This window comes from Acidovorax sp. SUPP1855 (genome assembly GCF_030158955.1).
Classification (GTDB): Bacteria; Pseudomonadota; Gammaproteobacteria; order Burkholderiales; family Burkholderiaceae_C; genus Paracidovorax.
On record NZ_BQXI01000003.1, the window covers coordinates 1 to 57,671 of the forward strand.

At 66.3% G+C, this 57,671-nt stretch carries 40 protein-coding genes, 1 tRNA gene and 1 pseudogene (1 of these 42 running past the window's edge); 21 read left to right on the top strand and 21 right to left on the bottom strand.

Annotated features, from left to right (window positions below; genetic code table 11):
• Positions 1-78: 78 nt before the first annotated feature.
• The 3 genes from AVMA1855_RS03195 (at position 79) to AVMA1855_RS03205 (ending at position 1,600) form a co-directional block, all read left to right on the top strand.
• Entirely contained in the window at positions 79-594 is a 516-nt protein-coding gene (locus AVMA1855_RS03195) for a hypothetical protein (RefSeq protein ID WP_284424579.1), read from the top strand.
• Positions 591-989, top strand: coding sequence for a hypothetical protein (locus tag AVMA1855_RS03200; protein WP_284424580.1), 399 nt, complete (start codon positions 591-593; stop codon positions 987-989). The genes AVMA1855_RS03195 and AVMA1855_RS03200 overlap by 4 nt, the downstream gene beginning before the upstream one ends.
• 245 nt (positions 990-1,234) lie before the next feature.
• A complete protein-coding gene (locus AVMA1855_RS03205) occupies positions 1,235-1,600 on the top strand; it encodes a hypothetical protein (protein WP_284424581.1) in 366 nt (121 codons plus the stop codon).
• Between the two features lie 140 nt (positions 1,601-1,740).
• Here AVMA1855_RS03205 and AVMA1855_RS03210 read toward each other — a convergent pair whose 3' ends face one another.
• The 12 genes from AVMA1855_RS03210 to AVMA1855_RS03265 all read right to left on the bottom strand — a co-directional run bounded on the left by AVMA1855_RS03210 (position 1,741) and on the right by AVMA1855_RS03265 (position 17,574).
• Positions 1,741-5,331 (bottom strand): hypothetical protein, encoded by a 3,591-nt coding sequence (locus AVMA1855_RS03210; RefSeq protein WP_284424582.1) that lies wholly within the window; start codon positions 5,329-5,331, stop codon positions 1,741-1,743.
• Between the two features lie 570 nt (positions 5,332-5,901).
• The gene (locus AVMA1855_RS03215; protein WP_284424583.1) at positions 5,902-7,596 is read right to left on the bottom strand and encodes an amidohydrolase family protein; all 1,695 of its coding nucleotides are present in this window, start codon (positions 7,594-7,596) and stop codon (positions 5,902-5,904) included.
• A gap of 270 nt (positions 7,597-7,866) precedes the next feature.
• Positions 7,867-8,319, bottom strand: coding sequence for a cupin domain-containing protein (locus AVMA1855_RS03220; protein ID WP_284424584.1), 453 nt, complete (start codon positions 8,317-8,319; stop codon positions 7,867-7,869).
• A 181-nt stretch (positions 8,320-8,500) separates the two neighbouring features.
• Positions 8,501-9,079: a YceI family protein gene (locus tag AVMA1855_RS03225; RefSeq protein WP_284424585.1), complete on the bottom strand. Its 579-nt coding sequence runs from the start codon at positions 9,077-9,079 to the stop codon at positions 8,501-8,503.
• A gap of 77 nt (positions 9,080-9,156) precedes the next feature.
• Complete coding sequence (locus AVMA1855_RS03230; RefSeq protein WP_284424586.1) at positions 9,157-9,732, bottom strand: YceI family protein; 576 nt, start codon at positions 9,730-9,732, stop codon at positions 9,157-9,159.
• A gap of 98 nt (positions 9,733-9,830) precedes the next feature.
• Entirely contained in the window at positions 9,831-10,394 is a 564-nt protein-coding gene (locus AVMA1855_RS03235; protein WP_284424587.1) for a cytochrome b, read from the bottom strand.
• 472 nt (positions 10,395-10,866) lie between these two features.
• Positions 10,867-12,609, bottom strand: coding sequence for an acetyl/propionyl/methylcrotonyl-CoA carboxylase subunit alpha (locus AVMA1855_RS03240; protein ID WP_284424588.1), 1,743 nt, complete (start codon positions 12,607-12,609; stop codon positions 10,867-10,869).
• Positions 12,610-12,660: 51 nt separating this feature from the next.
• The gene (gene pxpB, locus AVMA1855_RS03245) at positions 12,661-14,280 is read right to left on the bottom strand and encodes a 5-oxoprolinase subunit PxpB (RefSeq protein WP_284424759.1); all 1,620 of its coding nucleotides are present in this window, start codon (positions 14,278-14,280) and stop codon (positions 12,661-12,663) included.
• Positions 14,280-15,047: a LamB/YcsF family protein gene (locus AVMA1855_RS03250; RefSeq protein WP_284407592.1), complete on the bottom strand. Its 768-nt coding sequence runs from the start codon at positions 15,045-15,047 to the stop codon at positions 14,280-14,282. The genes pxpB and AVMA1855_RS03250 overlap by 1 nt, the downstream gene beginning before the upstream one ends.
• Before the next feature lie 85 nt (positions 15,048-15,132).
• Positions 15,133-15,828: a pyroglutamyl-peptidase I gene (gene pcp / locus AVMA1855_RS03255; RefSeq protein ID WP_284424589.1), complete on the bottom strand. Its 696-nt coding sequence runs from the start codon at positions 15,826-15,828 to the stop codon at positions 15,133-15,135.
• A gap of 19 nt (positions 15,829-15,847) precedes the next feature.
• Positions 15,848-16,804, bottom strand: a complete 957-nt coding sequence (locus tag AVMA1855_RS03260; RefSeq protein ID WP_284402358.1) for a DUF979 domain-containing protein — start codon at positions 16,802-16,804, stop codon at positions 15,848-15,850.
• A 2-nt stretch (positions 16,805-16,806) separates the two neighbouring features.
• Positions 16,807-17,574, bottom strand: a complete 768-nt coding sequence (locus AVMA1855_RS03265; protein ID WP_284402359.1) for a DUF969 domain-containing protein — start codon at positions 17,572-17,574, stop codon at positions 16,807-16,809.
• Positions 17,575-18,045: 471 nt separating this feature from the next.
• Between AVMA1855_RS03265 and AVMA1855_RS03270 the strand changes: the two genes are divergently transcribed.
• The 4 genes from AVMA1855_RS03270 (at position 18,046) to AVMA1855_RS03285 (ending at position 22,406) form a co-directional block, all read left to right on the top strand.
• The gene (locus tag AVMA1855_RS03270) at positions 18,046-18,723 is read left to right on the top strand and encodes a GntR family transcriptional regulator (protein WP_272564733.1); all 678 of its coding nucleotides are present in this window, start codon (positions 18,046-18,048) and stop codon (positions 18,721-18,723) included.
• Positions 18,724-18,785: 62 nt separating this feature from the next.
• Entirely contained in the window at positions 18,786-19,475 is a 690-nt protein-coding gene (locus tag AVMA1855_RS03275) for a DUF3334 family protein (protein ID WP_284402360.1), read from the top strand.
• Positions 19,476-19,696: 221 nt separating this feature from the next.
• Positions 19,697-21,610, top strand: coding sequence for a potassium transporter Kup (locus AVMA1855_RS03280; protein ID WP_502870254.1), 1,914 nt, complete (start codon positions 19,697-19,699; stop codon positions 21,608-21,610).
• Positions 21,600-22,406, top strand: a complete 807-nt coding sequence (locus AVMA1855_RS03285; protein WP_284424590.1) for a hypothetical protein — start codon at positions 21,600-21,602, stop codon at positions 22,404-22,406. Before AVMA1855_RS03280 ends, AVMA1855_RS03285 begins: the two co-directional genes overlap by 11 nt.
• Before the next feature lie 11 nt (positions 22,407-22,417).
• On the opposite strand, the gene AVMA1855_RS03290 is transcribed toward AVMA1855_RS03285, so the two are convergent.
• From AVMA1855_RS03290 to AVMA1855_RS03300, 3 genes are all read right to left on the bottom strand, one after another.
• Positions 22,418-23,977 (bottom strand): hypothetical protein, encoded by a 1,560-nt coding sequence (locus AVMA1855_RS03290; RefSeq protein ID WP_284424591.1) that lies wholly within the window; start codon positions 23,975-23,977, stop codon positions 22,418-22,420.
• 249 nt (positions 23,978-24,226) lie between these two features.
• Positions 24,227-25,288, bottom strand: coding sequence for a response regulator (locus tag AVMA1855_RS03295; protein ID WP_502870257.1), 1,062 nt, complete (start codon positions 25,286-25,288; stop codon positions 24,227-24,229).
• An 11-nt stretch (positions 25,289-25,299) separates the two neighbouring features.
• Positions 25,300-28,962 (bottom strand): ATP-binding protein, encoded by a 3,663-nt coding sequence (locus AVMA1855_RS03300; RefSeq protein ID WP_284424593.1) that lies wholly within the window; start codon positions 28,960-28,962, stop codon positions 25,300-25,302.
• A 134-nt stretch (positions 28,963-29,096) separates the two neighbouring features.
• On the opposite strand from AVMA1855_RS03300, the gene AVMA1855_RS03305 reads away from it, so the two are divergent.
• From AVMA1855_RS03305 to AVMA1855_RS03340, 8 genes are all read left to right on the top strand, one after another.
• On the top strand, positions 29,097-29,399 hold the full coding sequence (locus AVMA1855_RS03305; RefSeq protein ID WP_092745910.1) for an urease subunit gamma: 303 nt from the start codon (positions 29,097-29,099) through the stop codon (positions 29,397-29,399).
• A gap of 53 nt (positions 29,400-29,452) precedes the next feature.
• Positions 29,453-30,058 (top strand): HupE/UreJ family protein, encoded by a 606-nt coding sequence (locus tag AVMA1855_RS03310; RefSeq protein WP_284424594.1) that lies wholly within the window; start codon positions 29,453-29,455, stop codon positions 30,056-30,058.
• A 48-nt stretch (positions 30,059-30,106) separates the two neighbouring features.
• Positions 30,107-30,439 carry an urease subunit beta gene (locus AVMA1855_RS03315; protein ID WP_272564743.1) on the top strand — a complete coding sequence of 111 codons (333 nt, stop codon included), beginning with the start codon at positions 30,107-30,109 and terminating at the stop codon, positions 30,437-30,439.
• 50 nt (positions 30,440-30,489) lie between these two features.
• Positions 30,490-32,232 (top strand): urease subunit alpha, encoded by a 1,743-nt coding sequence (gene ureC, locus AVMA1855_RS03320; protein WP_284424595.1) that lies wholly within the window; start codon positions 30,490-30,492, stop codon positions 32,230-32,232.
• Between the two features lie 8 nt (positions 32,233-32,240).
• On the top strand, positions 32,241-32,906 hold the full coding sequence (gene ureE, locus AVMA1855_RS03325; protein ID WP_284424596.1) for an urease accessory protein UreE: 666 nt from the start codon (positions 32,241-32,243) through the stop codon (positions 32,904-32,906).
• Positions 32,907-32,917: 11 nt separating this feature from the next.
• Entirely contained in the window at positions 32,918-33,664 is a 747-nt protein-coding gene (locus tag AVMA1855_RS03330; RefSeq protein WP_284424597.1) for an urease accessory protein UreF, read from the top strand.
• A complete protein-coding gene (ureG, locus tag AVMA1855_RS03335; RefSeq protein ID WP_284424598.1) occupies positions 33,661-34,332 on the top strand; it encodes an urease accessory protein UreG in 672 nt (223 codons plus the stop codon). The genes AVMA1855_RS03330 and ureG overlap by 4 nt, the downstream gene beginning before the upstream one ends.
• Before the next feature lie 48 nt (positions 34,333-34,380).
• Positions 34,381-34,468, top strand: a tRNA-Ser gene (locus tag AVMA1855_RS03340).
• Between the two features lie 218 nt (positions 34,469-34,686).
• Here AVMA1855_RS03340 and AVMA1855_RS03345 read toward each other — a convergent pair.
• The 4 genes from AVMA1855_RS03345 to AVMA1855_RS03360 all read right to left on the bottom strand — a co-directional run bounded on the left by AVMA1855_RS03345 (position 34,687) and on the right by AVMA1855_RS03360 (position 38,577).
• Positions 34,687-35,595, bottom strand: a complete 909-nt coding sequence (locus AVMA1855_RS03345; protein WP_284424599.1) for a glutaminase — start codon at positions 35,593-35,595, stop codon at positions 34,687-34,689.
• A 116-nt stretch (positions 35,596-35,711) separates the two neighbouring features.
• Positions 35,712-35,894, bottom strand: a complete 183-nt coding sequence (locus AVMA1855_RS03350) for a chemotaxis protein (RefSeq protein ID WP_349817085.1) — start codon at positions 35,892-35,894, stop codon at positions 35,712-35,714.
• A gap of 70 nt (positions 35,895-35,964) precedes the next feature.
• Positions 35,965-36,831 (bottom strand): formyl transferase, encoded by an 867-nt coding sequence (locus AVMA1855_RS03355; RefSeq protein ID WP_284424600.1) that lies wholly within the window; start codon positions 36,829-36,831, stop codon positions 35,965-35,967.
• Between the two features lie 21 nt (positions 36,832-36,852).
• Entirely contained in the window at positions 36,853-38,577 is a 1,725-nt protein-coding gene (locus tag AVMA1855_RS03360) for a cyclic peptide export ABC transporter (protein ID WP_284424601.1), read from the bottom strand.
• A gap of 418 nt (positions 38,578-38,995) precedes the next feature.
• Here AVMA1855_RS03360 and AVMA1855_RS03365 point away from each other — a divergent pair, with 418 nt between their 5' ends.
• The 6 genes from AVMA1855_RS03365 (at position 38,996) to AVMA1855_RS03390 (ending at position 46,900) form a co-directional block, all read left to right on the top strand.
• Positions 38,996-39,937 carry an alpha/beta hydrolase gene (locus tag AVMA1855_RS03365; RefSeq protein WP_284424761.1) on the top strand — a complete coding sequence of 314 codons (942 nt, stop codon included), beginning with the start codon at positions 38,996-38,998 and terminating at the stop codon, positions 39,935-39,937.
• 161 nt (positions 39,938-40,098) lie between these two features.
• Positions 40,099-41,148 (top strand): GNAT family N-acetyltransferase, encoded by a 1,050-nt coding sequence (locus AVMA1855_RS03370; protein ID WP_284424602.1) that lies wholly within the window; start codon positions 40,099-40,101, stop codon positions 41,146-41,148.
• An 11-nt stretch (positions 41,149-41,159) separates the two neighbouring features.
• Positions 41,160-42,458 carry a lysine N(6)-hydroxylase/L-ornithine N(5)-oxygenase family protein gene (locus AVMA1855_RS03375; protein WP_284424603.1) on the top strand — a complete coding sequence of 433 codons (1,299 nt, stop codon included), beginning with the start codon at positions 41,160-41,162 and terminating at the stop codon, positions 42,456-42,458.
• A 208-nt stretch (positions 42,459-42,666) separates the two neighbouring features.
• Positions 42,667-43,266 (top strand): RNA polymerase sigma factor, encoded by a 600-nt coding sequence (locus AVMA1855_RS03380; RefSeq protein WP_284424604.1) that lies wholly within the window; start codon positions 42,667-42,669, stop codon positions 43,264-43,266.
• Between the two features lie 11 nt (positions 43,267-43,277).
• Entirely contained in the window at positions 43,278-44,312 is a 1,035-nt protein-coding gene (locus AVMA1855_RS03385) for a FecR family protein (RefSeq protein WP_284408309.1), read from the top strand.
• Positions 44,313-44,479: 167 nt separating this feature from the next.
• Positions 44,480-46,900, top strand: coding sequence for a TonB-dependent siderophore receptor (locus AVMA1855_RS03390; RefSeq protein ID WP_284424605.1), 2,421 nt, complete (start codon positions 44,480-44,482; stop codon positions 46,898-46,900).
• A 115-nt stretch (positions 46,901-47,015) separates the two neighbouring features.
• On the opposite strand, the gene AVMA1855_RS26700 is transcribed toward AVMA1855_RS03390, so the two are convergent.
• Both AVMA1855_RS26700 and AVMA1855_RS03395 read right to left on the bottom strand, forming a co-directional pair.
• Positions 47,016-48,338, bottom strand: a complete 1,323-nt coding sequence (locus AVMA1855_RS26700; protein WP_502870258.1) for a condensation domain-containing protein — start codon at positions 48,336-48,338, stop codon at positions 47,016-47,018.
• Positions 48,330-57,671: pseudogene (locus tag AVMA1855_RS03395) on the bottom strand (amino acid adenylation domain-containing protein); its annotated part runs 3,588 nt beyond the window's last position; the annotation flags it as partial. The pseudogene AVMA1855_RS03395 and the gene AVMA1855_RS26700, both read right to left, overlap by 9 nt.

Here is a 57,671-nt window from a genome sequence, read left to right on the forward strand (position 1 = left end):
TTCAAGCCCGCCACTGGCAAGGCACAAGTGCGCCTGCAAACGGTGAAAGCCTGAGCCACCGGGCCTGCAAGGCCCCTCATGCACCCAGGCGCAGACCGCTGCTGGGCCTCATCACGCTCAAACGGCTGCTGGCGCCCACTCATTCCTGTTCGGATTCGTCAAACATGGGGTTGTGAGAGGCTCCCTATTGGGCTTGCTGGCGGAATAAATATATTCACCTATGCGACAAATACATTAAATTGGATTGACCCATTTGGCCTATCGACAACATGTCCAAATCCACCTAAAAAAGAAATCGAAATTGAAGCGGGATCTTTTGAAGAGGCGAGAAATATTGCACTTATGAAGATGGGAACAATTGACCCAAGTAGTCGCGCCCCTCAAACCGGGCGACTTGGAGCTGGAAAAGGAAGAAAAACAGGCTTTACGGGATTAGGGGATGGAGAGTTTAAGCGTTTTAGGCTCGATTACGACCCAGACAAAGGCCCACATATTAACGTTGAGGTTGGAAAAGGGGCTTGCGCCAAAAAATGGGCAATTAAATTTCCAGGAAACGAAGAAACTTTCAAAAAACTCCTAAAAAGAAACACATGAAGCATTTACCGATTTTCGCAAAGCAAGTCAATGCCGAAAAATATTCTTTGAGATCAATTGATTTTGATATTGAAATAGAAGCAAAAAAACGCAATATCCCCATACAATCATGGGGCAGACTTGACCTCTCCAAAACAAACCATAAAAATTACAAATTCACCAACGACCCCGAGGCATGTGCCATATTAAATGGGATAATTTCAGAGGAAAAAATTCACGGCAATATAATAATAATTTGGTCAAATGCAGATTTCGTAGAAATAGCATCAGACATAAAATTTCTCCAAGATTTCACGATGGAAATATTAACCGAGGATTGGGATGTTTGGATATTTGGAGAAAACTGGATAGTGGAAAAATACCATGAAGGGGAATTAATTTTCTCAAGGAATTAAAAAATTCCCATATGGAAATAGCCGCCCTCCAGTGGCTTTTGTAGCACGCCCGTAGTTTCAGGCAAACATCCCTGATACCAGACACAGTAATCTCGCGGTAACCCCCATGACGCGGCCGCCAGGACTTCCGCTACGGCCCCGTAGGCCGCATCCCTGCCGCCCTGCCCGGCCAGGGCAGTCACCAACCGAGCGAGCTGTTCGCCTTCGACCCGGCCGGCAACCTGCTGGATGCCAGCCCGGCGCAGATGCAGCGCCAGCAGGAAGACCGATCAGCACAGGGAACATCGCAAGGCCTGGGTGTCGTGGGCGACAACCGCCTGCGGTTCTACCAGGACCTGCACTTCGAATACGACGTGCATGGCAATGTGACGAAGCGCACCCGGGGCAACCAGCGTGCAGGCCATCAGGAGGTCACCGAACTTCGATGGAATGCAGACCATCAACTGGCCGAGGCCACCACGACGCGTCACGGGGTGACCCAGGCAACCCGCTACGCCTACGATGCCTTGGGCCGGCGGGTGGCCAAGGCCGATGCCTTCGGCACCACGCGTTATCTGTGGGATGGCGATCTGATGGTCAACAGCCAGCGCGGTAGCAAAAGCAGCCTGTAAAACGGCGCCTGCAGTGGGGCACCGCGACCAGCAAAGGGCGCCCGCGTCTGCGCCTCAATCCATCCACCGGCGTTAGGGCTCGGCACGCGGTGGGTGGCATGGCCGATGCCTCGCCCCCCACCGCTCCCGCGCACACCGACTCAGGTGAAGTTCAACGACCGGACGCTGGCGCTGGTTCTCACGTCGTGGCGGATGCCCATCATCCCGTTCACGCCCCGGATATCGCTGGCCGACTGTTCGTTGGCGTTGATCAAGAAGCGCGCCTCGCGGTAGCCCGGGTCCTTGTGGATGGTGTCGATCTCGCGCTCGGCATGCTTGGCGGCTTCCTTGTCGCCCAGCTTTTCGGAGAGTGCGCGGTCCGCCTCCAGCAGGTTGCTGGTCTCCACATGGTTGGGGCCCCACTCCCAATACAGCAGCGACGTGCCGGTCAGGTCGCGGTGCTCGCGCAGCTGGCCCGCGAATTCGCCGAGGATCTTCTTTTCGGTCTGCACGGCATGGTCGCGGTCCGCCCCGTGCCGGGCCGGGAAGAACTTCTTGGCCTTGTCTTCGGCGAAGTTTTCCACGTCCGCCGCCAGGTTGTCCACAAAGTCCTTGCTGGTGACCAAGGTCTGCGTGGCAAAGCTGGTGGGCAGCTCCTGGTCGTCATACAGGATGCGGTTGGTGGTGCGCGTCTCGCCATCCCGGAAGAGATCGGCGGAGGCGGAGCCGAAGGTGGCCGCCCCCAGCGATGTCATGCTGGTAACGGCTTCCACGGGAGGCTGCCCCGGCACGGCCGCCGGCGCGGTGGCGCCTTCGATCAGCCCGCTCAGCGATGCCAGCGCGCCTGTCACGGTGGCTTTGAACGCCTTGGACTCGGACTCGCGAATGACCTTGAGCGTGCCCGAGGTGTCGCGGTATTCGAGGGTGCCCAGCCGCATCTCCCCGCCGACACTTGCCTGGGGCATTCCCACGCGCAAGTCGCCCACCGTCATCCCAGCGCCTGCGGACGTGCTGCCGGTGAGGCGGTGGTCCTTTTGCCGCACTTCGAATGCGCCGATGGAGATCGTGTCGCCGAACTCCTGGTAGGCACGCTTGACGAGCGAAGACTGGTCTTCCTTGTTGCCCGGGGCTTGGTAGGGGCCGGCTTCATCGGGCACGCCGATCAGCAGCTTGATCAGGCGGGCCTTCTGCTGCGCCACGTACCGGTCCCCGCCCACGCCGCCGGACTTGTGGCGGGGAAATCCGAACACCGCGCCTTCCTGGTCCAGCAGTTCATAGCTGTGGCCCACATCGCCACCGACAAAGGCGGAAAACGATGCGGCCTCGGTCTTGCCGACGCTGAAGCCCAGCGAGGCGCCCGCCCCTTCCTGCACCCGCTTGACGGTGGAGACGCTCATGCGCAGCGAGCTGCGGTCGGTGGAGACGCCGGACTCGAAGGAAACGATGCGGGTGCGCCCGCCGCCCAGGTCGGCACGGACGGACAGGGTGCCGGCGGACAGGAGGCCCGAGATGACCTCGGTCACGTTCCGGGTGGTGCCCTGGGTGTTGCCCGCGTTGGCCAGCGAGAACCCCGATCCCAGTTCTTCGCCGCGAATCACCGATGCGAGGATTTCCGCCGCTTCGACGCGGGTTTTGCCTTTCATCGCGGTATTGGGTGGCACGCTCACCTGAGGGTCTTGCGACACGCGGGCGAATGCGGTCGAGAAGGCCTTCCAGTCGGGTTGGCCGGCTTCGTGCCGGTAGGTTTGCATCTCCAGGGCCGACTGCGCGTCGGACGGCCCGCCCGCATCGCCGGACCATGCCAGCAGCCGGGCGGGGGTGAGGGGCAGGTTCTGTTCAGCGAGCGCAGCATCCACCAGTGCGCCGATCGGGTCGGCCAGGCCGGCGTCGTCGGGCGCCGCCTCCGGCAACTGGATGGCCGCCATCACCGCCTGGCGCACCTGGGCGATGGCAGGTTCCGACAGGTTGTCGCCGCGCGCCAGGCGGGGCAGCAGCAGCGCCTCGGACTTGGCGCGCAGAAGGATCTCGGAGCGCACCATGTTGCGCAGCAAAGAACCACCCGCGCCGCTGTCATCCAGCAGCGCCTGCGCGTCCACGGTGTCCTGTGCACTGGGCAGCGCTCCGTTTTCCACGCCTCCACGCGCCTTGATGGTGGACTCCAGCACATCGACCATGTCCTTCATGGCCCGGCCTTCGTGGATGCCGCCGATGTGCGACAGCTCGAAGCCCATGTTCTTGCCGCGCGAGGACACGATGGCGTCGTAGCCGTAGAAGGGGCTCTTGCCGTGGTGCAGCGAGCCGTAGCGCAGCGTGTCCGCGATGCGCTGAAAGCCCGTGGGCGATGCGATGGCGCGGTTCAGGTGCATGCCCACGCCCTTGGCCGCGCGCGACTCGGTTTTGTGGAACTCGCTCTTGCTGCCGTCCGGGTTGCGGGGCTTGTCGGTCGCCATGCCGCCACGGAGCATCTGCACGGCGAAACGGCAGCCATGGACCTCCTGGATGGCGGGGTCGAGCTCATCGCGCACGGCCAGCAGCGCTTTCTCGGCGAGCGAGAGCGAGGATCCGTTGGCAATGGGCGCCCCCGCGCGGCCCGGCCAGCCATTGGGCGTGGCCTGTATGGTCCTGCCCAGCCGGCCATGGGCGAACATGCTGGCCGGATCGAGTCCAGGGACGGGGTTGGCCGCGGCGCGCGCCATGCGCGCCACTTCGGCGGCGGCACGCAGGTACGCGCGCATCGGGCCGCGTTGCGCCGCGGCCAGGGCCGGCGCGCCATCCGCCGCGCCCTCGGGCTTCGCGGTGATCTTGCTCAGCAGGTCCAGCCCCTTGGCCCCCGGAGTGCTTTCGATCTCGGCCGCGAAATTCCAGGCCAGCTGCACCTCGGCGCTGACGCCATCTTCAGGCGGGGCCAGCAGGTCGGCCACCAGGCGCACTTGCGGCAGCGCCTGCAGGAGGCGCTCGGCTTGCGCCGTGTCCTTGCTGTGGGCGGCAAGCGCCTTCACCAGAACGACGGACTCTCCGGTCGACAGGCCCGTCGCGGCCTTCAGTTGCAGGACGCTGGCTTCCAACGCCTTCTTGCGGTTGGCCGGACAATTGAAGTGCTTCGCAATGGAGCCGAAGATGGTGGCGTCTTTTCTAAGGGACTCTGTGACCCCGCCCTCCTTGGGCAAGGTGCGGCCGACACGGGGCGCGGCCTGCTGCAGCGTTTTGGGCACCTTGACGGCCGAAGCGCCTTCCTGGCCGACGAAGCTGCCGAACTTCGGCGCGGCGGACGAGACATTGCTCCGGAACGGGTTCCAGGGAGGCGACGTGGTGGTGCTCGAGATACCGAAGCCGTGCTTGAACGCACCTTCCTTGATGCCCTCGGTGACCTTCTTGAGCTTGGACAGGCCGTCCTGGCGCCGCAGGTCCTGGGCTGGGATCTCGCTTGCGGCAGCCCCATCGGCAGCCGACGGGGCCGAACTGCGTCGGCTGTTGACGCTGATGCTGTCGTCACCGTCACCGCCCCCGTCATCCTCGCTTTGCACGTGCTGCGACTCGATCTCGATCTCGGAGTTGCCCCCGTCGAAGACGATGTCCGAGTCCGCGCTGTCGTTGCGCGCATGCTGCGGCTCGATCACGACGCCGAGATCGACCACATCGAAGTCGATGTCGGCATCCGCACTGTCGGAATGAGCGCCGTCGCTCTGCACTCGCGCATGTGTCGGTACCGACTGCTTGGCGCCGATCTCGACGATCTCATCGCGCTCGGCCATTTCAAAGGCCTCCGGCTCTTCCGGAGAACTCGAAACACCCTCCGAGGGGTTGGGTATGACACCGGAGGTCGATGCATAAGCCGCCGCCTGAATGGAAGGCTTGCGCAGTGGCCAGCCTGTACCAGGTGCATCCACCCCGGAATTCTTGCCGCCTGCGTTGCCGGGAGTCTGGGGCGTTTTGGGTGCCTCTGACGAACCGGAAGGCTTGGCCGTTTGCGGCGCCGCCGGTTTCGAGGACTTGAAGCCTACTGCCTTCTTGAAGTTGCTGGCCAACTTGGCCTTGAACGACTTGTGGGGTTTGCTGGGGGGCACTGATCCGGCTCCGTCGGACGATGCGCTTTGCCGCTCCTGCGCAGCGCGCCGCGATGAAGGCATGTCGCCTGCATCGAGCCGCTTCCCGGAGGTGCGCTCCTGGCGCACCTCCTCGCTCTTCGGCCGGTGTTGGCCCTCATCCACGTCCCCAGGCCGCACGCCGCACCAAATGGGAATTCGCATCGCATCGCTCCAAATCATGTGCCCCGTGGTGGGTGCCCCGCACCCACCACGCCCGGGCTGTTTCCTACAAAACCCTTAAGCCGTCGCCGCTGCGGCCTTCAGGTCCTTCAGCGTCTGGGCCGTGACGGGGTCGCCACCGTTGTTGGTAACGTGGGTGTCCATGAACTCCTTGGTCAGGACGTTCTGCTCGAAGTCGCGCACCTGCTTGCGCGATGCCACGAACACGCGGTCGTAGGTGCCGTTGAGCACGTTGTGCTTGGCCTCGGTGCTCATGCCCTGGAACAGGCCTTCGTCGTACATCTTCTTGGTGGCTTCCCAGGTGCCGGTTTCCTTGGGCGCCAGCGTGTCGGAGCCGAAGCAGATGCGGTGGCTGTGGTCCTGGATGAAGCCGCGCCAGGCGGTGAGCGACTGGTCGTCCTTGCCGATCTGCTTGGCCACTTCGCTCCACGAAATGTCCAGGTTCAGGTTGGGGCAGTCCGCCAGCAGCTTCTTCAGGGCGTCCAGATGGCCCTCGCCCTGCTGCACGAAACGGCCCAGGCCGCCGCCGTGCGCCCAGACGATCTTGGTGTCCTGCACCCGCGGGTCGCTGAACATCTTGCGCAGGCCTTCCAGATTGGCCGGCAGGCGCGCTTCGGAGGCCTTGCCCTTGCCCTTGCTGTTGAACTCTTCGACCTGATCGTGCAGGTTGTCGATGTCGCAGTGCAGCACCACGGGCGTGCCGATGACCCCGGCCACTTCCATCAGCTTCGTGAGCGGCTCCATGCGCGGAGTCTGGGTGCTGGCTTGCAACCGGCCACCCGCGAACATGTCTTCCACCAGTTCCTTGTGAACCGTGATTTCACCGATGCCGGTGAAGGTGCCCTTGGTCTTGTACAGCTCATGCAGCAGGCGGTCGCTCACGCGCGGGTCGCCCAGGTGCAGGCCGGTGATCATGGGGTCCAGGCGGCTGCGCTGCGCCTCGCTCATGCCGGAATTCTTGATGGCCGTGGCCAGGTCGGTGTTGACGGCGGTGTCCACGTACAGAATGGACGCATCGACGATCTCCTTGATCAGGCCCGGGTCCTTGCGGAAGTCGTCGATGTCCAGCTTGGGACGGCTGGCCAGTTCTTCGCTCGTGCGGCCGGCGAGCACGCGGTCTTCGATCTTCTTGGGCACGTAGTAGAACTCGAGCGGACCGCAATGGTGCGCATGTTCGCCGCCGCCGATCTGTTCGGAGATTTCGTGGGGGTTGAGGGCCGTGGTCGCGCCATCGTCACCCGGCAGCTTGGCTTGCAGCAGCGAGGTGGGAATGGGCATCAAGGTGGTGTTGCGCACGCCGATGTCGTCCATCATCTTCAGCAGTTGCTCGGGGTTCAGGCCGCGCTGCACGTAGTTGGTGGGGTGCATGTGGCTGTCGCTGTGCGCATCCAGGCCACTGGACAACTCGTAGGTGGCCACTTCGAAATGGTTGCCGCCTATGATCGCCTCGCCCGTCTTCGCGTTGTGAATGACCGCGCCGGAGTGCCGCTTGGCCACCAGCGAATCGGGGCGCACGCTCCCGTCGCTGAAACGCTTCGGCTGGCTGACCACCATGCTGTTGCTGCGGGGCGCGGTAGAGGCTGATTTGCCTGAGCCAGGGAGCATGGCACGCAGCCCGTCGAACACAGAGTTGCTGGTGAACTTGGCGGAGGTTCTCGCCGACGGGCCGGCACTGTCGCTCTTGGAGTCCGACGGTTTGAGCAACGGGGTGGTCACGGAAGCGGAAGACGAAGGCGATTTGACAGTGGTCATATAGATCTTTCAGTGGTTAATAAATAATCTGTTGGACTTATTAATTCTTAACCTCTGCTGCTTTTGCCTTGCCCAGCACCCGAAAGAAGCGACGGCGAAGCGAACATTTGCTTTGCCAGGCGGAACTCCTGACGCATTAATCGTATATATGCCAGACCAAAGAAAATGCCGCTATCTGGCCGACCAGATAACGGCATTTTTAGCATCTCTCAATATGCGAGGCCATTCGAAAATGGCGAGAGAAAAGGCACTTAGCGAAGAAATTCCAAGCTACTTGTCCGCTTCGAATTCATCATTTTCGGACACCATCGGGATATAGGCGCGCACCCATTCCTTATCGTTCGACACGATTTTCCAGCTGTGGCCTTCGCCCTGGGTGTCCTCGGCCAGCAAGACCGTGCCGGGGACCAGGCGGAAGGTGGAGCCATCGCTCACGCGAAACTCCAGCACGCCCTGCAGCGGCACCACGTATTGCCGGCGGGGCGCCGGGTGGGTGTTTTGCGCCCACGGCTCCACCGAGTTGCTCAGCCAGAACTGCTGGGTGGGGATCTTGTGCAAGGCCGGCACCGTGCCGCGGACGAAGGCGGCGTGGTGGTCCGGGGTGGAGTACAGCTTGATGGCGGGAATGCGCGCCGCCTCCTCGCCCGCGCCGGCGACTGCAACGGTCCCCGCCATCACAGCCATGGCCAACACTTGGCGAGCGGCAGGCGCACATCGGTTCATCAGAGGTCTCATAAAACCTGTTTCATCCTTGTTCGTTCGAAAAAACCAACGGCACGCGCCCCCGCTTTGCGTGGCAAGTGCTGCGGGTGCGCAGCCACGAAAAAGGGCCGGTCCCGCGCAGCGGTGTGCACGCGGGGCCCGGCCCTGGCCGCCCACGGCCCGAAGGCCATGGGGGAAAGGTTTACTGCTTGACGGCTTCGATCTGCGCCACGATGCGCACGTTCTTGGGGAAGCCGTACTGCACGCCGTAGTCGGCGCCGAACTGGGTGCGGTCGATGGTGGTCTCGAAGTCGCCGCCGCACACTTCACGCTTGAGCATGGGGCTTTGGTAGCAGGCGAACTGGTTGGCCTTGAAGGTCACGGGCTGGGTCTTGCCCTTGATGGTCAGGTCGCCGGCCACGGACACCAGCTTGTCGCCGTCGAACGTGAACTTGTCGCCCACGAACTTGGCCGTGGGGTACTTGGCGGCGTCGAAGATGTCGGCGCTTTGCAGGTGCTTGTCGAACGGTGCCACGCCCGTGTTGATCGAGGTGATGTCGATCGTCAGTTCCACCTTGCCGGTCTTGGCGGCCTTGTCCAGCTGCACGGTGCCTTCCTTCTTGTCGAAGCGGCCGCGGTTCACGCTGGCGCCGAAGTGGCTGATCTCGAACGTGGCGAAGGTGTGGGTCGGGTCCACGGCATACGTGGCGGTCTGGGCCTGCACGGCGCCGGCGGCCAGGGTTGCAGCCACGGCGGCGAGGGCGAAGAGGGATTTGCGCATGTCGATATCTCCGGGTTGAAAAAACAGAAACGGGAACAAGAAACCAGAAACGGGGTTCAGCGGGCGAACGCCGAGGCTCAGAGCTTGCCCACGCCGGTCAGCGCGAGCTTGAACTTGACCTGCACGTCGTCGGCCACCATGGACGTATCGGCCCATTCGTTCTCGCCGATCTTGAAGGCCAGGCGCTTGATGGCGAAGGCACCGGTGGCCGTGGTGGTCGCGCCGCTCTGGGCGAGCGTGACGGGCACGGTGACGTCCTGCGTGGCGCCCTTGATGCTGAGCTTGCCGGCCACTTCGTACTTGCCGGCGCCCAGGGCCTTGATGGCGGTGGACTGGAAGGTGGCCTGCGGGAACTTGGGCACGTTGAACCACGTGGCCTTGGGCAGTTCGGCGTCGGACTCCTTCACGCCCAGGGTGGCGCTGCCGGTATCGACGGTGAAGGCGATCTTGCTGGTGGCCAGCTTGGCCGGATCGAACGCGACCTGGGCATCAAACTTTTTGAACTTGCCTTCCACCGGCACGCCCATCTGCTTGCTCACGAAGGTGATCTCGCTTTGCTCGGGCACGAGTTTTTGCTGGGCGAATGCCGGCGCGGCCGCCATCAGCGTGGTGGATGCCAGCGCGAGGCCGGCCAGCGTCATCGAATATTTCATGGACAGGACTCCGTCAGTCAACAACAAACCAAAAATTCAGGAAGAACCGGCCGAGAGGCCGGGCACCCCGGCGCCTGCACGGCCAGCGAAACGATCGATCAGCCCCGGCCCGGCAGCATGCGCGACAGCAGGCCGTCGCGGTCGATGACCTGGTGCTTGACCACGGCCGCCACGTGCAGCACGACCAGCGCCGCCAGGGCATAGGCGGTGATTTCATGCCAGGGCTTGATGGCCTCGGCCAGCTCGGGGCTCACGGGCACGAAGCTGGGCAGCGGCAGCACGCCGAGGAACACGATGGGAAAGCCGGCCGCCGAGCTGTAGGCCCAGCCGACCAGCGGCACGATGAAAAAGAGCGCGTACATCAGGTGGTGCGTGCCGTGGTGCGCGATGTGCTGCCAGCGGGGCATGGCCGCTTGCACGGCCGGCGGCAGCGCGGGGGGGCGGTGCGTGAGGCGCCAGATCAGTCGCAGGGTGGACAGCGCCAGGATCGTCACGCCGGCCCACTTGTGCCAGTTGTAGAGCTTCAGGCGCTGGGGCGAGAACGGCAAGCCCGTCATGTACAACCCCACCGCGAAGATGCCGATGAGCGCCAGACCGAGAATCCAGTGCAGGGCGATGGCCGTGGCCCCGTAGCGGGATGATCGTGGCAGAGGAGGCGTCATAGGCGGTGATCTGGGTTTCGTGGGGTGGAATGCTGCGATGCAACACTCAGGCATGGCGCAGTGTAGATAGCCTTTTGTGCGCCAAGTTTCAATGGAATTGACGCAATGGTTCAAAAAATGTGAATGCTCAACCCGCCTGGGCCGCCGCGCTGAAGGCGCCCGCAGGGAGCGGCGAGGACAGCACGGGCTCGCAGCCGAGCCCGAAGACTACCCTCCTCTGTGACATCGGCCAAGCCCTCCACGAGTGGCCACCATGGCGGCCCGCCGCCCCGACGGCACTCGATGGGACGAGCGAAAGAAAGCGAGGCGCACACACAGCGCGAACCCTTCGACAAAAAAATAGCCGCCGGCGCCGGGGCCTCCAGCGCGGGCAGCAATCGAAAGATGGGCTTTCCGGCGACGGATCGCCGAAAAGCCCTGCTGGAGGAAGGCTCCAAAGGCCGCTCCGCTCCGTTCAGGCGCCAGGGCTTCTTCAGTCCTGGATGCGCGCGATGGCCGTGCCGGCCGCGTGGTAGCTGCCGGCCGCCGCGCTCAGGGCGATCTTGCCCGCGCGGTGCGCGGTGACCTGCATTTCCATCTTCATGGCTTCCATCACGGCGATCACGTCGCCCTTGGCCACGGTGTCGCCTTCGGCCACTTTCCAGGTCTGCAGCGTGCCGGCGATGGGGGCGCCGACGGCATTGGGATCCTGCTCCGCCTTGTCGCCGCCGCCTGCGCCCGGTGCAACCGGGGCGCCGCCCGGCACGGACTGCAGGCCGCGCAGCAGCTCGGGCGGCAGGCCCAGGGAGACGCGGCGTCCGTCGATCTCCATCGCGGTGCGGATCAGGGTGGTGTCGGCCACGGGCTCGGCGCGCAGGGCGGCGGCCAGGTCGGGGGCGAAGTCGGTCTCGATCCAGCGGGTGTGGACCTTGAAGCCGTCGCCGCCCACGAAATCCGGGTGGCCGATGACCGCGCGGTGGAACGGCAGCACCGAGGCCACGCCTTCGATCTTGAACTCGCGCAGCGCGCGCTGTGCGCGGGCGATCGCCTGCTCGCGCGTGGCGCCCGAGACGATGAGCTTGGCCATCAGCGAATCGAACGTGCCCGGCACCGTGGAGCCGGACTGCACTCCGCTGTCCACCCGCACGCCGGGGCCGGACGGCGCGGAGAACGCAACGACCGGGCCGGGCGTGGGCAGGAAGCCCCGGCCCACGTCCTCGGCATTGATGCGGAACTCGATGGAATGGCCCAGCGGGCGCGGCGTTTCGGTGACGGCCAGTGGGTGGCCATCGGCGATGCGCAACTGCTCCACCACCAGGTCGATGCCCGTCGTCTGCTCGGTCACGGGGTGCTCCACCTGCAGGCGCGTGTTCACTTCGAGGAACGAAATGGCGCCGCTGCCGCTGAGCAAAAACTCCACCGTGCCCGCGCTGGCGTAGCCCGCCTCGGCGCAGATGTCGTGCGCCGCCTGGTGGATGCGCGCGCGCTGGTCGTCGGAGAGGAAGGGCGCGGGCGCCTCTTCCACCAGCTTCTGGTTGCGCCGCTGCAGCGAGCAGTCGCGCGTGCCCAGCACCAGCACGTTGCCGTGGGTGTCGGCCAGCACTTGCGCCTCGATGTGGCGGGGACGGTCGAGGAACTGCTCGACGAAGCACTCGCCGCGCCCGAAGGCGGTGACGGCCTCGCGCACGGCGGAGTCGTACAGCTCGGCCACTTCGTCCATGCGCCAGGCGACCTTCATGCCGCGGCCGCCGCCGCCGAACGCAGCCTTGATGATGATGGGCAGGCCGTGCTGCTCGGCGAAGGCGATGACCTCGCTAGCGTCCTTGACGGGCTCGGAGGTGCCGGCCACCAGCGGCGCGCCGACCTTGAGCGCGATCTTGCGGGCCTCGACCTTGTCGCCCAGGCGCGCGATGGCCTCGGGCGAGGGGCCGATCCAGGTCAGGCCCGCGTCGATCACGGCCTGCGCGAAGGCGGCGCTTTCCGACAGGAAGCCGTAGCCCGGGTGCACCGCGTCGGCGCCGCTGCGTCGGGCGACGGCCAGCAGCTTTTCGATGTTCAGGTAGGTGTCGGCCGGCCGGTCGCCGTCCAGGCCGTAGGCCTCGCCCGCCATGCGGGCGTGCACGGCGTCGATGTCGGCATTGGCATAGACGGCCACGGAGGCCACGCCGTAGTCGGCGCAGGCACGGGCGATGCGGACGGCGATCTCGCCACGGTTGGCAATGAGGACTTTTTTCATGTCAGGGGCTCGGTAATCGGTGTTCGGTAAGGGGGTGCTCGTTCAGGCCCGTCAGGCGGCAGCGCCGCGCGTGATGGCTTCGAATTCGCGGATCGGGTTGAAACGCACCCAGGCGTTGACCGGGATCTGACCTGCGCGGTCCAGGTGGTGGGGCGCGACGGTGCCGATGACCGGATAGCCGCCCGTGAGCGGGTGGTCGGCCAGGAACAGCACGGGCTGGCCGCTCGGCGGCACCTGGATGGCGCCGATGCAGGTGCCTTCGCTGGGCAGCTCGCCGCCCACGGCACGCGCCAGCGGCTCGTCGCCCGCCAGGCGGATGCCCACGCGGTTGGACTGCGGCGTGACGCGCCAGCGCTGCGCCGCCAGCAGGGCGACGGCATCGGGCGTGAACCAGTCGGTGCGCGGGCCGAGCACCACGTCGAGCGTGATGTCTTCGTGCACCGTGGGCAGGCCGGCCGGCGGCACCTCGGGCGCGCCGACCACGGCGCTGCCCACCACGGGCCGCACGCCGAGCACGTCGCCGCCGGCCACCGCCGCCGGGCCCACGCGGGCCAGCGTGTCGGTGGCGCAACTGCCCAGCACCGGCTGCACGGCGAAGCCGCCGCGCACCGCCACGTAGCAACGCGTGCCGGCCACCGGCTCGCCCACGGTGAGCGTGTCGCCGTCGCCCAGCGCGATGGGCTGGTAGTTCGGCACGGGCCAGCGCAGGCCAGCCGAGTTGGTGAGGGTCAGCGGTGCATCGGCGCCGGTCACGGCCACGACGGTGTCGCCGCGGCTGCGCAGCTGCAGGCCGCCGTTGACCGTCTCCAGGCAGGCGCCGTCGGAGGCATTGCCGGCCAGGCGATTGGCGGCCTTGCAGGCGGCCTGGTCCATGGCGCCCGAGGCCGACACGCCCTGGCCCGCTTGGCCGTGGCGGCCCACGTCCTGGAACAGGGTCTGCAGGCCGGCCGAGACCACTTCGAGCGCGGTGGCCGCAGGGGGCCCGGCGGGTGCCGGTGCGGGTTCAGCGCCTTTTTGGCCCTCAGCACATGTTTCACTAGGGCATTCTGCTACATTTTTAGTAGCAATATCCACGAAGCGCACGCGGTCGCCGGGCTGCAGCAGCGCCGGCACGGGGCGCCCCAGGTCCCACATGGCCGTGGGCGTGGTGCCGATGATCTGCCAGCCGCCCGGGCTGGCCTGCGGATAGACGCCGCTGAAGGTGCCCGCCAGCCCCACCGCGCCCGCCGGGATGCGGGTGCGCGGCGTGGTGCGGCGCGGCACGTTCAGGCTGGGGTGGCCGCCGGTGAGGTAGCCGAAGCCCGGCGCGAAGCCGGTGAACGCCACGGTGTATTCGCTGCCCGTGTGGCGCGCGATCACCTCTTCGGGGGTGATGCCGAGCATGTGCGCCACTTCGGCCAGGTCTTCCCCGTCGTAGTGCACGGGGATCTCGATCAGCGTGGTGCTGCGCTCGGCCTGCGCACTCACGTCGCGCCGGGCGATGGCGTCCACCAGCGCGGGCAGCGACTGCACGGCGGGGCGGAAGTGGATGAGGATGGTGCGCGCGGCGGGCACCATTTCCTCGATGCCGTCGATGGGCTCGCGCCGCAGCGAAGCGAGCAGCGCCAGCGTCTGGTCGAGGTCGTCCAGCTCGACCATGACCGCATTCAGGTTGACGGGCAGGAAGCGCATCATGCGGGCTGCCCTGCGAACGACGTGATGGTCACGCCGGCCTGCTCAAAGCGCTGGCGCACCTGCTGCGCGATCGCGACGGCGTCGGGGCTGTCGCCGTGCACGCAGATCGAGTCGGCCCCGATGCGCACCTGGCTGCCGTCGATGGCCTCGATCACGCCGTCGGACACCAGGCGCAGCATGCGCTCGGCGATCAGCGCGGCGTCATGCAGCACGGCGCCCTTTTCGCGGCGCGACACCAGCGTGCCGGCCGGGGTGTAGGCGCGGTCGGCAAAGGCTTCGGCCACCACGCGCAGGCCGGCGTCGCGCGCCCAGCCGATCAGCGGCGAGCCGGCCAGCGCCACCAGCACCAGGCGGTCGTCGATCTCGCGCAGGGCGGTGATCACGTCGCGCGCCTGGCGGGCGTCGTGGGCGATGGTGTTGTAGAGCGCGCCGTGGGGCTTCACGTAGCGCACTTCGGTGCCGGCGGCCTTGGCCAGGCCCTGCAACGCGCCGATCTGGTAGATCACGTCGGCCACGAGGTCGGCGCTTTCCACGTCCATGTTGCGGCGACCGAAACCGACCAGATCGCGATAGGCCACGTGCGCCCCCACCACCACGCCGCGGGCCTGGGCCTCGCGCAGCGTGCGCAGGATGCCGGCGGCATCGCCGGCGTGGAAGCCGCAGGCCACGTTGGCGCTGCTCACGATGCCCAGCATGGCCGCGTCATCGCCCATGCGCCATGCGCCGAGGCTCTCGCCCAGGTCGCTGTTCAGATCCATTTTCATCGTCGTTCTCCTGGCGGTCGGTGCCGCCGATATCTCAAACCCGCGGAGCGCTGCGCGCAGCGCCCCGTCTATATGCCCATGCCGGTCAATGCAATTGCCCGGCGGTCTCGCGAACGTCCTCGCGCACGGCCAGCGCCGTGCGGATGACGGCGCGCAGGGCCTGTGCCTGCGTGTCCAGCGCCACGCTGGGCGCGCCACCACCCACGCGCGCGGCCTGCTCGGGCAGGTACGGCACGTGGATGAAGCCGCCGCGCGCAGGCGCCGCAGTGCCCGGCAGCGTGGCGGCACCCGCGGCCTGCTGCGCCAGGCGGTGCATCAGCGCGTAGAAGATGTGGTTGCACACGAAGGTGCCCGCGGTGTTGGACACCGCGGCCGGCAGCCCTTCGGCGCGCAGGTCGCGCACGATCGCCTTGATGGGCAGCGTGGAAAAGTACGCCGCCGGGGCGCCCGGCACCACGGCGGTGTCCACCGGCTGCTGCCCGGCGTTGTCGGCGATGCGCGCATCGTCCAGGTTGATGGCCACGCGCTCCAGCGACACCTCGGCGCGGCCACCGGCCAGGCCCAGGCAGATCACCAGCGAGGGCCGCCACTGCGCCAGCGCCGCGTCGAGCGCCTGCGCGGCCTTGCCGAACACGCAGGGCAGCTGCACGGAGCGCACCGTGGCGCCCCCCTGCTGCCAGCCGTCGAGCGCCCGCGCCACCTCCCACGAGGGGTTGACCGGATCGCGCTCGAAGGGCTCGAAGCCGGTGAGCAGCACAGTGTGGGGGGCGGCGTCGGACACGGGGCGGCCTTTCTTCGGACTATCGGAACATCAGGAAGTACATCAGGAACACGTTGCACGTGAGCAGCGCGAGGGCCGTCGGCACCTGTGCGCGGATCACCGCATTCTTGTCCGGAAGCTCCAGCAGCGCGGCGGGCACGATGTTGAAGTTGGCGGCCATCGGGGTCAGCAGCGTGCCGCAGTAGCCCGAGAGCATGCCGATCGCGGCCATCACGGCGGGGTCGCCGTGGTACACGCCCAGCAGGATCGGCACGCCCACGCCGCCCGTCATGACGGGGAAGGCGGCGAAGCCGTTGCCCATGATGATGGTGAAGAGCGCCATGCCGATCACGTACACGGCACAGGCCACGAAGCGGATGTCCATGTTGATGTAGCTGGTGGTGATGTACGCCACGGCCTTGCCCACGCCGGCATCGGAGAACACCAGGCCGAGCATGCCCAGCATCTGCGGCAGCACCAGAGCCCAGCCCAGCGCGTCGGTCAGGCGGCGCGATTCGCGCAGGCCCTGCACGGGGCTCTCGCGGGTCAGCCAGCAGGCCAGGGCCAGCGACAGCACGCAGCCCACGCCCAGGCTCACCAGGGTGGTGTTCTTGGGGTCGATCAGCGGCACGCCGCCCACGGACAGGTGCTTGGCCGACAGCGTACCGATCATCGTGATGAGCGGAATCGCCAGCGCGGGAATGAACAGGCGGTTGCCCAGGCGCTTGGCGCTGGTCTGGTACTCGGCCGGGGTGCGGGGGGTGTGCTTGCCCGCGCCCACGCCGCCGAAGCCGGCGATGAGCGCCATCACCACGGCGCCGGCGCCCACCCAGATGGGCGGCAGCAGGTCGCCGATGAGGAAGACCAGGGAATACAGGGCCCAGAACAGTCCGCTGGAAAAGCGCTTGGGGTTGTCACGGTCGGCCACGGTCATCACCGCGGTGATGGCCAGGATGGCGCCGACGAGGTAGTACAGGTGTTGGATGGTCAGTGTCATGTTCATGCTCCCTTGGCGCTGGAGAGGGTGCCGTCGCCATTGCCGTTCCCGTTGCCATTGCGGCCAGCGGTTTCGGCGGCGTGCGCGGCCAGTTCACGGGCCAGCACGCCGTCCAGGCGGTGCAGGCGCCAGGCGTGGATGGCGAACGCGCAGATCGCGGTCGGAATGCCCCACAGCGCGATGTGGATCGGCTCGACGTCGATGCCGGCCTCGTGCAGGAAGGTGGACATCAGCACGATGGCGCCGAAGGCCACGAAGATGTCCTCGCCGAAGAACAGGCCCACGTTGTCGGTGGCCGCAGAGAAGGCGCGCAGCTTGTGGCGGATGCGGTCGGGCAGCTTGCCGTAGCGCGCCTCGGTGGCGCCTTCGGCCATGGGGGCGAGCAGCGGGCGCACCATCTGGGGGTGGCCGCCCAGGCTGGTCAGGCCGATGGCGGCCGTGAGCTGGCGGGCGCCCAGGTACACGATGAGCAGGCGGCCGGCGGTGGCCGACTTGATGCTGCTGATCCAGTTCTGCGCATGCTGGCGCAGGCCATGGCGCTCCAGCAGCCCGATCACCGCCAGGGGCAGCAGGATGATGAGCGGCAGGTTGCGCGTCTTGATGAAGCCGGTGCCGATGGTGGCCAGGATCTTGTCGATCGGAAATCCGGCGGCAAACGCCGTCGCGATGGCCGTGACGATCACCACCAGCATCGGGTTGAACCGCAGGATGAACCCCACGATGATGACCGCCACCCCGATGAGCGGCCACAGATTGACTACGTTTTGCATCTTGAACTTCCTTGAATACGTACAGCCCTGGCCGGTCCGGTCTTCGCGTGCGCCCCGCCGCCGTTGGCGAAGAGGTGCGGACAACCGTAGGGCCCCATTGCCGGCCTGGCAGCGCGCGGGCAATGGGAGGTTGCTGCCCGAGCGCGGTCTGGACCGGACCGGCACGACACACAACGCAAATTGCATGCCAATCCATGAACAACAAATCAGGGATCAACCCTTGAAAAACTTCAAGTTGTTGAACAATCTATGCACTATGAAGAGACAACCGGCACCAATTTGTTTCACGATTGGTCGATTTTGCCCAACAACAGGGCGTACAACCGACCCGGACAAACCCTAAGAAACGGGGTTAGAAAACGGTATTCCACAGAGTGGATTCTTGCGAAGCAGGCCGATCTGCTACAAAGTGCGGAACCCCGATCCCGGCCTGCGCACGCCGTGCCGCACGCCCACCCCGAACCGCCAGGCATGACCATCGAAACCCCCACGAACGCCCAGACCCTGAACGAACGCACGGCGGAGCTGATCCGCCAGAAGATCGTGAAGGGCGAGTTCTCGCCCGGCCAGCGGCTGTCCGAGGCCGCCCTGAGCGAAAGCCTGGAGATTTCGCGGAACACCCTGCGCGAGGTCTTCCGCCTGCTGACCAAGGAAGGCCTGGTCAAGTACGAGCCCAACCGCGGCGTCTCGGTGGCCATCCCGAGCATCGCCTCGATCATCGACATCTACCGCGTGCGCCGGCTCATCGAATGCCAGGCCATCGCCCAGGCCTACCCGCGCCACCCCGCCAAGAAGCACCTGCGCGAGGCGGTGGATTCGGCGGTGCGCTGCCGCGAGGCGGCCGACTGGCAGGGCGTGGGCACGGCCAACATGGAGTTCCACATGGCCATCGTGGAGCTGGCCGACAGCGAGCGCCTGAACGTGATGTTCTCGCACATCCTGGCCGAACTGCGGCTGGCCTTCGGGCTGCTGAACGACCCCGAGTTCCTGCACGCGCCGTATGTGGACATGAACGTCAGGATCGTCGATCTGTTCGAGGCGGGCAAGCTGCGCGAGGCCTCGGACCAGCTCAACGAGTACCTCGTGCATTCGGAGCGCATCGTGCTGGCGGTGTATGCCCGGCGCATCTCCGACACCCCGGAGCGCTGAACCGCTCCGGCCTTTTTTCCAGAGCCCCTTTTTCGTCCCCCTCCCCTTTCCCCTTGCACACCATGAGCGCACAAACCCCCTCCATCGTCTACGGCACCGAAGACCTGCTGATCAGCCTCTGCAACTCGGTGACCCGGGTGCTCAGCGTGGCCACGCAGAGCCCCATCCACTACTCCGGCATGGTCCAGCGCATCACCAAGACCTGCCTGCGCCCCGACATCGGCTGCTTCGTGCTGTTCGACGGCGGGTTCTCGGGCCTGGTGATCATCAATTTCTCGAAAGAGGCCGCGATGGAGCTCTACCAGAGCTACCTGCTGAGCATGGGCATGTCCAAGGACGACCTGGCGAGTTCCTACACCTCGGACGAGGTGTCGAACGTGATGGGCGAGCTGATGAACCAGGTGGTGGGCGACTTCACCGGCAAGGTGCGCCGCGAACTGCAGACGCACATCACGCAGAACCAGCCCAAGATGCTGGCGCTGAACAAGCAGGTGATGCTGAGCGTGGACGCCAACCTGGACAAGCCCGAGGCGCGCCGCGTGACCTTCTACACGGCCAGCAACCACATCTTCTACCTGGAGCTGGCGATCGACCGCACCGAGTTCATCAAGCTCGTCGATTTCGAGCCGCAGGAAGCCCCCGATCCCGACGCGCTGATCGCCCAGGCCGGCGAGCCCAAGGCCGCGGCCCCGGTGCCGGCCGCCGCGTCGTCCAGCGACACGGACGACCTGCTCAAATCGCTGGGCATGTGACGGCGGGGCGGGCCGATGCGGCGGCGGGCCACGAAGGCACGGCCGCCGAAATGCTATTCAATTGATAGCAATACGCCCTAGTTGAAATTGCGCTGAAGGCCTTTTTGGCCCCAAGCCTTCCCACAGCGTTGCGCGCCGGCATCACCCGGTTCGCGCCGCCCGTGACCGCGCGCAGCCGCCGGCGCACAATGCGCCGACCCTTCACTGCCCCGCACTCCGCAATGACCTCCACTCCGGCGCCCGGCCACGCGCCCGCTGCCCGCGGCTTCGCCGCCCGATCCGCCCTGATGATCGCCGCACTCGGGGTGGTGTTCGGCGACATCGGCACCTCGCCGCTCTACGCCTTCAAGGAATGCCTGAACCCCGAGCACGGCGTGGCGCTGGACCGCGCCGCGGTGCTGGGCCTGCTGTCGCTGGTGCTGTGGGGCCTGATGCTGGTGGTCACCCTCAAGTACGTGGTGTTCGTGCTGCGCGCCGACCACGACGGCGAGGGCGGCATCCTGGCGCTGCAGGGCCTGGCCGCGCAGGCGCTGCAGCGCGGCGGCGCCCGCCCGTGGGCGTGGAAGGCCGTCGCCGGGCTGGGCCTGGTCGGCGCGGCCATGTTCTATGGCGACAGCCTCATCACACCGGCCATCTCGGTGCTGTCGGCGGTCGAGGGGCTGGAGGTGGCCACGCCGGTGTTCAAGCCTTACGTGGTGCCCATCACGCTGCTGGTGCTGATCGGCCTGTTTCTCGTGCAGCGCCGGGGCACCGAATCGGTGGGCCGCGTGTTCGGGCCGGTGATGGTGCTGTGGTTCGGCGTGCTGGCGGTGTCTGGCCTCTGGCAGATCACGCAGAACCCGCACGTGCTGGAGGCCATCGACCCGCGCTGGGCGGTGCAGTTCCTGGCCACGCACCCGGCGCAGTCGCTGGCGGTGCTGGGCGCGGTGTTCCTCGCGTTCACCGGCGGCGAGGCGCTGTATGCCGACATGGGCCATTTCGGCGCCACGCCCATCCGGCTGGCGTGGCTGTTCATCGCGCTGCCGTCGCTGGTGCTCAACTACTTCGGCCAGGGCGCGCTGGTGCTGGCCAACCCCGCGGCCATCGACAACCCGTTCTTCCGGCTCTTTCCCCCATGGGCCACCGTGCCCGTGGTGGTGCTGGCCGCCTGCGCCACCGTCATCGCCTCGCAGGCCGTGATCTCGGGCGCGTTCTCCATGACGGCGCACGCCATCCGCATGGGCTACCTGCCGCGCATGCGCATCGTGCAGACCTCGGGCACCGCCATCGGCCAGATCTACCTGCCCACGATGAACTGGCTGCTCATGGCCGGCGTGCTGCTGCTGGTGCTGGCCTTTCGCAGTTCCAGCGCGCTGTCGGCCGCCTACGGCATCGCGGTGTCGCTCACCATGCTCACCACCACCTTGCTGGCCGGCGTTGTCGCGCTGCGGCTGTGGCGCTGGAACCCGCTGGCCGTGGGCCTGGGCGTGGGCTGCTTCGCGCTGGTGGACGTGACCTTCATCGTGGCCAACAGCCTGAAGATCGCCGACGGCGGCTGGCTGACCCTGGCGGTGGCGGCGCTGGTCATGTTCGTCTTCACCACCTGGGCCAAGGGCCGGCGCGTGGCCGAGCAGGCGGCGGCGCAGGAGCGCATGCCGCTCGCCCCCTTCATCGAGGCCCTGGCGCACGGCATGCCGCACCGCGTGCGCGGCACCGCCGTGTTCATGACCGCCGACGCCGACAGCGTGCCGCACGCGCTGCTGCACAACCTCAAGCACAACCAGGTGCTGCACGAGCGCGTGGTGGTGCTGGCCGTGCGCACCCGCCCGGTGCCGCGCGTGCCGGCCGCCGATCGCCTGCACGCCCAGGAACTGGGCCACGGCGTGTGGTGCGTGACGGCCAGCCACGGCTTCATGGAGCGGCCCGACGTGCCCGAATACCTGCGCCTGATGGCCTACCAGAAGGGCCTGCACATCGAGTCCATGTCCACCTCGTACTTCACCTCGCGCGCCTCGCTGGGCACGGGCCGGCTCGAAGGGCTGGGCGCCCTGCGCAAGGCCTTGTTCGGATCGCTGCAGCGCAACGCGGCGCGCGCGTCCGACTACTTCCGGCTGCCGGACAACCGCCTGATCGAGATCGGCCGCCGTGCGAGTTGACGCCCTGCCCCCCACTCGGCGCTCCACTCGGCTGTCCGCCCCGCTGCGCCGCCTGGCGCGCGCCGCCGTGCTGGCGGCCCTCGGCACCGCGGCCCTCGCCGCGCCGGCCGCCCGCGCGGCCACCGACACCGATCCCGACACGCTGCTGCCCTTCAAGCTGACCACGGGCCTCTACCAGGTGTCCGGCGGCGGCCTGCCCTCGGGCCCCGGGCTGGACGTGAACCTGCGCTACACCCGCGGCGACGACCACTGGTGGGTGGGCGCGTTCCGCTCGCCCGCGCTGGGCTTTTCCATGCCGCGCGCGGGGTGGGACCGCACCGTGGCCTTCGGCGACTGGCGGGTGCTGCCCTCGGTGCAGATCGCCTCGGGCGGCTTCGTCGGCGGCAGCCTGGCCGTGGAGACTGGCACCACCTGGGTGGTGGGTGCGGGCCTGGGGCGCACCAACCTGCGCAACTACGCCAACCTCAACTTCGACCCCAACGACGCGTACAGCGTGTACGGCAGCCACCGCTTCACCAGCGGCGACACCCTGGCGCTGCAACTGGTGCGCGACAACCGGCAGAACCCCGACCAGCAGAACCTGCACCTGGTGTGGCGCAGCCCGCGGCCCGGCGGCCAGCGGCTCACCGTGGACCTGCTGGCCAAGCAGGGCACGGTGGACGGCCGGTTCATCCGCCGCGCCGGCCTGTCGGTGGGTTATGACTGGCCCGAGTGGTTCGTGCGCGCCGCATGGGACCCGCAGGTCAACTTCACGCCGCAGAACATGCTGCGGCTGTCCACGGGAGTGCGGTTTTGATGTGATGCTCCTCACGCCGTGAGGGCAATACCCGCAAAGGCACCGTCGCTGCAACTCGGCGAACGCCTTGGCCCGCTGTGTGCCTCATGCCACATGATCCGCGCAGTACTGCACCGTCCGATCCACGGCCCGCTCCAGCCGCGCGGCGAGATCCTTCTTTGACGCTTCATCCTCGGCCAGATCCAGAAGCGCCTCGTAGCCGCCGATGAATGCCGCATTGGCGCGGTCATCCGTGCGGCCCGGCGTGTGCATGGGTTGCAGAGCATGGGCGGTGGCCAGCACTTCCTCCGTGAGTGCCCGCCATTGAAGACCAGCGTCATCAGCATGCCGAGGTGAACGTTTTTCATCGACACCGACGGGTCTGCCTCAGACAAGTGCTGCGCAAAGAAGGACACCATGCCTGTCTGGCCAGACAGCCCGTTGACCACCGTCTGCCCTCGGGAAAAAGCATCTTGTTCGAACAGACTCAGTGCATCGGCCTGCGGTATGCGCGAATGGGTGTTGTCCCTTCCCGTTCCGGGATTTTGGATGCTGGATGCCTTAGGGTGATAGTGAAGCCAGATGCCAGGGCTCTGCGAAGTCAGGCCCAGCGGACTCGTTCCCGCGGGCTTTTGCGTTGACATGAAGTCCGAGTAGTAGTCCAGGCAACGTCTGTACCAGTCGGGACGCTCCATCTCACCGCGTTCGGAAACATCGTTGATGGAATGCACGAAACGCTGGGCCATGTGCATCACCTTGACGGCCTCGATGCCGGTGGACGCATCGGACAGGCAAGCCGCGAGGGTGGTCATGGAGGGGGATTTCGCAAACTCCAGCAGCGATGCGGAATGGCCGAACCACGGCCGAGCGCCCGTCGAGAGCTTGTTGATCAGCTCTTTCATGAGCGCGGCACGATCGGCGTTATGCAGCTCCAGCACCGTGTCGAACATTCCACGCCCCAACGCCGCCGCCGTATCCAGCAAACCCTGGGGTGGGTTCTCGATCAGGTCCTCCGCAAGAAACGTTTCAAAAGTGCGACCGTACAGATTGTCGGCCTGTTGAGCGACGGAGACGGCTTTGGCGGCCTCCGTGGCCAGCTTATCGAATTGGTCTTGAAGCAGCGGATCGGCCACCAGGCGTTGTGCGGCACCCTTCAAGAACGCGGACACCGTGTCACGGCTGAAAGACGAAGACAGAAACAGGGCCTTGGCCTCCTGGCGCAGTGCTGCGTTGGTCTCACTGTCGTACAGGCGAAGTACGTGCATGGCTCGCACGAGGAGGTCTCGCTCGGGTCTGGGCGCTTGTGCAGATGCGTGAGCGTTGGTCTGGGTCAGAGGGCGAATCACCGCCGTTTCCAGGCGGTCGATCAGCGCGGCAGGGACAGGGCGGCCAGGGAGCGTGTTGAAGCCAAGAATCTGTCCGCGACCGTCGAACCGGACAGGCCCGGCATCCGGATCGGATTCCGGCAAGAGTGCGGTGGCAACGCGCGGATCGATGGTGGCACCGACCAGTCGGCTCATGCGGGACAGGGCGGCTTCATCCACTGCCCGGATCGTGACCTGCCGCGGTCGCACGTCTTCCCGCTCGGGCAAGGACCGGCGCCCTCGTGGCTGCAAGGGTCCGGCCGATGGAGGCCGTGCGGGAGCAGCGGGAACAGCAGCAGCATGTGACCCAGCCGGTTTCCCGAGATTCCATGCGATGGACACGGATGGGCGGAAAATTTTGGAGAGGGTCATGGCCTGCAAAAGAAAGAGTGCCCCTATTGACCAACGAAACACAACACCCCGTCGCTCGCCGAACGAAGCCGTCTCCAGCTACACGAATTCAACCGGCCTCCCCGCTCAGCCCTCGAACTGCGGGTGCGTCTGCCGGATGCGCGCCATGGCGATGCCGGCCGCGGCGGTGCGCGTTTCCACGCCCAGCTTCACGTACACGCGCTCCAGGTGCTTCTTGACCGTGGCGGGGCTGGCGCCCAGGATGTCGCCGATGTCGCGGTTGGTCTTGCCCTTGACGAGCCAGTACAGCACCTCGGCCTCGCGGGCGGTGAGCTTGAACGACAGGCCCATGGCTTCGATCACGGCGGCGTCGGACACCTCGCGCATCACGATCAGCCAGTCGCCGCCGCCTTCGCTGTCGCCGGTCTGCTGGTGCAGGCTGAACGACAGGCGGCGCGCGCCCTGCTCCACCACCAGGCGCGGCGGCTCCAGCTGCTGCGCGGCCAGATCGGCCAGGCGGGGCAGCTGCGACTGCAGCCACTCGGTGACCGGCGCGGGGGCGAAAGCGGGCACCGGCAAGGCCTCGCCCGCCGCGCCGGTGGCCGCACCGCCACCGAAGTAGCCGTGCAGCAGCTCGCGCGCCAAGGCGGTCTGCCACATGAGCCGGCCGTCGCTCGCGCGCACGGTGATGCTGGCGTAGCCGAAGGCGTCGAGCGCGTTGCGCGCCTGGCCGGCCTGGCGGATCTCCTGGCGGGCGCGGCGCGCGCCCTGCAGGTGCACGTTCATGCGCGCGAGCACCTCCTTGGGCTTGATGGGCTTGGTCACGTAGTCCACGCCGCCCGCGTCCAGCGCGGCGACCAGGTGCTCGGTCTCGGTCAGGCCGGTCATGAAGATGATGGGGATGTGCGCGGTGGCCGGCAGGCCTTTCAGCCGCCGCGCGACCTCGAAGCCGTCCATGCCCGGCATCATCGCGTCGAGCAGCACCACGTCGGGCAGCGCCTGCGCCGCACGCGACAGCGCGGTCTCGCCATTGGTGGCCACGAGCACGGTATAGCCGGATTCGTCGAGCGCGTCGTGCAGCACGGCGAGGTTGTCGGGCACGTCGTCCACGATCAGCACCACGTCGGCGCGGGTGCGGTCGAGCGCCTGCGCGGTGGCATCCAGGGGCAGCACATCGGTGGGGAGCATGGCGGTCGCGGTCATGGGGAAGGAGGATGGGATGCGGCGGCCTCGGCCACCATGCGGGCGATGGCCTCGAAACGGAACTGCCGCGCATGGTCGCGCGCCTCGCCCACCCAGGCCGCGCACCCGGGCTGCGCGGCCTCGATGGCGCCCAGCTGGTTGAGCACGCCGCGGTAGTAGCCCAGCTCGACGGCTTCGGACAGGGCCGGCAGGCGGGACGGGTCGGGCAGCGCCTTGGCGGCGGGGGCCCGGGGCGGCTCCGAGGTCGGGCCCGGAGCGGGTGGCGCGGTCGGCGCCGGCACATCCTCGATCCAGGCCAGGGCCAGGCGCCGCTCCAGCCAGTCCAGCAGCTCGCTGTGGCGCACGGGCTTGACGATGAAATCCTCGGGGCGGATGCCCACGTCGTTCTCCAGCCCCTTGTCGAAGGCGTTGGCGGAGACCACGGCGATGTGCGCGGGCGCCTGCGCGCCTTGCACGGCGGCTTCGAGCTGGCGCAGGCGGCGGATGGTCTCCCAGCCGTCGATGCCCGGCATGGCGAGGTCCATGAACACCGCATCGGGCCGGTAGCCGGCCGCGATCAGGTCCAGCGCGTCGTGGCCGCTGGCGGCGGTGCGCAGGGTGAAGCCCAGCGGCGCGAGCAACTGCACCAGCAGCTCGCGGTCGGCCTCTTCGTTGTCCACCACCAGCAGGCGGCGGCGCGGGCCGGCGTAGCCCCGGCGCGGCGCGCGCAGGCGCGCGGGGCCCAGGGCCTCACCCACTGCGCCCGGGTGCACCTCGGGCAGGAACAGGCGGATGCGGAACAGCGCGCCCGCGCCCGGCGTGCTGGTCACCGTCATCTCGCCGCCCATCAGTTCGGTGAGCATCTTGGCGATGGTGAGCCCCAGGCCCGCGCCAGGCGCGGCGCCCTGGCTGCTGGCCGCGCCGCGCGCGAAGGGCTCGAAGATGCTGGCGCGCTCGGCCTCGGTGAGGCCCGGGCCGCTGTCCTCGATCTCGATCAGGGCCAGCTCGCGCGCGTGCCGCACCGACAGCCGCACATGGCCGCTGGCGGTGAACTTGATGGCGTTGCCGATGAGATTGATGAGGATCTGGCGCACGCGCTTGTCATCGCCGCGCACCCACTCGGGCAAGGTGCCCTGCGGCTCGAAGCGGAACGCCAGCCCCTTGGCGCGCGCCTGCGGCTCGAACATGTCGCACATCTCGTGCAGGCAGTCGGCAAAGCGCATGGGACGCACCTGCAGCGTGAGCTTGCCGCTTTCGATGCGGGCGATGTCCAGCGTGCCTTCGATGAGCGACAGCAAATGCTCGCCGCCGCGGCGGATCACGCTCACGGCCTGCTGGCGGTGCGGCGGCACGGCGGCGTCCTCGCCCATGAGCTGGGCATAGCCCAGGATGCTGTTGAGCGGCGTGCGCAGTTCGTGGCTGATGGCGCTGATGTAGCGGCTCTTGGCCTGGTTGGCCTGGTCGGCCAGCAGCCGGGCGCCCTCGGCCTCCTCGCGCGCTTCCTCGGCCACGCCGCGCGCCTGCTCGGCCTGCGAGCGCGCGTGCTCGGCGATGCGGCGGGCCTCCTGCAAGGCCTGGTCGGTCTGGCGGTGCAGGTGGATCTCGCGCTGCAGCAGGTGGGTCTGGCGGTTGGATTCCTCCTGCGCGACCTTGCGGCTCTTGTGCGCCAGCACCAGCCACCACGCCACGATGCCCGAGATGACCAGCAGCGCCAGATAGGCCTTGAGCAGCCCCGATCGCAGCGCGGCATGCGTGCCGAAGCCGGCCCCCGTGCCCGGGCCGCTGTCGGGCGCCAGGGGGGTGAGCGTCTGCAGCTCCTGGTGGTAGAACAGCCCGAACACGGCGGCCAGCAGCGGCGCGATCACCAGCATCAGCAGCAGGAAGTGGCCCAGGCCCGTGTCGAGCATGCGCCACACCCGCCGCGGCAGCACCCAGCGCAGGGCCGCGCTCCACTGCACGGCCAGGTGCGCGTGGGGCTTGCACATGTCGCCGCAGCGCGCATCCAGCGTGCAGCACAGCGAGCAGATGGTGCCGCGGTAGGCGGGGCATTGCGCCATGTCGGGCGCCTCGTACTCGCGCTCGCACACCACGCAGCGCTGCACCGCCCAGGCCCCGGGCGTGCCCACGGCCGGCGCCTGGGCACCGGCGGGCCGGGCCAGGTAGTAGCGCCCGCGCGTGGCCCAGGCGATGAGCGGCGCCGCGACGAAGGCCGTCACCATGGCGATCACGGCCGAGAACGCCTGTGCCAGCGGCCCGAACAGCCCCAGGTGCGCCACGATGGACAGCCCCGAGGCCAGCGCCATGGCCCCCACGCCCACCGGGTTGATGTCGTACAGGTGCGCGCGCTTGAACTCGATGCCCCGGGGCGACAGGCCCAGCGGCTTGTTCACCACCAGGTCGGCCACCACCGCCATCATCCAGGCGATGGCGAGGTTGGAGTACAGCCCCAGCACCTGCCCCAGCGCCTTGAACACGTTCATCTCCATGAGCATGAACGCGATGAGCGTGTTGAACACCACCCAAACCACCCGCCCCGGGTGGCTGTGGGTCAGGCGCGAGAAGAAATTGCTCCACGCCAGCGAGCCGGCGTAGGCATTGGTCACGTTGATCTTGATCTGCGAGACGACGACGAACAGCGCCGTGGCCGCCACCGCCCAGCCGTAGTGCGGGAACACGTATTCGTACGCCGCCAGGTACATCTGGTTCGGGTCCACCGCGCGCTCCAGGGGCACCATGTGGCTGATCGCCAGGTACGCCAGCAACGCGCCGCCCAGCATCTTGACCACGCCCAGCACCACCCAGCCCGGCCCGCCGGCCAGCACCCCGAGCCACCAGCGCCAGCGGTTGGCCGGCGTGCGCGCGGGCATGAAGCGCAGGTAGTCGGCCTGCTCGCCCATCTGGGTGATAAGGGCGATGCCCACGGTGAGCGCCGCACCAAACAGGGGCAGATTGAACGTGGAGACCGCACCGGATTCCCCGCCGTAGTGCATCACCCCGGTGAATGCACCAGGATCGCGCGCCAGCACGTACACGAACGGCACCACCAGCATCACCAGCCACAGCGGCTGCGTCCACACCTGCAGCAGGCTGATGGCCGACACCCCGTGCGTGACCAGCGGGATCACCGCCAGCGCGCAGATGAGGTAGCCCCAGCGCGGCGGGATGTCCAGCGCCAGCTCCAGCGCATAGGCCATCACGGCCGCCTCCAGCGCGAAGAAGATGAAGGTGAAGGTGGCGTAGATCAGCGAGGTGATGGTCGAGCCGATGTAGCCGAAGCCCGCCCCGCGCGTGAGCAGGTCCATGTCCACTCCGTAGCGCGCGGCGTACACGCTGATCGGCAGGCCCGCCAGGAAGATGATGAGCCCCGTGGCCACGATGGCCCAGAAGGCGTTCAAAAAACCGTACTGCACCAGCAGCGTGGCGCCCACCGCCTCCAGCACCAGGAACGAGGCCGCGCCGAACGCCGTGTTGGCCACCCGCCATTCGGACCAGCGCCGAAAGCGCTGCGGCGTGAAGCGCAGCGCGTAGTCCTCCATCGTCTCGGTGGCGACCCAGCTGTTGTAGTCGCGGCGCACCTTCACCACCTGCTGCGGCACGGCGGCCAGGTGGTCGGCGGGCGCCGGCGAAGAAGGGGCCGGGGAAGGGGCCGCGGGGGCGATGGCGGGGCTGGCGGGCGTCATGGGGGCAGGGGCGCGGGGTGCAGGTTCCATGCCACGCGGTGCCACCACCGCCATCCGGCGTATGGACGGGCATGGCGATTGCTGACTACCATGCGGCATTCCCTCCCCTTTGCCCTCCCACCGCCCGCTGCGCCATGGAACTCACCCCCCGCGAAAAAGACAAGCTCCTGATCTTCACCGCCGCGCTGCTCGCCGAGCGGCGCCGCGCGCGCGGACTCAAGCTCAACTACCCCGAATCCATGGCCCTCATCAGCGCCGCCGTGATGGAAGGCGCGCGCGACGGCAAGACCGTCGCCCAGCTCATGAGCGAGGGCCGCACGGTGCTCACGCGGGCCGACGTGATGGAAGGCGTGCCCGAGATGATTCCCGACATCCAGGTCGAGGCCACCTTCCCCGACGGCACCAAGCTGGTCACCGTGCACCAGCCCATCGTGTGACGGGTTTTGAACCAAATCCCTCTCACGCCCTAGTACCTATTTCCCTTGATGCTATGAAAAAAGAAGCAAAAACCCGCTCCTTCGTCTCCGCCGCCGCGCTGCTGCTGTTGCCCGCCCTCGCCTTCGCCCACCCGGGCCATGGCGCGCAGGACGCGCTGCATGCCGACGCCGGCTTCCTCGACGGCCTGGTCCACCCGTTCACCGGCCTGGACCACCTGGCCGCCATGCTGGCCGTGGGCGTGTGGAGCGCACTGGCCGTGCGCCCCGTGTGGCTGGCGCCCGCCGCCTTCGTGGCGCTGCTGGTGGCAGGGGCCACGGCCGGCTTCCTTGGCGTGGCGGTGCCGGCGGTGGAGCCGATGATCGCCGCCTCGCTGCTGGTGCTGGGCCTGCTGGTCGCCTGGCGCCGCCATTTGGCACTGCCGCTGGCCGCGGGGCTGGCGGGCGCGTTCGCGTTCTTCCACGGCGCGGCGCACGGCACCGAACTGGGCGGCAGCGGCCAGTGGCTGGCCCTGGCTGGCATGGTGATCGCCACCGCCGCGCTGCACGCCGCCGGCATCGCCCTGGGCCATGCCGTGGTGGCGCGCCACCGCTGGCTGGCCGTGGCGGCGGGCGCCTCGACCGCGCTGCTGGGCGCCACGCTGCTCGTGCGCATGGCCTGAGCGGCCCAACGCATCGACCACTGCACCATCCCACTGCGAGCCCACCCCATGATCCCCGGCGAACTCCTCATCGACGACGGCGAGCACGCGCTCAACACCGGCCGCCGCACCCTCACCCTGGTGGTGCGCAACACCGCCGACCGGCCGATCCAGGTCGGCTCGCACTACCACTTCGCCGAGACCAACGGCGCGCTCGGCTTCGACCGCGACGCCGCGCGCGGCATGCGGCTGAACATCGCCAGCGGCACGGCGGTGCGCTTCGAGCCCGGCCAGCAGCGCACGGTGGAGCTGGTGGACTACGCGGGCGACCGCACGGTGTACGGCTTTCGGGGCCTCACGCAGGGGCCGCTGGGCGAGCCGCCGGCCCCGGCCGCCGCCTGAACACCGACCCCATCCCTTTTCGAACCGCCCGAGAGCTGGAGAGCATTCCCATGGCCACTGTGTCCAAACGCGCCTATGCCGAGATGTTCGGCCCCACCGTCGGAGACCGCGTGCGCCTGGCCGACACCGGGCTCATCGCCGAGGTGGAGCAGGACTACACGCTGCGCGCCGGCGCCTATGGCGAAGAGGTGAAGTTCGGCGGCGGCAAGACCATCCGCGACGGCATGGCGCAGGGCCAGCGCACGCGCGACGGTCAGGGCACCGGCCCCACGGCCGGGGGCCCCATGGACACGGTGCTGACCAACGCGCTCATCCTGGACCACTGGGGCATCGTCAAGGCCGACATCGGTTTGAAAGGCGGGCGCATCGCCGCCATCGGCAAGGCCGGCAATCCCGACACGCAGCCCGGCGTGGACATCGTCATCGGCCCCGGCACCGAGATCATCAGCTGCGAGGGCAACATCGTCACCGCGGGCGGCATCGACAGCCACATCCACTTCATCTGCCCACAGCAGATCGAAGAGGCCCTGGCCTCGGGCGTGACCACCATGCTGGGCGGCGGCACCGGCCCGGCCACCGGCACGCTGGCCACCACCTGCACCTCGGGCCCCTGGAACATCGAGCGCATGCTGCAGGCGGCCGACGCCTTTCCCATGAACCTCGGCTTTCTCGGCAAGGGCAACGCCAGCCTGCCCGACGCGCTGCACGAGCAGATCGACGCGGGCGTGATCGGCCTCAAGCTGCACGAGGACTGGGGCACCACGCCGGCGGCCATCAGCAACTGCCTGGACGTGGCCGACGCCACCGACACGCAGGTCGCCATCCACTCCGACACGCTCAACGAGAGCGGCTTCGTCGAGAACACCATCGCCGCCGTGGCGGGCCGCGGCATCTGCGCCTTCCACACCGAAGGCGCGGGCGGCGGGCATGCGCCCGACATCCTGCGCGTGGTGGGCGAGGCCAACTTTCTGCCGTCTTCCACCAACCCCACCATGCCCTACACGGTGAACACGCTGGACGAGCATGTGGACATGCTGATGGTGTGCCACCACCTGGACGCCTCCATCGCCGAAGACCTGGCCTTCGCGGAGAGCCGCATCCGCAAGGAAACCATCGCGGCCGAAGACGTGCTGCACGACCTGGGCGCCATCAGCATGATGAGCAGCGACAGCCAGGCCATGGGCCGCGTGGGCGAGGTCATCCTGCGCACCTGGCAGACCGCCCACAAGATGAAGGCGCAGCGCGGCACGCTGGACGGCGACACCGCGCGCAACGACAACACGCGCATCAAGCGCTACGTGGCCAAATACACCATCAACCCCGCCATCGCCCACGGCATCAGCCACGAGGTGGGCAGCCTGGAGGTGGGCAAGTGGGCCGACATCGTGATCTGGAAGCCCGCCTTCTTCGGCGTCAAGCCCGCCATGATCCTGAAGGGCGGCTTCATCGCCATGGCCGCCATGGGCGACCCCAACGCCTCCATCCCCACGCCGCAGCCCGTGCACTACCGGCCCATGTTCGGCGCCTTCGGCGGGGCGCTGGCCCGCACCTCGCTCACCTTCGTGTCGCAGGCCGGACTGGCCGCGGGCATTGGCGAGCGCTTCGGCCTGGCCAAGCAGCTCAGCGCCGTGCGCGGCGTGCGCGGCGTGCGCAAGCAGCACATGGTGCACAACCACTACACGCCGCGCATGGAGATCGACGCGCAGACCTACACCGTGCGCGCCGACGGCCAGCTGCTCACCTGCGAGCCCGCGACCGTGCTGCCCATGGCGCAACGCTACTTTCTGTTCTGATCGCACGCATGCTTCAAGTCTCCAAACTCATCGCCCAGGGCAAGGGCCTCGCGCCCGTGCTCGTCAAGCGCGCCGCCACCCTCGAACTCGACTGGGACACGCGCCAGAAAAGCCGCTTCGCCGCCACCGACTCCACCGGGCGGGAACTGGGCATCTTCCTGCCCCGCGGCACCGCCGTGCGCGGCGGCGACGTGCTGGTGGCCGAGGACGGCGCCCTGGTCCGCGTGATCGCCGCGCCCCAGGCGGTGTTGCGCATCACGCACTGCACCCGCCACGGCACCGCTTTCGATCTGACCCGCGCCGCCTACCACCTGGGCAACCGGCACGTGCCCATCGAACTCACGCCCACCCACCTGCAGATCGAGCCCGACCACGTGCTGGCCGACATGCTGCGCGCCATGCACCTCATCGTGAACGCCATCGAAGCCCCCTTCGAGCCCGAGGGCGGCGCCTATGCGGCGGGCGGGCACCATGGGCACGGACACCACGGCCATGACCACGGTCACGAACATGGCCACGACCACGCGGCCCCTTCGCACGAGGCCACCGCCCCCGCGCACGGCGATGGGCATGACCATGGGCACCGCCATGCAAGCCATGGCCACGATCAGGGCGATGCGCACGCCCATGACCATGACCATGCGAAGTGCGATCACCCGCACCACAACCATTGATTGACGCAGGGATGACGGCCCCCGACTGCACCGCGCCCGAGTCCGTCGCCGCCGCACCCACGGCCCTGCCCGCCGCCAGCCTGCTGCAGCTCATCTGGCTGGCCTCGCCGGCGCTGCCGGTGGGCGGGTTCTCCTACTCCGAAGGGCTGGAAGTAGCGGTGGAGCGCGCTGGCGTCACCACCGAAGCCGCTGCCGCCGAATGGCTGGCCGCGCAACTGCAGCTCACTCAGGCGCGCGGCGACATGGCCGTGCTGCAGCAGGCCCTGGCCGCCTGGCGCGCCGCCGACCACGCCCGCGTGCGCCAATTGAACGACTGGGTGCTGCAAACGCGCGAAACCAGCGAAATGCGCCTGCAGACCGAGCAGATGGGCCGCTCGCTCGCCGACTGGCTGCGCAACCAGTACGCGGGCGACGCCGCCCGGCTGCAAGACGTGGCCGCGCTCGCCGCCCTGCCGCCCACCCCCACCTACCCTGTCGCCTTCGCCCTGGCCGCCGCCGGCACCGAAGCCGGCGCGCGCGACGTGCTGCTGGCCTACACCTTCGGCTGGGCCGAGAACATGGTGCAGGCCGCGCTCAAGGCCGTGCCCCTGGGCCAGAGCGCCGGCCAGCGCATCCTGGCCCGGCTGGCCGCCGCCATTCCCGCCGCCACCGACGCCGCGCTGCACACCGGCGACGCGGACCGCCAGGCTTTCTCGCCCATGCTCGCCATCCTGTCGGCGCAGCATGAAACCCAATACTCCCGCCTCTTCCGATCATGAACACCACCACCACCGGCAGCACCACCGCACTGCACCACATCCCCCACCGCACCAAGCCCCTGCCCCCGCTGCGCGTGGGCATCGGCGGCCCCGTCGGCTCGGGCAAGACCACCCTGCTGGAAATGCTGTGCAAGGCCATGCGCGACAAGCACGACCTGATCGCCATCACCAACGACATCTACACCAAGGAAGACCAGCGCCTGCTGACGGTGAGCGGCGCCCTGCCTGCGGAGCGCATCCTGGGCGTGGAAACCGGCGGCTGCCCCCACACCGCCATCCGCGAAGACGCCTCCATCAACCTGGAGGCCATCGACCGCATGCTGGCGCAGTTTCCGAACGCCGACGTCGTCTTCATCGAAAGCGGCGGCGACAACCTCGCGGCCACGTTCAGCCCCGAGCTGAGCGACCTCACGCTCTACGTGATCGATGTGGCCGCGGGCGAGAAGATCCCCCGCAAGGGCGGCCCCGGCATCACCAAGAGCGACCTGTTCGTCATCAACAAGACCGACCTGGCCCCGCACGTGGGCGCCAACCTGGACGTGATGGCCGCCGACACCACGCGCATGCGCGGCACCAAGCCGTTCGTGATGACCAATCTGAAAACCCTGCAGGGGCTGGACGAGGTGGTGGCCTTCATCGAGAAGAAGGGCCTGCTGCAGGCGGCCTGATGCGCGGGGGCGGGGTGTGGAGGCCGGATAGAATACGCGCCAGTTTGCGGAGACTTGGGTGAGCGGTTTAAACCAGCAGTCTTGAAAACTGCCGACGGGCAACCGTCCGTGAGTTCGAATCTCACAGTCTCCGCCACAACAAAAAGCAGCACCCCATGCATTGGGAACTTGAAGCATGACTTGCACTCAGCGCGCGGGTGCAAACTTCAAGGTCAACGGCCTGGTGAGGGACCTCTCATCTTCGTAGGGTGATCGGATCAAACATGGTCTGGCACGGCCGGTGCGATGCCGCTCGCCGTCCATGGCGCAGGGATGAACCAGACGAAGGTTCAACCCGTTGGCTTGCGGTTTTCGTCATGAAAAAACCGTTCTGTCCAGTTCGGGAGCAACGAGCTCGATGGCTTTCAACCCCGCGACAGAGTTTCCCTTCTCGTCCAATGGCGGCGACCAGGAGCACACCGCGCCAAACCGGGGAATCACGGCGAGGACGCCACCACCGACTCCGCTCTTGATCGGCAACCCTATGCTGAATGCGGTTTCACCGGACGCTTCGTAGGTCCCGCTGCTCATCATGAGCGCGCACACCTGCTGGGCCTGGCGGGCTTCCAGGACCTTGCGCATGCGCAGGTCAGCACCGCCATTGGCAAGAAACAGCGCGGCCACCGCCAGGTCCTTGCAGCTGGCTGCGATCGCGCACTGGGCGCAATACGCCTTCACGACGTCCTCGACCGGGTTGCGGAAATTGCCAAAACTCTTCATCAGGTGCGCGGCCGCCAGATTTCTGTGCGCGCAGGCGAACTCGCCCCTTGCCACATCGAGGTCGTACTGCAGCGCCGCATTGCCCGAAAGATCGCGCAGGAGCGACAGCACGGCCAGTTCCATCTGGGTGTTGCGGCTGCTGAGCATGTCGGACACCGCCAGCGCCCCGGGATTGAGAAACGGGTTGCGCGGCTTGCCTTCCTCCAGTTCCAGTTCGATGAGCGAATTGAACTGGTTCGAACTAGGCAGTCTCCCCACACGCGCCCAGAGTTCATCGTCCTTCAGACGCATCGCCAGGGTGAGCGCAAACACCTTGGAAATGCTCTGGATCGAGAATGGCTGGTCAGAGTCGCCGGCTGCGTAGATGTCGCCCTCCAGCGTGGCAATGGCGATGCCGAACTGCGAAGGTTCTACATCGGCCAAACCGGGGATGTAGCTGGCCACGCGGCCCGTGCGGGCCAATGGACGCACCGCGCTGGCGATGCGCTCGAGAAGATTCTGCATTCGGACAATTTGAAAAGTGCGGCGCCCCCCCGGTGCAAAGCCCCCATACCGGCAGGCATTGCGCAGACCGACAAGCGCGCGGTGGCTGGCCCCGCAGGTCCGGACTGTCCCGCCGCTCAAGGCGCCAGGGTGAGGCGGTTCAGCGCAGGGGGTGGATACGAGGGCGCCAGGGCCACGGGAAGAACGCCAGGCTCGAGCTTGAACACCGTCACCGTGCGCGACAGCGCCTGGGCCTGCCCTCTCAGGCCCGCCGCGGTCGCCGAGGATTCTTCGACCAGGGCGGCGTTTTGCTGGGTCATGTGGTCCAGCTGGGTGATCGCCCGGTTGATTTCGCCAATCCCGCTCGATTGTTCATGCGCACGCGTGATGTCAGGCGTTCTCAATCTCTGAATGCCTTGCATGGCCTTTGCGATGCTGCCCAGCCAATACTTCCAGCCCCTGCTGAAGCGCAGGAAACAAGCTGTTCGTGAAATTGTTCCAGCGAAGCTCAAGGATGGTGTCGGCTGGGTCAATATCAGTCTTCAGAACGTCGGAAATGACCTCGCCTGAATCAATGCCGTTGTCCACGTAGTGACACGAAGCACCAGTCATCAGAAGTGGAGGCACTGCCCGCGTTTCCATCGAGGTCCAATCCACGACTTCAAGACCACGAGCACCGTACAACGCATCGAGCGTCGCACATGCACCACGGCGCTCATACGGAGATTCCAGCCGGGTGATGCCCGGGTGGATATTGACGATCTTGCGATGGAACGGTGCACCAGGACGCACCAGCCGATCGAGAATGACCAGCAGACCATCGAGCAACACCAGTTCAGCCCCCAGGTCGATCAGCTTGTCCTGCAGGTTTTTCTCGAACGCCTGTTTGCCAGTCCCGCGTTCCGGGGCATGCAGTGGCTCCCGTCGATAAGAAGAAGGGATCGCGTGCAGGAGATCGTTCACTCTGCGCCCCTGGATCGATAGCTCTGGGGGATAGAACCAGCGCCTGTCAGGCCGATACGCAAAGCCATAGTCCCGAAGTTTCTCTCGGTCGCGTGGCGATTCCTCGTCATCGTCGTAAATCACGGCTTCCAGGCTGTATGCATCTCCCAGTGCGGTCCTTTCGAGCGCCTCCCCCAGATACTCCAGTGGTGACTTCATATACCTGAGGCCGCCTTTGTAGGGGACATGCTGCCCAGCCTGATCGGCGGCGGCGTTTCTCAGGGACCAGATATAGACAAGCTTGGTCTTGGGCATGTTCATGCGATCAGAAGCAACTTAGACGGTAATGAGGGCGTCATCGCCCACATGCTCATCGGTCTCACTGGCCCCTGCTGTCCCCTTGATCTTCTGGATTTTTTCTTCCTTGACCTGCCCCGCTCGCATGCACACGAGTCGATCGGCCAGATGAAAGTAGCGGTCGTCGTGCGAAATCACCACCAGCAAATGCCCCTTGGCGCGCAACTCCGGCAACAGTTCGGTATAGAACAGATGGCGGAAGGTAGGGTCCTGATCAGCGGCCCATTCATCGAACACCAGCACCGGCCGGCCCTCCAGGTAAGCATGCACCAGCGCCAGCCGCTTGCGCTGTCCAGTGGACAAGTCGATCGTGCTGAAAGAACCGTCCTTGACGCTGAGCTTGTGGGCAATCTCCAGCCGCTCCAGATACGGCAGCGCGGCCTGCGGCAGCGCCTCAACCTGAGCTCCATCCCCACCTGCCACCAGATCCTCGAACAGGTAGAAATCGGAAAACACCGTGGTGAACAGTTGCCGATAGTCGTCGCGCGTCTGCGGCGTGACCGCCTTCCCATCGAGCAATATCTCGCCAGCCTGCGGTGCGTACAGCCCGAGCAGCAGCTTGATCAATGTCGTCTTGCCAGAGCCGTTATCCCCGACAACGAATACCAGTTCGCCTTTGCGCAGTTGCAGATCGATCGGACCCAACTCAAAGGGATCGCCTCCCTCGGCTGCGTCAAAGGCGTAGCGCACGCCGCGCAGTTCGATCCCCGCCTTCAAATCGACTTCACTGGGATCTCGGTCCAGGTGCAAATGCGGCTCCGGACTCGCGAAGCGCGCCGACAGGTCTGCAATGCGTTGAAACGCCACCTTGGCCCGCCCTATGCCCGGAAGGGAGCCTGCGATCTGGTCCATCGGCCCTTTGAGAAAGAGCAGCACCAGCACGAACCCGCTGAGCACCGCGGGCTCCATGGTGCGGAAGGCCGCCCAGCCAAGGATCAAGGCGATCAACAGGAAGAACAGTGCCGAGCCGAAAGCGGTCGCCAACACATAGGTATTGATAGCGCGCCGATTGATGTCCCTGATCGCATCGACAGTACGCTCGATCTGTTCGCCGAAGATTCGGCGACGCCGAGCGCGGTGCATGCGCAGTTCTTTCGCACCCTCGCTGATTCCCCGGTAGGCCTTATGCAGTTGTTCCTCATGATCACGCGCCTTCCAGAAGCCGGCGACCCCGCGCGATTGCGCCATGACTTGAATGGTGATGCCAAAAACCAGGGCAATCACCAGCATGCCGAACAGCGGCAAGGACAGCACGGCCAAATAAATCAGGCAGCCCAGTGCGATGGCCATGGAGATCACGGTAGAGGCCAGCGCGAAGGCGACGTCGCTGATCATGTCCACGTCCTGCGTGAGGACAGGCATGAGGCGGTGGGTGCGATAGCGCTCCAGCGCATCGATCGGTGCGGCCAGGATCTTCTGTGCCAAGCTCTTGCGCACTTGAGCCACCAAGCGCTGCCCCACCAGATTGGTGGAGATATCAGAGGCGGCACGGCCCGCCAGCGCAGTGGCGCACAAGGCAATGAATGTCAGCAACAGCCCGCCCGCCATCCCTCCTGGGCGATTGAGGACCTGGTTGATGGTTGCCAGCAATGCAACCGTCGCAGCACCCGCGAGAATGCCCGCGATCGCCGACAAGGCGATCCATGGCAGGAATGGCTTGAGCAGGCGGGTAATCTCCGCTGTCCGGCTGGTTGAGTTTTCCATACGGTTTTCCTTGGCGCCTCACGGACGCATCGATTGGCGACTCCAGCCTCCGACGGACCGGTTCTCGGGTATGCACAGGTAACTACTGACGGCTGACTGCCAAGCGCTCGGCAGCGCAGAGCAACCCATTCCTGCAAGACGTTCGAGATCGAAGAATGTTCAGCCGCCCCCGCAGGAACAGCGGCACGCCATTGCGGACGCACGATCTGCCGCTAATGCAAGGCTAGGCAGTCCTGGCAGGCGTTGTGCGGCACAGGAGCTTCGATCTCACCACCACTCACAGCGGCCCCTTTTTGGCCATCTGCGAACTGCCCCTCTCCACACCGAGAACTCCTTGAACCTTGAACAAATCCAGCCCTGATGCGTCATCAGGGCTGAAAGCAATGCCCTCGGCTTTGCCTGCTTGACCAAGGACACCATGCCCCTGCATCCCGATCTCGAAGCATTCCTCGAACTGGCCAATGCGCCATCCTCCGGACGGCCAAAAATGCACCAGATGACGGCGGAACAAGCGCGCGCAGCCTATGACCGCTCCACGCTCGCACTGGACCAACCCGGCAATGAACTGCCGATCAAGATGCTCGAGCTGCCGACCCGCGACGGCTCGAAGCTTCCTGCCAGGCTGTACCGCGGATGCGCGGCCGACTCCCCAGCGCCAACACTGTTGTTCTTCCATGGCGGTGGCTATGTGCTGGGCGGCCTCGATTCCCACGACAGCCTTTGCCGCGATCTAGCGCATGGCACCCCGTGCAACGTGATAGCGGTCGATTACCGACTGGCTCCAGAGCACCGCTTTCCCACGGCCTTTTTTGATGCCCAGGACGCCCTGGCATGGTTGAGAGTTCATGGCCCCGAACATGGACTCGACGCCCGGAAGCTGACCATCGGAGGCGACAGCGTGGGCGGCACGCTGGCGACCGCACTGTGCATTGCCGAGCGGAATGCACAGCGCCCACAGCCCATACTCCAAATGCTGCTCTACCCCTGTACGGCCGCCCGGCAAGACAGCGCTTCCCATGAACGCCTGGCGTCCGGCTACCTGCTGGAACGCGAAACCTTGGACTGGATGTTCGGCCAATACCTGCGCAGCGATACGGACAGACGGGACTGGCGCTTCGCGCCGCTTGAGGCCGAAGACCTGGACCGGTTGGCACCAGTGCACCTGGTCCTTGCCGAGTACGACCCGCTGATGGATGAAGGCAAGCTCTATGCCGAGCGACTAGAGGCCGCGGGCGTCGGTGTGAGCCTTCATATCTATAACGGCATGGTCCACGATTTCGCGCGTCTGGGGTGCATCACTGAAGAGGCCGACACGCTGCGGCATGACCTGTGCCAGGCGCTCGCACAGGCCTTTCGGTAACCATCCAGTCCGCCGCATGGAGCAGCCGGCGGCATGAACGTTTCGCAGCCTTGCGCGTCTCGTCCTTTATGAGGCAGCAGTTTCACCCCGATCGGAGTACTCCACCTGAAAGAGTCCATGTGCATCCAGTCGAAGCTCCATCCATTCCATCCCTAGCTCCAATGCGCCAGACCAGCCAACGGCACATCGCCTATGCCGATGGAAAAACGGCCATCGTGCAATGCGAGGACGATAAGCTGCGCCTGGATTTCAAGGATGGGCACGCACCAAGCCTCTGGAAACTGAACCCGACAACCCACCCCCCGTGCCTGCAATGGATGGGGTCATGCTCTGCCGCTCCAAACGCCACCGAGTCGCTGGCAGCTCTGGAGGCGGCCTTCCAACTCCATCCCGAGGCCATCGAATTCAGGCTGTCCATGCCACAGTTGGCACCGGGTCTGCGTGATGGCATCGTGGATTTGAGCCCCAGCCGCCCTCCCCGGGTCGCTAGGTCGGTGCTGTGGCAGCAGCAACGGCTATGGCTGCCGCAACCTCGGCCACCGTATGCACTGCATTACAAGATGACCGGAGAGCGGCGACATCCGGTGCGGCCAGCCCATCCCCAGAACACGGTATACCGGCGCTTCATTCCCTGGCTGGGCCGAACCTTGAGCCTGCGCACCGTGGATCCCGATGCCGACCTTCCCACCTTCCACCGCTGGATGAACGATCCCACGGTAGCCCATTTCTGGGAGGAAAGCGGCGACCTCGGCCATCACCGCGCATATCTGCAGCGCATTGCCGGTGACCCGCATGCGGTAGGCCTCATCGGCTGCTTCGACGGCCAGCCCTTCGGCTACTTCGAGGCCTACTGGGCCAAGGAAGACCGCATCGCGCCGTTCTATGACGCCGGCGACCACGACCGCGGCTGGCATGCACTGGTGGGCGAGGCCGAGTTTCGCGGTCAGCCTTATCTCACGGCTTGGCTGCCGTCACTTTCGCACTACCTGTTCCTCGACGACTGCCGCACGCAGCGCATCGTCGTCGAGCCACGCTCCGACAACTTGAAGATGCGAAAGAACCTGCCGCGCTGCGGCTATGCGCTGCTCAAGGAATTCGACTTTCCGCACAAACGTGCCGTGCTGGGAGTCCTGCTCAGGGAACGCTTTTTCGCAGACGCCTTATGGATACCGCAGTCCGACGCAGCCGCGCCGGACGCATCGACCCAATGAAAGGACTTTCCATGCAAATCCACCCGCTGATAGGCATCGGCTTCGGCCCCTCCAACATTGCACTGGCCATCGCCCTCAAGGAGCGCGAATCCGCCACGCATGCCATGCATCCTCTCTTCATCGAAAAGCAGCCGCGCTTTGCCTGGCACAGGGACATGCTGCTGGAGCAGGCCCACATGCAGGTCTCCTTTCTCAAGGATCTGGCCACGTTGCGCAATCCCACCAGCCGCTTCACCTTCATCAACTACCTTCATGAGAAGGGCCGGTTGCAGGACTTCATCAACCTCAAGACCTTCTTCCCCAGCCGCCACGAGTTCAACGATTACCTGGGCTGGGCTGCCTCCAAGTTCGAGGACCGCTGCGTCTACGGCCAGGAAGTCATCGAAGTGCTGCCCGAAAAGCGCGACGGCAGGGTCGAACTGCTGCGCGTACGCTCACGCGATGCGGCCGGCAATGTGCACGAGCGACTGGGCCAGAACCTGGTCATGAGCATTGGTGGCACGCCCAGCATTCCCGAGCAGTTCAAGCCCTTGCGCGGGAACCCTCGCGTCTTTCACTCCAGCGCCTACCTGCGCAGCATTGCCGAGCATCCCAAACCACTGCGCATCGCTGTCGTTGGCGCGGGACAGAGCGCCGCCGAGATCTTCATGGATCTGCATGGCCGCTACGCCACCGCCGAGATCGACCTCGTCATGCGGGCCCGCTCCATCCGTCCGTCGGACGACAGCCCCTTCGTCAACGAAATCTTCAATGCCGACTTCGTGGACCATGTCTACAGCCGCCCCCATGACGAACGCGGCGCCTTGCTGCGCGAGTTCTGGCACACCAACTATGCCTGCCCCGATCTGGAACTGATCGAGAACATCTTCAAAGTGTTCTACGAACAGAAGGTCACGGGCGATACGCGCCACCGCTTCCTGCGCCGCAATGAGGTGCAGGATGTACGAGCCGCCAGCGATGGCATCCATCTCGGGCTGCGGGACCTCAACAGCGGCATCCACCATGCGTCACGCTATGACGTGGTGGTGCTGGCCACCGGTTATGCGCGTGATCACCACAAGACGTTGCTGGACCCGCTGGCACCGTACCTGGGAGATTTTTCCGTCAGCCGTGACTACCAGCTCAGGACCACGCCGGACTTTCGCCCGGCCATCTTCCTGCAGGGCGCCTGCGAAGGCTCCCACGGGCTCAGTGACACCCTTTTGTCGGTCACCTCGGTGCGCACCGGAGAGATCGGTGAAGCCCTGCTGGCTGCACAAGCAGAACGACCGGATGTTGCGCGCAAAGAACAGCTGGCGCTGCAGGACTGAAAGATCACATGGGGCATGATGGGCGCACGAATCTCCCATGCCATAATTTGAATGCAAACCATTTGCATTTGAATCGCCTGCGCCGCTGAATTCCATATCCGTTGCTGCATGCCTCCGGCTCGCCCGGAGCTGCAGAATCCGATAGGCCCTTCTCTGCACGGACCCAGGGGTTCCAACCCATCGTCCTTGCAGAAAGGCAGGTATCCGGATGCGTGACCTGATCCAGGAACTCGTGGTTCACTATGGCGATCTGCGCCGCCAGCTCACGCGCGATCTCAGGGATCCGCACTATGCAGCCGACATTGCGCAATCGAGCTTCGAGCGGGTCTATGTCCACGCCATGGGCCTGCGCAGTGGCAGACAGGCCAAAACGCCGCCGAATGCAGGCATCGAATCCCCGCGCGCCCTGCTCTTTCGCGTGGCCCGCAATCTGTGCATCGACGATGCGCGAAAGCGCAAGACCGCTCAGGAATGGACGCGCCAGCAAATGGTGCTGCAGCACAGTGCACCTTCGAGCGAGTACCTTGCCGCCCAAAGTCAGATCCTGAACCGCGTTGTCGGAGTGCTGGAAGGCCTGCCGCCGCGCCGGCGCGAAGTTTTCATTCTGTTCCGCGCCCACGGCTACACGCGCGCTGAAATCGCCGAGCAGCTCAACATCACGGAAATGGCTGTCGCCAAGCACATGGTGCGTGCCACGCTCGATTGCTCGCGTGTGCTCGCCCAGCTGCGTTTGGAACTGTTGGAGGATCAAAGCATGGCCAGTGCCATGGATTTCGACAACAGTACACTGAGCGACGATGCCTCCTGACCCCCTTTCCCATGGCGAATGCACCTAGCGAGCGCATGGTCGAGCATGCGCTGACGCTGATCGTTCAAAGCGAAATTGCGCCCGTCCCGATCGCCGACCAGGCCCGCCTGATCCTTGGCGAATGGCGCGAGAAATCGGCCCGGCACGACGCCGCCGCGCACGAGGCGCATCTGCGCTGGACGATGCTGGGCGGCATGTCCAACGGGCTGCGTGAGCAATTCCAGGAGTCAGCGATGCTGGCTGGCAACGCCGACCGCTCTGCGGGCTTGCGGCAGCGCCGCAAGCTGCTGCGATCCATTGCAGGACTGCTGTGCACCGGTGTACTGGCAGGCCGCGGAACCTATTGGTACTGGCAGCAGCCCGTGCACACGGCGTCCTACACCACTCGCAGCTCCCAGCTTCTCAAGGTCACACTGGCCGACGGCGAGGTTTCTCGCGAAGCCAGCCGCGTCGAGCTCGCACCCCGAAGCGCCATCGCCGTCACCCTGTACCGCCAGCGCCGCAGCGTGTCCATGTCGGAGGGCGAGGTGCGTTTCGACGTGGCCCCCGATCCCGGACGGCCCTTTGAGGTCGTGACACGTGAGGCCCGCATCGAGGTCATAGGCACGGTGTTCCACGTGCGCGACCGCGGCGGCCAGGTCACCGTGGGCGTCGAGCATGGCCACGTGAGGGTGCGGGTGATGGGCAAGGATGCACAGGATTCGGCTGCCGCAACCGCACCGGTGCTCGACATGCTGCCCGGGCAGATCCTGGACATCCGCAATGGCCAGCCTGGGGCTGTCCGCCAGGCCGATGCCACGACGTTGTCGGCGTGGCGAGAGGGCTGGCTGGTCTTCGAAGACACCCCGTTGGCCGAAGCCCTGGCCACGGTCAACGCCTATCGCATACAACCCATCGAGGCGGCCGACGCTCGTGTGGCGGCGCTGCGCCTCACCGGGCGTTTTCGTGCCAAGGATTCCGCCGGCCTGCTGGCCGTGCTGCCCTCGATCCTGCCGCTGAAGGTGCGGATGCAGGCCGATGGCAAGGTGCAGTTACAAGCGCTCTGAACGGCTTCTCCGAGACCATCCTGCAGTTTCCAAAAAAATGGGGGCAGCCTGTCTCCATTTTCCAGGCCCATACGTCTTCGCAGTGCGGCATGTGGCAACCGATAGAGAACGGGAGCCCGCGCCTCTTTAGGAATAGCTCTCATTCAATGCACTCGGACCTCCCAACCATGCGTTCTCTGCCTCGCCACCCTCTGCTCAGTACAGCCCTTGCCACGGCCTTCGGGTCCACCCTGGCGCTCCACAGCCCCTTCGCCAGCGCCCAGGCACCGATACAGGCGACGGCACAGGTGTTTGACATCAATGTGCCCGCACAGCCCCTGGCGGGCGCACTCAACGAGTTCTCGCGCCAGACAGGCTTGCCCATCTTCGCCGCAGGCGAGTTGGTGAGCGGACTGCAGTCCCGCGCCGTCGCCGCCCGACTGCCGCTGGATCAGGCGCTGCACCAGATGCTTTCGGGCACCCCTCTGGAGGCTGTGCACATGGCAAGTGGGGGTTTTTCCATCCGTCGCAGTCCGCCGCCGTTGGCCCAGGATTCAACACTTCCCACCGTGCTGGTGCGGGACGACGCATTCCGCGAATCCGCCACCGGCCCCGTGCAGGGCTACGTCGCCAGCCGCAGTGCGACGGGCACCAAGACCGACACGCCCCTTATCGAGACTCCGCAGTCCATCTCGGTGGTCGGCGCCGAGGAGATCGACACGCTGAAGTCTCAAAGTATCCAGGATGCACTCGGTTACGTGGCTGGCGTCAGCCGCTTCGAAGGCCTGTCGCGGGTCCAGGACACCATCTATATCCGCGGCTTTCAGGCGCAGGCCGGCACGGGCAGTGTCTACCGCGATGGCACGAAGTACACGGTGAATGCCTTCAACGGCAAGCAGGAAATCTACGGCCTTGAACGCATTGAGGTGCTCAAGGGCGCAGCCTCGGTCCTTTACGGGTCTGCCGGTCCCGGCGGGATCATCAACATGGTCAGCAAGCAGCCCACGTCGACCCCGCTGCATGAACTCAACCTCGAGTTGGGAAGCTTCGGCCGCAAGCAGATCTCCGGGGACTTCGGCGGACCGCTGGACAAGGATGGTGAATGGTCCTATCGGATGACTTTTCTCCAACGCGACAGCAACACCTTCGTCGACTATGTGCGCGATGACCGGACCTTCATTGCCCCGGCACTGAAGTGGCAACCCAACGCATCGACATCGCTGACGCTGCTGGCCGACTACCAAAAGGACAAGACCAACTACGTTTACTGGCTGCCCGCGCAGGGCACCATCTTCCCCACCATCTACGGCAAGATCCCGCGCAACCGCTTTACCGGGGAGCCCGGCTACAGCAAGTTCGATATGGAACGCTATTCGATCGGTTACCTGTTCGAACATGCGTTCAACGACAACCTAAAGCTGCGCAACAGCCTGCGCTACTTCCATTCCAACAGCGACTTCCCGCAGGTCTGGGTTTCCGGGCTTGCGGCAGACCAGCGCACTTCCGCTTTCCGCGGCGGTACGCTGCGCTGGGAGCGCTCCTCCTCGCTGGTCGCCGACACCTCGCTGCAATACCAGGCCAAGCACGGCAATGTCGAGCACACGGTGCTGGTCGGGTTCGACTACACCCGGCCCAAGAATCAGTCCGAGCGATACGACAGGACGGCGGGCAGCATCGACTACTACAACCCGGTATATGGCAGCGCCCTGGGTGAGCCGACCCGTGACAACTGGTGGTCCTATAACGCCGACACCCGGCAATTGGGCGTCTATGCGCAGGACCAGATGAAGATCGCCGACAAATGGGTGGCCCTGATCGGCGGTCGCTACGACCATGCCAGTGACAACCAGAGCAACCTGTTCACGGGAGAAAAAGCCGTCGACAACGAGAAGAACAAGGCGTTCACGGGCCGCGCCGGCTTGGTCTACCTGGCGGACAACGGCTTGGCGCCTTTCTTCAGTTTCAGCCAGTCCTTCGAGCCCACCTCGGGCCGGGACCGCCTGGGATCACGCTTCGACCCATCAAAGGGTACGCAGTACGAAATCGGCACCCGCTACCAGCCTCCGGGTTCGAGCACGCTGATTTCCGCGGCCCTGTACCAGTTGACCCGGCAGAACGTTTCGGTAGCCGATCCCGTGGACCCCACGTATTCGGCCCAGATTGGTGAGGTGCGCTCCAGGGGCTTCGAACTGGAAGCCCGGACACGCGTGGGCCGCAACGCTAACCTGATCGCAGCCTATGCCTACACCGATGCGCGCACCACGCAGGCCAGCCCTTTGCAGCCGTCCCAGGTCGGCATGCGGTCACCAGGCATCCCTTACCACCAGCTCTCCCTCTGGGGTGACTACAACTTCGGCCGCTTTGGAATGCCCAACCTCAAGGTGGGCGCAGGCATGCGCTACCAGGGCGAGACCAAGCCCAATGTGGGCACCTTCGATGTGCCATCCTTCACGCTGTTCGACGCGATGGTCAGCTACACCACGGGGCCCTGGCGCCTGGCCCTGAACGTCACCAATCTCTTCGACAAAACCTATGTCGGCAGCTGCACCACGGGCTGCTTCTATGGCGAGCCCCGCAAGGCGATTGCCACAGCCACCTACCGCTGGTAAGTGGATGGACATCGAGGAGCAGCTACGTGCCCGCTCCTTTAATGAAGAAAGAGCGCCACGGCGCTCTTTCTTTATTGCGGAACTGGCGCAGGCGGTGCCTGCGCCGCCCCGCCTGTCACACGCTTCCGGCTTCAGCTACCAGGCACTCTTGCGGGTCTGCCACTGCCTGCGCCAGCAATGCCACCAGCTCCGCGTGATAGGCCTGCACCAGTTGCTCCATGGTCTTTCGCTCGAACATGGCGGCACTGTAGTTCCATCCCATGGATAGCCTTGCGCCGTACGTGCGACCAATGATTTCCAGCCAGTTCGCCAGCGGCGCCTCGGGATGGCGTTCGGCACCGGGAGATTCGCCGGCAGGCATGAAGCTGGCTTCGCCATCGAAGGTCTGGTCGAACTGTCCCAGATAGTTGAAGGTGATCCGGGGCTCGACGGTGCTCAGCGCGCCCCGCACCTTCTCGTCGGGATGCAGATAGCGCAAGGCCCCAAAGCCGATGCCCTTGCCCGGCACGCCCTGCAGGCCGGCCCGGACCCTCTCCAGAGTTTGCCGCGCAGCCAGTCGACCACCGGTCAGGCGCACGGGATAGGCGCTGGTGAACCACCCTACGGTCCGGCTCAGGTCGATCCCCGCATCGTCGGCCTCGCGGCCATGGCCTTCAAGGGTGAGCAGCAGGGCATCCTGCCCCGTCCACTGGGCGACGGCACGCACCAGGGCCGCCAGCAGCAGGTCCTCCGTGGAAACGCCCAGCGCTGCAGGCGCCTGGCGCAGCAGCGCATGGGTCTGCACCTCGTCCAGTTGCAGGGACACGGTGGCCCTGTCCTTGATGACGGCCCTGACGCACTCATCATCGCGCGGCAGATCCCCGGCGGCGCCGAGTTGGCCCAGCCAGTAGGGAAGTTCGGGCATGCGCTGCTGCAGCGTGGCAGGGTCGTGCAGGTGCTGAGTCCAGGCCTTGTAGGGTGCAGATTCGGCCAAACCTTTGGGCAGAGCACCGTCGCTAAGCTGCTGGTACAGGCTCTGCAAGTCCTCCAGAAGCACACGCCAGGAAACGCCATCCACAATGAGATGGTGGACGACGATCAACAGCCGCTCGCTGCCATCTTCAACGCGCAGATGTGCCACGCGCCACAAAGGCCCGTGCTCCAGATCCAAGCTGCACTGCACGGTTTCACAAGTGCGGGAGATGTCGTCAACGGCCACGTCCTCCAGCGTGCAGAGCACGGTGGATCCGCTGTCCGGCGCATAGGCCTGCGTCCACACACCAGCCCCGTTACGCCGAAAGCGGATGCGAAAAGCATCATGCCGGGCTTGCAACAGGCGAACGGCTTCTTCCAGGTTGCGGCTGTGCAGCGGTCGTGTCGCACGCAGCAGCACCGATTGGTTGAAATGGTGGCGCGATGGAATGTCCTCGCAGAAGAACCATTGCTGTATGGGGCCCAACGGGATCTCGCCATGGGCGACGACCGCGGCCGCCGCCGGCCGCACGGAACCGGGCTGCGCGGCACAGGCGGCCACCAGGGCCTCGATGGTCTGGTGGCGCATCAGATCGCGCAGGCGCAGATTGAATCCGAGCTTGGCATTCTTCACGCGCGAGATAACCTGCAGGCTCATGATGGAATCGCCGCCGAGTTCGAAGAAGTTGTCATGGATGCCCACCTGCTTCACGCCCAGCACCTGTTGCCAGATCCTGGCCATCTCGACCTGCGCATGGCTGGCGGGTGCTTGGAATGTGCTTCGCACCTCGGCAGCGGGGGGCGGCAGCGCAGCGCGGTCCAGCTTGCCGCTGATGAGCCGGGGGAGGGCCGGCAAACCTAGCACGCGCGAGGGCAGCATGTATTCCGGCAACCGCTGGGGCAGTTGCTGCTGTATGCGCGCCACCAGTTCCTCCGCGGACAAGCCATCCCGAGGCACGGCATAGGCGATCAGTTGCACGCCCGCAGCGCCTTGGTGGGCGACCACGGCGGCGTCGACCACCCCTTCAACCTCACGCACGCGGGCTTCAACCTCACCCAGTTCGATGCGAAAGCCGCGGACCTTGATCTGGTGGTCCACGCGTCCGATGTATTCGATATTGCCGTCCTCCATCCAACGTACCAGGTCGCCGGTGCGATACAGACGCCCGCCGTCTTTTTCAAAGGGACTCGCTACGAAGCGCTCTGCCGTCAGTGCACTGCGCCCCAGGTAGCCTCGCGCCAGGCCGTAGCCGCCGATGTACAACTCGCCCACCATACCGCGGGGGACTAACTGCAGGCCGGCGTCCAGCACATAGGCGCTGCGCTCGCCCACGGGTCGGCCGATGGGCGCATAAGCACAATCGAAGCTGCGATCGGCCGTGGTCTTCCAAATCAGCGGCGTCACCACGGTCTCCGTGGGACCATAACCGTTGATGAGCAAGCGCGGCCGCAGGCTGCTCCTTACCTTTTCATAGGCGGCCTTGGGCATGGCCTCGCCGCCAAAGACATACAACTCCACGGGCGGAACATCTTCACGCTGGTGCGCCCAGTCGGCGATCTGTCCAAGGTAGGCAGGAGGGAACGCGGCATTCGTCGCCCCATAGCGGCGCAGGGCTTCGTAGGCCTGCTCCGCAGTCCAAAGTTCCTCTTCGCGCAAAGCCAGCCCGGCTCCCACGCACAACGGTGCAAGCCAGCGCTCATGCGCCCCATCGAAAGAAAAAGACATGAAATGCAGCTCGCGCGACTGAGGCCCGATGCCATAGATTTCCGCCGTCGCGAGGCAATGCATGGCCAGGGGCCCATGGGCCACGGCCACCCCTTTGGGACGCCCCGTCGATCCCGAGGTATAGATGACGTAGGCCAGATGGTCGGCCCCCAGCGCCACCTGCGGGTTGCATGCGCTTTCCTCGCCACCGGGCAGATCAATGCTCTCCAGCTCCAGCACCTCGACACCCTCGCATGCCGGCCATCGGGCCGCCACGGCACGGTGAGCCAGCAGCAGGGCGATGCCGCTGTCCTCGACCATGTACTTCAGTCGGTCGGCCGGATAACCGGGGTCGATGGGAAGATAGGCGCCGCCGGCCTTGAGTACGGCCAGCAGGCTGATGATGCTGTCCAGCGAACGCTGTAGCGCCACCCCCACCAGCACGTCGGGCCCAACTCCCAGGCCGCGCAGGCAATGCGCCAGCCGGTTGGCCCTGGCATTGAGCTGGGCGTAGCTCAGCTCCTCGTCACCCATCAACAAGGCGATGGCATCGCCGCGCCGGGCGGCCTGCTGTTCGATGAGGTGGTGAACGGCCCCATGGCTGGCGCTCGGCGGCGGTGAATCATTGCCGCCCAGGGCCACCAGGCCGTCACGCGCCGCATCGTCCAGCCAACCCAGTTCGCCCAATGCGCAAGCCGCATCGCAGGCCATGCGCTGCATCACATGCTCCATTTGCGAGCGCAGCGCCGCCACTTGGTCCTCGTCGAACTCGCGGCGGTCGTAGCAGTACTCAATGTCCAGGTACTCGCCCACGACGACCTGCAGGTCCATGGCATACCCGGTCAGACCGCCACCCTGCATGGGGCCGAACTGCAGGCCGAAGCGTTCTAGGCTGCGCAGCGTCTCGTCCATGGGCAGGTTTTCGAAAACGATGATGCTGTCGAACAACGGCCTACCGCCCGATCCGCTCCAGCGCTGGATATCGGCAAGTGACACATGCTCGTACTCGCGCACGCGCATGTTGGTCTGCTGCACCTCGCGCAGATAGTCACCCACACTTTGCCCGCCCGGGGCTGCGACGGGAACCGGAATGGTATTGATGAACAGTCCCATCATCTCTTCCACGCCCTGGAGTTGCGCCGGACGGCCGGCCACCGTGGAGCCGAACAGCACGCGCTCCTTGCCCGTGTGCTGCTGCAGCAGCAAGGCCCAGGCGGCCTGCACCAGTGTGTTGAGCGTGACGCGCTCGCGCTGTGCAAACGCCTGGAGTACGCCGGTCTCTTGGCGGCCCAGGTGGGTATACAGCTTGCCGAAGCCCTGGCCGGGATGGCTGTTTGCCGTGGCTTGCGCCAGCAGGCTGGGACCGTCGCACGCTGCAAGCTCGCCCTGCCAGAACTGCTCGGCCTGCTGCATGTCCTGGGCCTGCAGCCAGTCTATGTAATCGCCATAGGGCGCGGGCCTGGCCGGCAGAGGCTCGTCAGCGTACGCGCGCAGCCATTCGCCCATCAGGCGCGAATCGGACCAGCCATCCGAAAGCACATGGTGGTGGGTCCAGATCAGGCGATGTCGATGGCCTGGATGGTCGGCGCCTAGGTCGATCACGGTGACCTGTGACAGCGGCGGGCGCAACCAGTCGATGTCGCGCGTGAGCAGCTCTTGCGCCAGCGACGACACACGGCGCTCGGTCTCACCGGCTTCCACGCCGGACCAGTCAAGCAGCAACACCTGCGCTTGCACACTGCGCAGCACAACCTGCAGGGGCCGCGCCATGGCGCTGTGCCACAGGAATCCGGTGCGCAGCATCTCATGGCGATCGACCATGACCTGCCAGGCCCGCGCCAGACGGGCCGCATTCAGATTGCCGACCTCCAGGTTCAACTGGTTGACGTACAAGCCCGAACCCGGCGCCTCCATCGCATGCAGCAGCATGCCGGCCTGCGTGGGGGCCAGGGGATAGACATCCTCGATGTTGTCCCTGTCGAGCAGCGGGAACCAGGCCGGGTCTGCCTCCGGGTAGTCGCTCAGGTCCGAGCGGCGCCTTGGCGCGCGGCCCTGCGATGCGCTTGCATCGGTCTCCTTGGCCACAGCGCCCAGCGCAGCAATGGTCTGGCATTCGAACAGCTGCCGGGGCGTGATGTGCCAACCGCGCTGTTGCATCCGCGTGACGATCTGCAGGCTGAGGATGGAGTCACCGCCCAGCGCGAAGAAATTGTCATGCCGGCCCATGGAGTCCACCTTCAGCACCTGGGACCACACTTCCGCCATCAACGCCTCGACACCCGGCAAGGGTGCCTCGTATGCGCTGCCTGCCGGCGCCTGCGGCTCGGGCAGCGCCTTTCTGTCCACCTTGCCATTGGCATTCAAAGGCAAGTCGTCCAGCACCACGACGGTACTGGGCACCATGTAGTCGGGCAGGACCTGCCCCAGCTGGGCACGCAGCACATCGGTGTCGAGGGCGGCGTCCGGGCCGGCTGGCACAGGCGTCACATAGGCCACCAGGCGCGCGCCCCCGGCGCCCTGCCTTGCCATGACCACGGCTTCGCGCACCTGCGGCTGCGCCAGCAGTTGCGACTCCACCTCGCCCAACTCGATGCGCAGGCCCCGGATCTTCACCTGATGATCGATGCGGCCCAGATACTCTATTTGCCCATCTGCGCTCCAGCGGACCAGATCCCCCGTGCGGTACAACCTGCCGCCAGCATCGTCCAGCGGGTCCGCGACAAAGCGGTCCGCGCTCAGCCCGGCGCGGTGCTGGTAGCCACGGGCCAGGCCCAGGCCGCCCAAATACAGCTCGCCCGGCACACCCGGCACCGTCAGATTCAGCTGTGCGTCCAGCACATAAGTACGGATGCCACTGATGGGGCGACCGATGGGCACGCTGGCCCGCCCGTCGTTGCGGCACGTCCAGTGCGTCACATCGATGGCCGCCTCGGTCGGCCCGTAAAGGTTGTGGAGGGCTGCGCCCGGCAGCCGCCTGTGGACCTGAGCCTGTGCATCGGCATGCAGCGCTTCGCCGCTGCATACGATGCGGGTCAGGCTTGTACAGGCCTCGATGCCCTCATACCCGAGAAAAGCCTGGAGCATCGAAGGCACGAAGTGAAGCGTCGTGATGCCATGCTGCTGGATCAGCGAAACCAGTCGGGCGGGATCGCGGTGATCGCCCGGGTCGGCCATCACCAGCCTGGCGCCGGTCATCAGCGGCCAGAAGAACTCCCAGACCGATACGTCGAAACTGAACGGTGTCTTCTGCAGCACGGCATCCGCTGCAGTCAGCGCATAGGCCTGCTGCATCCAGGCCAGCCGATTGTGCAGCGCACCGTGCCGGTTGGCTGCGCCCTTGGGTCGCCCCGTCGAACCCGAGGTAAAGATGACATAGGCCAGGTTCTCGCCATGCAGCTCTACCGCGGGATCGTGCGAAGGTCCGGCATCCAGGCCCGGCAGATCCGACTGATCCAGTTCCACCACCTGCAACGCCTGCAGGCCAGGCAGGCTCGCGCGCAGCGCGGACTGCACCAGCACCAGGCCGATGCCGCTGTCCTGGACCATGTGCGCCAGGCGATCGGCAGGGTAATCCGGGTCCAGCGGCACATAGGCACCACCGGCCTTGAGGATGGCCAGCAGCCCCACCACCATCTCCACCGAGCGCTGCATGGCAATGCCCACCCGGGTCTCCGGCACCACCCCCAGCGCCATCAGGCGGTGCGCCACTCCGTTGGCTCTCGCGTTGAGCTCTCCATAACTCAGCGTCCGCTCCCCGAACGACAGGGCCGGCGCCTCGGGGCATTCGCGTGCCCTTTGCTCGAACAGGCGGTGGACGGGAGCCGCCCACGGGTGGCCATGGGCATCCACGCTCCAGTCCAGCAAGCGCGCACGCTCCTGGCCCTGCATCACACCGATCTCCGACAGCCGCACAGGCAACGGCGATCCCAAGGCCTGGACCACGCCTTGAATGGCCTCGCTCACATAGCCACCGACGGTGGACGCATCAACGCCCGATGCCACCTGGACGACCAACGAAAAATCCGTGCCCAGATCATTCACGAACAGGCCGAAGGGATAGTTGGTGCGCTCCGCCCCACCCACCATCTCGACCCCTTCCCACTGAAGTCTTTCGGCCTGCACATCATCGGACTGCCCGGCCCCGTGGCGGTAGTTGAGCAAGGCGGTGAACAGCGGCACCCCAGCCTCCAGCCCGCTGCAGCGCTGCGCCAGCGACAGGCTCGCATGCTCGTGCTCCAGCAGCCCCGTCAGCGCAACATGCGTCTGCCGCAACGCCTGATCCACCGCCTGCCCACCCAGCCCGATTCGGATCGGCAAGGTGTTGATGAACATCCCCAGCGCACGGCCCGCATCCCTCTCGCCCTGCATGCGCCCGAACAGCACCGTGCCGAACACCACATCGTCACGCCCCGTGGTCCTGCCCACCACCAGCGCCCAGGCCAGGTGGAACAATGCCGCCGCACTCACCCCGTGGCTGCGCGCCTGCTCGCGGATGCGCCGCGCAAGGCCCGCATCCAGCGCCAACCGCGCCTCCTGCACGCCCGAGCCATCCCCGCGCACATCCAACAGCCCGTAGGGCGCCGTCGGCTCCTGCACGTCGCCCAGCATCTGCCGGAAGAACGCCTCATGTGCAGCCCTGCTGCGGCCCAGCCGCGCCTGCGCCACAAAGCGCCTGAACGCCACCGGCTCGGGCAACTGCGCCTGCAGGCCCTGCTGCACCAAGCCGATCTCCCTGACCGCCAGCTTCAGCGTGGTGTTGTCGTCCACCATGTGGTGGGTGTACAGCTGCAGCCTCCAGCGCTGGCCTTCGGCCACGGCAAAGGCATCGATCATGGGCGCCTGGCGCACGTCGATGCGGTGCAAGGCCGGCAGCGCGCTGGCATCCTGCAGCCACCGCAGTTGCAGCGCCGCCCGCCGCCACACCACCTGCACCGGCTCGCGCAGGCCTTCCCACAGCACGGCCGTGCGCAGAATGTCGTGCCGCGCAATCACGGCGTTGAAGCTGGCCGCAAAGTGCTCCAGTCGCTCGCGGCTGTCGAACAGCAGTTCGTGCGAGGTCACGTAGGCATCGTGCTGCGTGTCCAGCATGTGGTGGAACAGCATGCCCTCCTGCAGCGGCGCCAGCGGGTAGATGTCCTGGATGTTGGCCGCGCCCCCGGGCACCACGGCTGCGATGCGTGCGATCTCCTGGGCATCGAGTTCCACCAGGGTCAGCATCTGCGGCGTGATCGCCGTGCAGCCTTCGGGGATCAGATTGGGTGGCACGTCGATCTCGCCGGTACCCGGCTCCTGCGCCTGCCCCTGCTCCCGCTGCAACGCCTGTGCAAACTCCGCCAGCCTCGGGTGCTGGAACAGCATGCGCACCTGCACGCGCAGGCCCTGGGCGCGCACGCGCTCCAGCAGGCCCAGGGCCAGCAGCGAATGCCCGCCCAGTTCGAAGAAGCCGTCCCGGCGGCCCACGCGCTCCACGCCCAGCACCTCGGCCCAGATGCGCGCCAGCATCTCCTCCAGCTCGCCTTGCGGTGCCTCGTATTGCTGCACCCCGGCCATCTCCGGCTCCGGCAGCGCCTTGCGGTCTACCTTGCCGTTGACCGTTAGCGGCAGGGCATCGAGCACCACGAGGGCGGACGGCACCATGTAGTCGGGCAGCACCTGACCCAACCGCTCCTTCAGCGCCCCTTCCTCGACCGCATCGTTCAGCGAGACATACGCCACCAGCCTTGCGCCGCCCGGCCCCTCCTGGGCCAGCACCACGGCCTCGCGCACCTCGGGCTGGGCCAGCAGCTGCGACTGCACCTCGCCCAACTCGATACGGAAGCCCCGGATCTTGACCTGCTGATCGGCTCGGCCCAGGTATTCGAGTTCGCCCTGTGCCGTCCAGCGCACCAGATCGCCTGTGCGGTACAGGCGTTCGCCGGTGTTCGTGAACGGATTGGCGATGAAGCGCTCCGCGCTCAGGCCTTGCCGGTTCAGGTAGCCCCGCGCCAGGCCTTCACCCGCCACGTACAACTCCCCGGCCACGCCCTGCGCCAGCAGGTTCAGGCTGCCATCGAGCACGTACAGGCCCAGGTCCGCAATCGCCACGCCCACAGGGCTGCGCCCGCCTTCCAGGTCCGCCTGCGTGATGGGCCGGTACGTCACATGCACCGTGGTCTCGGTGATGCCGTACATGTTGATGAGCCTGGGGCTCTGATCGCCGAAGCGCTCGAACCAGGCCCTCAGGCTCTCGGGCTCCAGTGCCTCGCCGCCGAAGACCACATGGCGCAGCGACAGGCCCGCACCGCCCTGCCCTTCATGCCCGTCCTGCTCCACCGCATGCACCAGTTGCCCAAAGGCCGAGGGCGTTTGATTGAGAACCGTGACGCGCTCGGCTCGCAGCAAGGCCAGGAAGTCCTGCGGCGAGCGGCTGACCCAGTACGGCACCACCACCAGGCGCCCGCCCGTGCACAGCGCCCCAAAGATCTCCCACACCGAGAAGTCGAAGGCGTAGGAGTGAAACAGCGTCCACACGTCGTCGGGCCCGAAGCCGAACCAGGCCTCGGTGGCATCCAGCAGCCGCGCCACGTTGCGGTGACTCAGTTGAGCGCCCTTGGGGCGGCCTGTGGAGCCGGAGGTATAGATCACATAGGCCAGCCCGTCCGGGCTCACCTGCACCTGCGGGTCGGTGTCCGGCTCGCCCGACAGGTCCAGCGTGTCGATCTCCAGCACCTGCAGCCCGGCCGTGCCGGGAATGCGTTCACGCACCGACGAATGAGCAAGCACCAGGCCGATGCCGCTGTCCTGGACCATGTGCGCCAGGCGATCGGCAGGGTAGTCCGGGTCCAGCGGCACATAGGCACCACCGGCCTTGAGAATGGCCAGCAGCCCCACCACCATCTCCACCGAGCGCTGCATGGCAATGCCCACCCGGGTCTCCGGCACCACCCCCAGCGCCATCAGGCGGTGGGCCACTCCGTTGGCTCTCGCGTTGAGCTCTCCATAGGTCAGGCTCTGATCCTCGCAACGCAATGCAACGGCGCCAGGCTGGTTGATTGCCTGCCGCTCCACAAGGTGATGAAGCGGCTGCGCATCCAGCCCGGCCCTCAGGGAAGTGCCCTTTTGCCGCAAGGACGCGTCTTCCTCGTCATCAAGGACCGCCACTTCTACGGCCGCCATCGATGGCCTGCGGGCCAGCGCCTGGACCAGGCCCTCGAGGGTCTGCCTCACGTATTCCGCGACGCGCTGCGCTCCGATCTGGCGCGCAATATGCGCCACCAGCTCGAAGCCGCCATCCCTGTCGTTCACATACAGCCCGAACGGATAATTGGTGCGCTCCCGCGTTCCAAGAATTTCCATGCCTTCCCAGGACTGGCCTGAATCCTCGGACGCAGATGCCCCGTGGCGGTAGTTGAGCAAGGCGGTGAACAGCGGCACCCCAGCCTCCAGCCCGCTGCAGCGCTGCGCCAGCGACAGGCTCGCATGCTCGTGCTCCAGCAGCCCCGTCAGCGCAACATGCGTCTGCCGCAACGCCTGATCCACCGCCTGCCCACCCAGCCCGATTCGGATCGGCAAGGTGTTGATGAACATCCCCAGCGCACGGCCCGCATCCCTCTCGCCCTGCATGCGCCCGAACAGCACCGTGCCGAACACCACATCGTCACGCCCCGTGGTCCTGCCCACCACCAGCGCCCAGGCCAGGTGGAACAATGCCGCCGCACTCACCCCGTGGCTGCGCGCCTGCTCGCGGATGCGCCGCGCAAGGCCCGCATCCAGCGCCAACCGCGCCTCCTGCACGCCCGAGCCATCCCCGCGCACATCCAACAGCCCGTAGGGCGCCGTCGGCTCCTGCACGTCGCCCAGCATCTGCCGGAAGAACGCCTCATGTGCAGCCCTGCTGCGGCCCAGCCGCGCCTGCGCCACAAAGCGCCTGAACGCCACCGGCTCGGGCAACTGCGCCTGCAGGCCCTGCTGCACCAAGCCGATCTCCCTGACCGCCAGCTTCAGCGTGGTGTTGTCGTCCACCATGTGGTGGGTGTACAGCTGCAGCCTCCAGCGCTGGCCTTCGGCCACGGCAAAGGCATCGATCATGGGCGCCTGGCGCACGTCGATGCGGTGCAAGGCCGGCAGCGCGCTGGC

Excerpts from the sequence above, each read along its gene's own strand:
- AVMA1855_RS03195 (WP_284424579.1), top strand. The coding sequence starts at position 79 with ATGCACCCAGGCGCAGACCGCTGCTGGGCCTCATCACGCTCAAACGGC.
- AVMA1855_RS03200 (WP_284424580.1), top strand. The coding sequence starts at position 591 with ATGAAGCATTTACCGATTTTCGCAAAGCAAGTCAATGCCGAAAAATAT.
- AVMA1855_RS03205 (WP_284424581.1), top strand. The coding sequence starts at position 1,235 with ATGCAGCGCCAGCAGGAAGACCGATCAGCACAGGGAACATCGCAAGGC.
- AVMA1855_RS03210 (WP_284424582.1), bottom strand. The coding sequence starts at position 5,331 with ATGGCCGAGCGCGATGAGATCGTCGAGATCGGCGCCAAGCAGTCGGTA.
- AVMA1855_RS03215 (WP_284424583.1), bottom strand. The coding sequence starts at position 7,596 with ATGACCACTGTCAAATCGCCTTCGTCTTCCGCTTCCGTGACCACCCCG.
- AVMA1855_RS03220 (WP_284424584.1), bottom strand. The coding sequence starts at position 8,319 with ATGAACCGATGTGCGCCTGCCGCTCGCCAAGTGTTGGCCATGGCTGTG.
- AVMA1855_RS03225 (WP_284424585.1), bottom strand. The coding sequence starts at position 9,079 with ATGCGCAAATCCCTCTTCGCCCTCGCCGCCGTGGCTGCAACCCTGGCC.
- AVMA1855_RS03230 (WP_284424586.1), bottom strand. The coding sequence starts at position 9,732 with ATGAAATATTCGATGACGCTGGCCGGCCTCGCGCTGGCATCCACCACG.
- AVMA1855_RS03235 (WP_284424587.1), bottom strand. The coding sequence starts at position 10,394 with ATGACGCCTCCTCTGCCACGATCATCCCGCTACGGGGCCACGGCCATC.
- AVMA1855_RS03240 (WP_284424588.1), bottom strand. The coding sequence starts at position 12,609 with ATGAAAAAAGTCCTCATTGCCAACCGTGGCGAGATCGCCGTCCGCATC.
- pxpB (WP_284424759.1), bottom strand. The coding sequence starts at position 14,280 with ATGCGCTTCCTGCCCGTCAACCTGAATGCGGTCATGGTCGAGCTGGAC.
- AVMA1855_RS03250 (WP_284407592.1), bottom strand. The coding sequence starts at position 15,047 with ATGAAAATGGATCTGAACAGCGACCTGGGCGAGAGCCTCGGCGCATGG.
- AVMA1855_RS03260 (WP_284402358.1), bottom strand. The coding sequence starts at position 16,804 with ATGACACTGACCATCCAACACCTGTACTACCTCGTCGGCGCCATCCTG.
- AVMA1855_RS03265 (WP_284402359.1), bottom strand. The coding sequence starts at position 17,574 with ATGCAAAACGTAGTCAATCTGTGGCCGCTCATCGGGGTGGCGGTCATC.
- AVMA1855_RS03270 (WP_272564733.1), top strand. The coding sequence starts at position 18,046 with ATGACCATCGAAACCCCCACGAACGCCCAGACCCTGAACGAACGCACG.
- AVMA1855_RS03275 (WP_284402360.1), top strand. The coding sequence starts at position 18,786 with ATGAGCGCACAAACCCCCTCCATCGTCTACGGCACCGAAGACCTGCTG.
- AVMA1855_RS03280 (WP_502870254.1), top strand. The coding sequence starts at position 19,697 with ATGACCTCCACTCCGGCGCCCGGCCACGCGCCCGCTGCCCGCGGCTTC.
- AVMA1855_RS03295 (WP_502870257.1), bottom strand. The coding sequence starts at position 25,288 with ATGCTCCCCACCGATGTGCTGCCCCTGGATGCCACCGCGCAGGCGCTC.
- AVMA1855_RS03300 (WP_284424593.1), bottom strand. The coding sequence starts at position 28,962 with ATGACGCCCGCCAGCCCCGCCATCGCCCCCGCGGCCCCTTCCCCGGCC.
- AVMA1855_RS03305 (WP_092745910.1), top strand. The coding sequence starts at position 29,097 with ATGGAACTCACCCCCCGCGAAAAAGACAAGCTCCTGATCTTCACCGCC.
- AVMA1855_RS03310 (WP_284424594.1), top strand. The coding sequence starts at position 29,453 with ATGAAAAAAGAAGCAAAAACCCGCTCCTTCGTCTCCGCCGCCGCGCTG.
- AVMA1855_RS03315 (WP_272564743.1), top strand. The coding sequence starts at position 30,107 with ATGATCCCCGGCGAACTCCTCATCGACGACGGCGAGCACGCGCTCAAC.
- ureC (WP_284424595.1), top strand. The coding sequence starts at position 30,490 with ATGGCCACTGTGTCCAAACGCGCCTATGCCGAGATGTTCGGCCCCACC.
- ureE (WP_284424596.1), top strand. The coding sequence starts at position 32,241 with ATGCTTCAAGTCTCCAAACTCATCGCCCAGGGCAAGGGCCTCGCGCCC.
- AVMA1855_RS03330 (WP_284424597.1), top strand. The coding sequence starts at position 32,918 with ATGACGGCCCCCGACTGCACCGCGCCCGAGTCCGTCGCCGCCGCACCC.
- ureG (WP_284424598.1), top strand. The coding sequence starts at position 33,661 with ATGAACACCACCACCACCGGCAGCACCACCGCACTGCACCACATCCCC.
- AVMA1855_RS03345 (WP_284424599.1), bottom strand. The coding sequence starts at position 35,595 with ATGCAGAATCTTCTCGAGCGCATCGCCAGCGCGGTGCGTCCATTGGCC.
- AVMA1855_RS03350 (WP_349817085.1), bottom strand. The coding sequence starts at position 35,894 with ATGACCCAGCAAAACGCCGCCCTGGTCGAAGAATCCTCGGCGACCGCG.
- AVMA1855_RS03355 (WP_284424600.1), bottom strand. The coding sequence starts at position 36,831 with ATGCCCAAGACCAAGCTTGTCTATATCTGGTCCCTGAGAAACGCCGCC.
- AVMA1855_RS03360 (WP_284424601.1), bottom strand. The coding sequence starts at position 38,577 with ATGGAAAACTCAACCAGCCGGACAGCGGAGATTACCCGCCTGCTCAAG.
- AVMA1855_RS03365 (WP_284424761.1), top strand. The coding sequence starts at position 38,996 with ATGCCCCTGCATCCCGATCTCGAAGCATTCCTCGAACTGGCCAATGCG.
- AVMA1855_RS03370 (WP_284424602.1), top strand. The coding sequence starts at position 40,099 with ATGCGCCAGACCAGCCAACGGCACATCGCCTATGCCGATGGAAAAACG.
- AVMA1855_RS03375 (WP_284424603.1), top strand. The coding sequence starts at position 41,160 with ATGCAAATCCACCCGCTGATAGGCATCGGCTTCGGCCCCTCCAACATT.
- AVMA1855_RS03380 (WP_284424604.1), top strand. The coding sequence starts at position 42,667 with ATGCGTGACCTGATCCAGGAACTCGTGGTTCACTATGGCGATCTGCGC.
- AVMA1855_RS03385 (WP_284408309.1), top strand. The coding sequence starts at position 43,278 with ATGGCGAATGCACCTAGCGAGCGCATGGTCGAGCATGCGCTGACGCTG.
- AVMA1855_RS03390 (WP_284424605.1), top strand. The coding sequence starts at position 44,480 with ATGCGTTCTCTGCCTCGCCACCCTCTGCTCAGTACAGCCCTTGCCACG.